The 56,800-nt window shown below is 59.1% G+C and carries 53 protein-coding genes (2 of these 53 only partly in view); 27 read left to right on the top strand and 26 right to left on the bottom strand.

Annotated elements, in window-relative coordinates; genetic code table 11:
• Positions 1-1,049 carry the 3' portion of a sensor histidine kinase gene (locus NA619_RS16215; protein ID WP_255962884.1) on the top strand. It extends 301 nt beyond the left edge of the window, so 1,049 of the gene's 1,350 nt are visible here — the last part of the coding sequence; its start codon lies beyond the left edge, outside the window; it ends in the stop codon at positions 1,047-1,049.
• Here the strand turns inward: NA619_RS16215 and NA619_RS16210 are convergent, their stop codons facing one another.
• Together NA619_RS16210 and NA619_RS16205 are read right to left on the bottom strand one after the other, a co-directional pair.
• On the bottom strand, positions 1,050-1,616 hold the full coding sequence (locus NA619_RS16210) for an NAD(P)H nitroreductase (RefSeq protein ID WP_255962883.1): 567 nt from the start codon (positions 1,614-1,616) through the stop codon (positions 1,050-1,052).
• Positions 1,617-1,707: 91 nt separating this feature from the next.
• The gene (locus tag NA619_RS16205; RefSeq protein WP_255962882.1) at positions 1,708-2,079 is read right to left on the bottom strand and encodes a YkgJ family cysteine cluster protein; all 372 of its coding nucleotides are present in this window, start codon (positions 2,077-2,079) and stop codon (positions 1,708-1,710) included.
• Positions 2,080-2,267: 188 nt separating this feature from the next.
• Here NA619_RS16205 and NA619_RS16200 point away from each other — a divergent pair, with 188 nt between their 5' ends.
• Positions 2,268-3,719: a TrkH family potassium uptake protein gene (locus NA619_RS16200; RefSeq protein WP_255962881.1), complete on the top strand. Its 1,452-nt coding sequence runs from the start codon at positions 2,268-2,270 to the stop codon at positions 3,717-3,719.
• A 5-nt stretch (positions 3,720-3,724) separates the two neighbouring features.
• Here NA619_RS16200 and NA619_RS16195 read toward each other — a convergent pair whose 3' ends face one another.
• Entirely contained in the window at positions 3,725-4,165 is a 441-nt protein-coding gene (locus tag NA619_RS16195; RefSeq protein WP_255962880.1) for a nucleoside deaminase, read from the bottom strand.
• Positions 4,166-4,212: 47 nt separating this feature from the next.
• Positions 4,213-5,148, bottom strand: coding sequence for a DUF808 domain-containing protein (locus tag NA619_RS16190; protein ID WP_255962879.1), 936 nt, complete (start codon positions 5,146-5,148; stop codon positions 4,213-4,215).
• 263 nt (positions 5,149-5,411) lie between these two features.
• Between NA619_RS16190 and NA619_RS16185 the strand changes: the two genes are divergently transcribed.
• The 4 genes from NA619_RS16185 to NA619_RS16170 all read left to right on the top strand — a co-directional run bounded on the left by NA619_RS16185 (position 5,412) and on the right by NA619_RS16170 (position 9,198).
• Positions 5,412-5,729 carry an Mpo1-like protein gene (locus NA619_RS16185; protein ID WP_255962878.1) on the top strand — a complete coding sequence of 106 codons (318 nt, stop codon included), beginning with the start codon at positions 5,412-5,414 and terminating at the stop codon, positions 5,727-5,729.
• A 174-nt stretch (positions 5,730-5,903) separates the two neighbouring features.
• Positions 5,904-7,292 (top strand): adenylate/guanylate cyclase domain-containing protein, encoded by a 1,389-nt coding sequence (locus tag NA619_RS16180; RefSeq protein WP_255962877.1) that lies wholly within the window; start codon positions 5,904-5,906, stop codon positions 7,290-7,292.
• Positions 7,293-7,371: 79 nt separating this feature from the next.
• Positions 7,372-8,139 carry a helix-turn-helix transcriptional regulator gene (locus NA619_RS16175; protein WP_255962876.1) on the top strand — a complete coding sequence of 256 codons (768 nt, stop codon included), beginning with the start codon at positions 7,372-7,374 and terminating at the stop codon, positions 8,137-8,139.
• A 150-nt stretch (positions 8,140-8,289) separates the two neighbouring features.
• Positions 8,290-9,198 carry a DMT family transporter gene (locus tag NA619_RS16170; protein ID WP_255962875.1) on the top strand — a complete coding sequence of 303 codons (909 nt, stop codon included), beginning with the start codon at positions 8,290-8,292 and terminating at the stop codon, positions 9,196-9,198.
• A gap of 32 nt (positions 9,199-9,230) precedes the next feature.
• Here the strand turns inward: NA619_RS16170 and NA619_RS16165 are convergent, their stop codons facing one another.
• The 4 genes from NA619_RS16165 to dctP all read right to left on the bottom strand — a co-directional run bounded on the left by NA619_RS16165 (position 9,231) and on the right by dctP (position 13,994).
• Positions 9,231-10,967, bottom strand: coding sequence for an IlvD/Edd family dehydratase (locus tag NA619_RS16165; RefSeq protein WP_272891794.1), 1,737 nt, complete (start codon positions 10,965-10,967; stop codon positions 9,231-9,233).
• A 63-nt stretch (positions 10,968-11,030) separates the two neighbouring features.
• Positions 11,031-12,332, bottom strand: a complete 1,302-nt coding sequence (locus NA619_RS16160) for a TRAP transporter large permease (protein WP_255962874.1) — start codon at positions 12,330-12,332, stop codon at positions 11,031-11,033.
• On the bottom strand, positions 12,329-12,901 hold the full coding sequence (locus tag NA619_RS16155; RefSeq protein ID WP_255962873.1) for a TRAP transporter small permease subunit: 573 nt from the start codon (positions 12,899-12,901) through the stop codon (positions 12,329-12,331). The genes NA619_RS16160 and NA619_RS16155 overlap by 4 nt, the downstream gene beginning before the upstream one ends.
• A gap of 73 nt (positions 12,902-12,974) precedes the next feature.
• Positions 12,975-13,994 (bottom strand): TRAP transporter substrate-binding protein DctP, encoded by a 1,020-nt coding sequence (gene dctP / locus NA619_RS16150; protein WP_255962872.1) that lies wholly within the window; start codon positions 13,992-13,994, stop codon positions 12,975-12,977.
• Positions 13,995-14,149: 155 nt separating this feature from the next.
• Between dctP and NA619_RS16145 the strand changes: the two genes are divergently transcribed.
• Positions 14,150-15,127 carry a LysR substrate-binding domain-containing protein gene (locus NA619_RS16145; protein WP_255962871.1) on the top strand — a complete coding sequence of 326 codons (978 nt, stop codon included), beginning with the start codon at positions 14,150-14,152 and terminating at the stop codon, positions 15,125-15,127.
• Between the two features lie 21 nt (positions 15,128-15,148).
• Here the strand turns inward: NA619_RS16145 and NA619_RS16140 are convergent, their stop codons facing one another.
• Together NA619_RS16140 and araD1 are read right to left on the bottom strand one after the other, a co-directional pair.
• The gene (locus NA619_RS16140; RefSeq protein ID WP_255962870.1) at positions 15,149-16,729 is read right to left on the bottom strand and encodes an aldehyde dehydrogenase (NADP(+)); all 1,581 of its coding nucleotides are present in this window, start codon (positions 16,727-16,729) and stop codon (positions 15,149-15,151) included.
• 135 nt (positions 16,730-16,864) lie between these two features.
• Complete coding sequence (araD1, locus tag NA619_RS16135; RefSeq protein WP_255962869.1) at positions 16,865-17,860, bottom strand: AraD1 family protein; 996 nt, start codon at positions 17,858-17,860, stop codon at positions 16,865-16,867.
• Between the two features lie 122 nt (positions 17,861-17,982).
• Here araD1 and NA619_RS16130 point away from each other — a divergent pair, with 122 nt between their 5' ends.
• Positions 17,983-18,915 (top strand): LysR family transcriptional regulator, encoded by a 933-nt coding sequence (locus NA619_RS16130; protein ID WP_255962868.1) that lies wholly within the window; start codon positions 17,983-17,985, stop codon positions 18,913-18,915.
• Between the two features lie 30 nt (positions 18,916-18,945).
• Here the strand turns inward: NA619_RS16130 and NA619_RS16125 are convergent, their stop codons facing one another.
• Positions 18,946-19,230: a SelT/SelW/SelH family protein gene (locus NA619_RS16125; protein ID WP_255962867.1), complete on the bottom strand. Its 285-nt coding sequence runs from the start codon at positions 19,228-19,230 to the stop codon at positions 18,946-18,948.
• A gap of 72 nt (positions 19,231-19,302) precedes the next feature.
• On the opposite strand from NA619_RS16125, the gene NA619_RS16120 reads away from it, so the two are divergent.
• The gene (locus tag NA619_RS16120; protein WP_255962866.1) at positions 19,303-21,483 is read left to right on the top strand and encodes a patatin-like phospholipase family protein; all 2,181 of its coding nucleotides are present in this window, start codon (positions 19,303-19,305) and stop codon (positions 21,481-21,483) included.
• A gap of 43 nt (positions 21,484-21,526) precedes the next feature.
• Here the strand turns inward: NA619_RS16120 and NA619_RS16115 are convergent, their stop codons facing one another.
• The 3 genes from NA619_RS16115 to recQ form a co-directional block, all read right to left on the bottom strand.
• A complete protein-coding gene (locus tag NA619_RS16115) occupies positions 21,527-23,485 on the bottom strand; it encodes a FimV/HubP family polar landmark protein (RefSeq protein WP_255962865.1) in 1,959 nt (652 codons plus the stop codon).
• 285 nt (positions 23,486-23,770) lie between these two features.
• Positions 23,771-24,208, bottom strand: a complete 438-nt coding sequence (locus tag NA619_RS16110) for a MarR family transcriptional regulator (protein ID WP_122164803.1) — start codon at positions 24,206-24,208, stop codon at positions 23,771-23,773.
• Between the two features lie 165 nt (positions 24,209-24,373).
• A complete protein-coding gene (gene recQ / locus NA619_RS16105) occupies positions 24,374-26,497 on the bottom strand; it encodes a DNA helicase RecQ (protein ID WP_255962864.1) in 2,124 nt (707 codons plus the stop codon).
• Positions 26,498-26,744: 247 nt separating this feature from the next.
• Between recQ and NA619_RS16100 the strand changes: the two genes are divergently transcribed.
• Together NA619_RS16100 and NA619_RS16095 are read left to right on the top strand one after the other, a co-directional pair.
• Positions 26,745-27,332, top strand: coding sequence for a YecA family protein (locus NA619_RS16100; RefSeq protein ID WP_255962863.1), 588 nt, complete (start codon positions 26,745-26,747; stop codon positions 27,330-27,332).
• 15 nt (positions 27,333-27,347) lie between these two features.
• Positions 27,348-27,749, top strand: a complete 402-nt coding sequence (locus NA619_RS16095; protein WP_255962862.1) for a YbaN family protein — start codon at positions 27,348-27,350, stop codon at positions 27,747-27,749.
• Between the two features lie 8 nt (positions 27,750-27,757).
• Here NA619_RS16095 and NA619_RS16090 read toward each other — a convergent pair whose 3' ends face one another.
• Positions 27,758-28,351 carry a tRNA-uridine aminocarboxypropyltransferase gene (locus NA619_RS16090; protein WP_255962861.1) on the bottom strand — a complete coding sequence of 198 codons (594 nt, stop codon included), beginning with the start codon at positions 28,349-28,351 and terminating at the stop codon, positions 27,758-27,760.
• 96 nt (positions 28,352-28,447) lie between these two features.
• Between NA619_RS16090 and NA619_RS16085 the strand changes: the two genes are divergently transcribed.
• The gene (locus tag NA619_RS16085; protein ID WP_255962860.1) at positions 28,448-29,119 is read left to right on the top strand and encodes a glutathione S-transferase; all 672 of its coding nucleotides are present in this window, start codon (positions 28,448-28,450) and stop codon (positions 29,117-29,119) included.
• Positions 29,120-29,144: 25 nt separating this feature from the next.
• Here NA619_RS16085 and NA619_RS25140 read toward each other — a convergent pair whose 3' ends face one another.
• Positions 29,145-29,270 (bottom strand): PA1414 family protein, encoded by a 126-nt coding sequence (locus tag NA619_RS25140; protein ID WP_336605464.1) that lies wholly within the window; start codon positions 29,268-29,270, stop codon positions 29,145-29,147.
• Positions 29,271-29,445: 175 nt separating this feature from the next.
• A complete protein-coding gene (gene aceK, locus NA619_RS16080; protein ID WP_255962859.1) occupies positions 29,446-31,167 on the bottom strand; it encodes a bifunctional isocitrate dehydrogenase kinase/phosphatase in 1,722 nt (573 codons plus the stop codon).
• 153 nt (positions 31,168-31,320) lie between these two features.
• Between aceK and NA619_RS16075 the strand changes: the two genes are divergently transcribed.
• Positions 31,321-32,238, top strand: coding sequence for a DMT family transporter (locus NA619_RS16075; RefSeq protein ID WP_255962858.1), 918 nt, complete (start codon positions 31,321-31,323; stop codon positions 32,236-32,238).
• A 100-nt stretch (positions 32,239-32,338) separates the two neighbouring features.
• Here NA619_RS16075 and cysK read toward each other — a convergent pair whose 3' ends face one another.
• On the bottom strand, positions 32,339-33,313 hold the full coding sequence (gene cysK, locus NA619_RS16070) for a cysteine synthase A (RefSeq protein ID WP_255962857.1): 975 nt from the start codon (positions 33,311-33,313) through the stop codon (positions 32,339-32,341).
• 139 nt (positions 33,314-33,452) lie between these two features.
• Here cysK and NA619_RS16065 point away from each other — a divergent pair, with 139 nt between their 5' ends.
• The 5 genes from NA619_RS16065 (at position 33,453) to NA619_RS16045 (ending at position 37,744) form a co-directional block, all read left to right on the top strand.
• Positions 33,453-34,529, top strand: a complete 1,077-nt coding sequence (locus NA619_RS16065) for a DUF748 domain-containing protein (protein WP_255962856.1) — start codon at positions 33,453-33,455, stop codon at positions 34,527-34,529.
• A 141-nt stretch (positions 34,530-34,670) separates the two neighbouring features.
• A complete protein-coding gene (locus NA619_RS16060) occupies positions 34,671-35,516 on the top strand; it encodes an AAA family ATPase (protein WP_255962855.1) in 846 nt (281 codons plus the stop codon).
• Between the two features lie 50 nt (positions 35,517-35,566).
• A complete protein-coding gene (locus NA619_RS16055; RefSeq protein WP_255962854.1) occupies positions 35,567-35,965 on the top strand; it encodes a GFA family protein in 399 nt (132 codons plus the stop codon).
• 47 nt (positions 35,966-36,012) lie between these two features.
• On the top strand, positions 36,013-37,191 hold the full coding sequence (locus NA619_RS16050; RefSeq protein ID WP_255831605.1) for a vWA domain-containing protein: 1,179 nt from the start codon (positions 36,013-36,015) through the stop codon (positions 37,189-37,191).
• Positions 37,192-37,219: 28 nt separating this feature from the next.
• Positions 37,220-37,744, top strand: a complete 525-nt coding sequence (locus NA619_RS16045; protein ID WP_255962853.1) for a hypothetical protein — start codon at positions 37,220-37,222, stop codon at positions 37,742-37,744.
• On the opposite strand, the gene NA619_RS16040 is transcribed toward NA619_RS16045, so the two are convergent.
• From NA619_RS16040 to NA619_RS16030, 3 genes are read right to left on the bottom strand one after another with little or no spacing between them, the layout of a single operon-like run.
• Entirely contained in the window at positions 37,719-38,258 is a 540-nt protein-coding gene (locus NA619_RS16040) for a DUF2937 family protein (protein WP_255962852.1), read from the bottom strand. The genes NA619_RS16045 and NA619_RS16040 overlap by 26 nt on opposite strands.
• A complete protein-coding gene (locus NA619_RS16035) occupies positions 38,258-39,034 on the bottom strand; it encodes a class II glutamine amidotransferase (protein ID WP_255962851.1) in 777 nt (258 codons plus the stop codon). Before NA619_RS16035 ends, NA619_RS16040 begins: the two co-directional genes overlap by 1 nt.
• A gap of 41 nt (positions 39,035-39,075) precedes the next feature.
• Positions 39,076-39,543, bottom strand: coding sequence for an MFS transporter (locus NA619_RS16030; protein ID WP_423836842.1), 468 nt, complete (start codon positions 39,541-39,543; stop codon positions 39,076-39,078).
• A 206-nt stretch (positions 39,544-39,749) separates the two neighbouring features.
• Between NA619_RS16030 and NA619_RS16025 the strand changes: the two genes are divergently transcribed.
• A complete protein-coding gene (locus NA619_RS16025) occupies positions 39,750-40,190 on the top strand; it encodes a universal stress protein (protein WP_255962849.1) in 441 nt (146 codons plus the stop codon).
• 26 nt (positions 40,191-40,216) lie between these two features.
• On the opposite strand, the gene NA619_RS16020 is transcribed toward NA619_RS16025, so the two are convergent.
• Both NA619_RS16020 and NA619_RS16015 read right to left on the bottom strand, forming a co-directional pair.
• Positions 40,217-40,909, bottom strand: a complete 693-nt coding sequence (locus tag NA619_RS16020) for a DUF6901 family protein (protein WP_255962848.1) — start codon at positions 40,907-40,909, stop codon at positions 40,217-40,219.
• A gap of 134 nt (positions 40,910-41,043) precedes the next feature.
• Positions 41,044-42,954, bottom strand: a complete 1,911-nt coding sequence (locus NA619_RS16015) for an ATP-binding cassette domain-containing protein (RefSeq protein WP_255962847.1) — start codon at positions 42,952-42,954, stop codon at positions 41,044-41,046.
• Positions 42,955-43,240: 286 nt separating this feature from the next.
• On the opposite strand from NA619_RS16015, the gene NA619_RS16010 reads away from it, so the two are divergent.
• Positions 43,241-45,106 carry a transglycosylase SLT domain-containing protein gene (locus NA619_RS16010; RefSeq protein ID WP_255962846.1) on the top strand — a complete coding sequence of 622 codons (1,866 nt, stop codon included), beginning with the start codon at positions 43,241-43,243 and terminating at the stop codon, positions 45,104-45,106.
• Positions 45,107-45,229: 123 nt separating this feature from the next.
• Here the strand turns inward: NA619_RS16010 and NA619_RS16005 are convergent, their stop codons facing one another.
• The 3 genes from NA619_RS16005 to yegS all read right to left on the bottom strand — a co-directional run bounded on the left by NA619_RS16005 (position 45,230) and on the right by yegS (position 48,054).
• A complete protein-coding gene (locus NA619_RS16005) occupies positions 45,230-46,033 on the bottom strand; it encodes an MOSC domain-containing protein (RefSeq protein WP_255962845.1) in 804 nt (267 codons plus the stop codon).
• A gap of 24 nt (positions 46,034-46,057) precedes the next feature.
• Positions 46,058-46,990 carry a chemotaxis protein CheV gene (locus NA619_RS16000; RefSeq protein WP_255962844.1) on the bottom strand — a complete coding sequence of 311 codons (933 nt, stop codon included), beginning with the start codon at positions 46,988-46,990 and terminating at the stop codon, positions 46,058-46,060.
• A gap of 134 nt (positions 46,991-47,124) precedes the next feature.
• Positions 47,125-48,054 (bottom strand): lipid kinase YegS, encoded by a 930-nt coding sequence (gene yegS / locus NA619_RS15995; protein WP_255962843.1) that lies wholly within the window; start codon positions 48,052-48,054, stop codon positions 47,125-47,127.
• Positions 48,055-48,429: 375 nt separating this feature from the next.
• On the opposite strand from yegS, the gene NA619_RS15990 reads away from it, so the two are divergent.
• The 7 genes from NA619_RS15990 to NA619_RS15960 form a co-directional block, all read left to right on the top strand.
• The gene (locus tag NA619_RS15990; RefSeq protein WP_255962842.1) at positions 48,430-49,866 is read left to right on the top strand and encodes an undecaprenyl-phosphate glucose phosphotransferase; all 1,437 of its coding nucleotides are present in this window, start codon (positions 48,430-48,432) and stop codon (positions 49,864-49,866) included.
• A gap of 157 nt (positions 49,867-50,023) precedes the next feature.
• The gene (locus tag NA619_RS15985; protein ID WP_255962841.1) at positions 50,024-50,461 is read left to right on the top strand and encodes a low molecular weight protein-tyrosine-phosphatase; all 438 of its coding nucleotides are present in this window, start codon (positions 50,024-50,026) and stop codon (positions 50,459-50,461) included.
• A gap of 15 nt (positions 50,462-50,476) precedes the next feature.
• Positions 50,477-52,687, top strand: coding sequence for a polysaccharide biosynthesis tyrosine autokinase (locus tag NA619_RS15980; RefSeq protein ID WP_255962840.1), 2,211 nt, complete (start codon positions 50,477-50,479; stop codon positions 52,685-52,687).
• 160 nt (positions 52,688-52,847) lie between these two features.
• Positions 52,848-53,903 carry a glycoside hydrolase family 5 protein gene (locus tag NA619_RS15975; RefSeq protein WP_423836841.1) on the top strand — a complete coding sequence of 352 codons (1,056 nt, stop codon included), beginning with the start codon at positions 52,848-52,850 and terminating at the stop codon, positions 53,901-53,903.
• A gap of 321 nt (positions 53,904-54,224) precedes the next feature.
• Positions 54,225-55,481 (top strand): hypothetical protein, encoded by a 1,257-nt coding sequence (locus NA619_RS15970; protein WP_336605465.1) that lies wholly within the window; start codon positions 54,225-54,227, stop codon positions 55,479-55,481.
• Complete coding sequence (locus NA619_RS15965; protein ID WP_255962838.1) at positions 55,441-56,325, top strand: glycosyltransferase family 2 protein; 885 nt, start codon at positions 55,441-55,443, stop codon at positions 56,323-56,325. The genes NA619_RS15970 and NA619_RS15965 overlap by 41 nt, the downstream gene beginning before the upstream one ends.
• Positions 56,315-56,800: the 5' portion of a WecB/TagA/CpsF family glycosyltransferase gene (locus NA619_RS15960; protein ID WP_255962837.1), read on the top strand. Its footprint extends 276 nt past the window's final position; only the first 486 of its 762 coding nucleotides appear in the window; it begins with the start codon at positions 56,315-56,317; the stop codon falls past the right edge of the window. Before NA619_RS15965 ends, NA619_RS15960 begins: the two co-directional genes overlap by 11 nt.

The following is a 56,800-nucleotide window of genomic DNA, read 5'->3' as shown; positions in this document are numbered from 1 at the left end:
CACGTCAGGCACACCGTGACGGGCGACTGCCATGGCGGCGCCTGACCAGCGATTACACCAGTCCTGAGAGCGGCAATACCTACCTGTTCATCTACCGGATCCCGAATCAGGAACTACAGGCCTGGCACCGCGGCAGCCTGTTCTGGCCGCTCAGTGCCATTGCCATCGCGCTGGTCGTGCTGACGGGCTTCAGCCTTCTTCTCACGCTGTCCATCACTCGTCCACTCGATCGTCTGCGCGGCGCCGTACACGATCTGGGGCAGACAACCTATCAGCAGAATTCACTGGCGCGCTTGGCCAAGCGGCGCGATGAACTGGGCGTACTGGCCAACGATTTCAACCGCATGGGCGCTCGGTTGCAGAGTCTGATCGGCAGCCAGCGACAGCTGCTACGGGACGTCTCGCACGAGCTGCGTTCGCCGCTGGCACGGCTACGTATTGCGCTAGCGCTGGCTGAACGCGCCACTCCGGCTGAGCGTGAGGTCATATGGCCACGCCTGGCGAAGGAATGTGACCGACTGGAGGCCCTGATCAGCGAGATTCTCGAGCTGGCAAGGCTCGACGCCGAGCCCGGCCCACCCAGCCCGATCGACCTGCGCTCGATGTTCGTGCAGCTTGTAGACAATGCGCGAATCGTCTCACCCAACCAGCGCATCGACAGTCAGGTCGAAACCGAAATACAGCTTCAGGGCTGGCCGGACATGCTCGAACGCGCGCTGGACAACCTGCTGCGCAATGCCCTGCGCTTCAATCCGGAACGCTCGCCAGTCGAACTGCGCGCCAGCCGCGACGATCGTCATCTGCGGCTAAGTATCCGCGATCACGGGCCGGGGGTGGATGAAGCCCACCTTGCGCAACTGAGTGAGCCGTTCTTCCGCGCGCCAGGTCAGACCACGGCCGGCCACGGGCTGGGGCTGGCCATTGCACGCCGGGCCGCCGAGCGGCACGGCGGCGAATTGCTCTTGGGTAATCACCCTGAAGGGGGCTTCGTCGCCTGTCTGCAGCTTCCGCTCGACGTGCCGCTTAAATCCGTTCGCATGCCGGAGTGACTAGTGCGCGTCGGTCCACTGGCTGACGAAGTCGACAGGATCCAGTACCGGCGGTGTGCGCAGCTTCGCATCTGGCGTCCCAAGGTAGATGAAACCGAGCATCTGCTCGTTGTCGCCCAGGCCCAATGCTTTGGCAAGGTGGTCGTCGTAGGAGAATTCACCCGTTCGCCATACGGCGCCCAGGCCCTGGGCGTGAGCAGACAACAACAGCCCGTGCGCTGCACAGCCGACCGCGAGCACCTGCTCGCTGTCTGGCACCTTCGCATGCGGTACGACTTGGGCAATAACCACAATCAGCAGCGGAGCACGCAGTGGCATCTTGCGCGCTTTCTGTAACGCTTCTTCGGTTGCACCCGGCTGGCGAACGAGCAGCGACTCGGCCATGACCTCACCCAAGCGCTCGCGGGCTTCACCCTCAATGGTCAGGAATCGCCAGGGCCGAAGCTGCCCGTGATCGGGGGCACGCAGCGCTGCACGAAACAGGATGTCGAGCTGAGCGGCCGTCGGTGCCGGATCGGCAAGTCGCGGGACAGACACACGGTTGAGCAACAGATCAAGAGCTTCCATCCAGCCACCTCCAAAAACGAATCGGACATTCTAGAGCCGCAACCCGTTCGTTGGCAGTCCAGTGATGCGTTGCAACGATCCCGCTTCGTCTTCAGGCCACGCGATCAGGCGAGAGCTGCGGTTCCAACGGCGGCATGAGCGGAGGCAGGCCATGGGCAGCCCGTGCCGTATCGCAATGCGCATTGTGCTGACCGTCGACCCAGGAGGCCTCGAACTCGCGGCAGGTGCTCGAACGCTGCTCGTACATGGTACAGCGCACGCCGCACCCGACGTCACCCATCAGCCCTACGCAACGCGCCGGCTTGGATTCAGTCCCGAGCATTGCGACGTGGAACGGGCTCACCTGCACCGTCAAGTTGTCGGGAACCACACCGCCGGATGAGGCGCATTCGCCCCAGAAGAAAGACACACGAAAGTACGCGCAGCAGGCGCCGCACGTGAGGCAAGGATTTTCGATGGACATGGTAGGCGGACACCCAGAAACCGGCAAAGGGCCGGCACCGAGCGGCTATTCTATTCATCGCAAAGAACTTGGGAAGAGGCCACCGGGGGCTTTGTTAAAGATTTTCCAACAAGCCGATCGCCGGTTTACTGCCGCTCTCACAGGGGTAGAATGGCGCCCTTCATTTTCAAGCCGAGCAGCAATAACACATGGCCTTGCCGACCCTGCGGATCATCGGTTTCATTCTCGGCATCTTCCTGATCACACTTGCTGTCAGCATGGTCATTCCAATGCTCACGCTGCTGGCTTTCGATCGCACCGACGACCTGCAAGCGTTCATCTGGGCGAGCCTCATCACGTTCGGATGCGGATTCGCCCTCGTGGCACCCGGTCGACCCGCCAATACCAATCTGCGGCCGCGGGACATGTATTTCCTGACTACCGTGAGCTGGGTGATCGTTTGCTGCTTCGCAGCGCTACCGCTGATGCTCATTCAGCACATCAGCTATACCGACGCTTTCTTCGAAACCATGTCCGGCATTACCACGACTGGAGCTACGGTCCTCTCCGGCCTAGACAGCGCGTCTCCAGGCCTGCTGATGTGGCGATCCCTGCTGCATTGGCTAGGTGGGATCGGTTTCATCGGCATGGCGGTCGCGATTCTGCCGCTGTTGCGCGTCGGTGGTATGCGGCTGTTCCAGACCGAATCTTCCGACTGGTCGGAAAAGGTCATGCCGCGCTCGCATATGGCCGGCAAGTATCTGATCGCCATCTACCTGACGTTTACCTTGGCCGCCTGTCTGGCATTCTGGCTGGCCGGGATGAGCGGCTTCGATGCTATCAACCATGCGATGTCCACCGTGGCCACCGGCGGCTATTCAACGTCCGACGCATCACTCGGCAAGTTCAGCCCTGCGTCACACTGGGTCGCGATCTTTTTCATGATTCTCGGGAGCTTGCCATTCACTCTGTATGTCGCGACGGCGCGGGGTAACCGTCGGGCATTACTGGGCGACCAGCAGGTGCGTGGCTTTCTGGTGATGCTGATGGCAACGAGCTTGTTGTTTAGTCTGTGGTACTGGCTCAACCACGACGACAACCTGCTCGACTCCGTACGTATCGTGACGTTCAGCGTGGTGTCGGTCATCACCACCACAGGATTCGCAGTCAACGATTACACCCAATGGGGTGGGTTCGCTGTCATGGTGTTCTTCTACCTGACCTTTCTGGGCGGTTGCTCCGGCTCCACCTCAGGCGGGCTCAAGATGTTCCGCTTCCAGGTCGCATATGCCCTGCTGCGCTCGAACCTCAAACAGCTGGTTCACCCTCGAGCGATAATTCGCCAGCAGTACAACGGCCACAATCTGGACGAAGAAATCGTCCGCTCGATCCTGACCTTTTCCTTCTTCATCACCATGACCATCGGAGTGCTGGCCCTGTGTCTGGCGCTGCTCGGCCTGGATCCGATCACAGCTCTCACGGGGGCTGCATCGGCTGTCTGTAACGTCGGCCCCGGGCTCGGGCCGATCATCGGCCCCGCCGGCAACTTCTCAACGCTGCCGGATGCCGCCAAGTGGCTTCTGTCGGTCGGCATGCTGCTCGGGCGCCTGGAGATCATCACCGTGCTGGTGATGCTTACGCCCTCGTTCTGGCGTCACTGACCGTCTCAGCTCTCGCCGATGTCCTCGTTCCAGAGTTCGGGGCTGTTGGCGATAAAGCTGCGCATCATCTCGACGCAGCTCTCATCGTTCAGGACCTGAACGTCGACACCGCGGCCTCGCAGGAGCAATTCCTCACCCAGGAAAGTCTGGTTCTCGCCGATGATGACCTTGGGGATGCCGTAAAGCAGGATCGCACCGCTGCACATCGCACAGGGCGACAGCGTGGTATAGAGCACCGATTCGGCGTACACGCTGGCCGGTTGCCGGCCCGCATTCTCGAATGCATCCATCTCGCCATGCAGCACGGCGCTCCCCTGCTGAACCCGTCGGTTGTGTCCACGCCCGATGATTTGGCCCCGGTGGACGATCACCGAGCCGATGGGTATGCCGCCTTCGGCAAGCCCCTGCTTCGCTTCGTCGATTGCCGCTTGCATGAATGCGTCCATCGATTCACTCCTCGTTTTCAAGCCATCGTTAAGCAGACCGGGTCTGGTCAGGCTGCGCTTGCCTTGTCATTACTCTTGAATAGCCGGCCGCCCAACGTGACCGCAGCAAATACCAGGCCACCGGCGAGAATTCCGAACGCCGCATCGAGCAGTGTCGGCAGCAGGCCCGCCAACACCGAGCCTATGTATGGCAGCGCTACGGTGTTCTGCGCGCTGTCCTCGATGAAATGGTGAATCGCCTTGATGCCGTGGGTGAGGATGCCCCCGCCGACCATGAACATGGCGGCCGTACCGACAACTGACAGGGTTTTCATCAGCCAGGGTGCGACTGTAAGTATGCCGCGCCCGATGGCCTGTGCCGCGCCGTTGGCACGTTTGCTCAGCGCAAGCCCGGCATCGTCAAGCTTGACGATGCCTGCGACCAGACCGTAGACGCCAACCGTCATGATGATTGCGATGCCTGTCAGCACGGCGATCTGCTGGGTGAAAGACGCTGCCGCCACCGTCCCGAGCGTGATCGCGATGATCTCGGCAGACAAGATAAAATCGGTACGCACCGCACCACTGATCTTGTCTCGTTCGAAAGCCACCATGTCGACGTTAGGATCATTCAACGCCTCCAGCTGTTGGGCATGATGACCGTCGTCCTTGTGCAGGAAACGATGCGCGAGCTTTTCAAAGCCTTCGAAACATAGAAAAGCACCACCAAGCATCAATAGCGGTGTGATCGCCCATGGAATGAACGCACTGATCAGGAGCGCCGCTGGCACCAGGATCAGTTTGTTGCGCATCGACCCCTTGGCGACAGCCCAGACCACCGGCAGCTCCCGGTCAGCCTTGACGCCGGTGACTTGCTGAGCATTGAGCGCAAGATCATCGCCAAGCACCCCCGCCGTTTTCTTCGCGGCTATTTTGGTCATCACCGAGACGTCATCCAGAATCGTCGCAATGTCATCAATCAGGGCAAGCAGGCTACTGGCCAAAGTCGGGCGTCCTTCAATATCAAATGGGGAGAGAGCGGCGGGATAATGCCGCAACAATTGGTAATGAGGCTATTTCGACGCTCTACAAGTTCCGGCATGCCTCCATCACGCTGGCTGCGAGTACGAGATGACGGGTGCTGGCTGGATCGGGCTTCAGCGTGCCACCGCCTGTCAGCAGCCGGGGAAGAAGCACGTCCAAGGTCGTAGCCATGAGGCGTCGCACGAACCTAGACTGTGAATTCAAAATAAAAAGGAGGTGCGTCATGAGCACTCAAACCGCCGGACGCTTTACCCGATTCGCCGATTTCTATCCCTTCTATCTCGCCGAACACAGCAATCTCACCTGCCGGCGGCTGCACTACATCGGCAGTCTTCTGGTGCTTTCGATACTCGCCTACGCGCTGATTAGCCAGCAATGGCTTTGGCTTTTGGCAATGCCTGTGGCGGGCTACGGTTTTGCCTGGATCGGCCACTTCATCTTCGAGAAAAATCGTCCGGCTACCTTCCAGTACCCGCTGTATAGCTTCCTTGGAGACTGGGTGATGCTCAAGGACATGCTCACCGGAAAGATTCGTTTCTGACGTTTTGAGTTGGTGCGGGGCGGTAGGCTATCCGCGCGCCGTCACGGATTGGACGGGTGGTTTGGCGCAATGGTGGCGACTTGGTTATGATCCGCCGGCCAGCGCCGGTTCAAGCGCTGTTGCTTTCAACGGCGCATGCCATCGCGCCGGACTTTCTCAGGGATAGCAACCACGATGTCAACCGTGACCGGTGAACGGCGTAACGGCCTCGCAACCCGCCCGCTTCGCGAATATTACGCGCGCGTATTCGCTTATTTGATCTGCGCCGCCACGCTGGCTGCCGGTGTTTATACGCAGCAATTTGCGCTCAATCTGTTGTGGATGGTTCCCTACACCCTCCTCTACCCACACTTTGCTTACCACCTTAGCTACCGCTTCAAGCGCGATCACCCGGAGCGTACGTCGCAGACGCTGTTGTGCCTCGACGCGCTGAATGCTGGTGCCGGGATCGTACTGCTGGGCTGCAGTCTGGTCCCCAGCATGATGTTCCTGCTTACCCTGACCTTTAGCGCGCTGGTGATCGGCAGCCTGCGCAATCTATTGATGACGATGCTGATGGTCACTATCGGAGTTGGGCTTACCAGCCTGTTGGTGCCTTTGCGCTTCGACAGCGGTACCCCGATCCTGGTCTCGGCCGTGAGTATCCTGCTCACTTCCCTCTATGTCTGCGTCACTGCCTATTACGTGCACCAGCAGGGTGTGCGGCTGGCGCAGGCGCGCAGCGAAGTGGAAGCGCAGCAGGCCAAAGCCGCGCGACTGGCGCGCAACCTGGCCAAGTACCTATCGCCCCAGGTATGGGAGTCGATCTTTTCCGGCAAGCGCACCGTTCGCCTGGAGACCCAACGCAAAAAGCTCACCGTGTTCTTTTCCGACATCAAGGGCTTCACTGAATTGGCCGAAGAACTGGAGGCCGAAGCCCTCACGGATCTGCTCAACACCTATCTGAACGAAATGTCCAAGATCACGCTCAAGTACGGCGGCACCATCGACAAATTCGTCGGCGACTGCGTGATGGTTTTCTTTGGTGACCCAGCCAGTCAGGGCGCGAAGAAGGATGCGGTGGCGGCCGTTTCGATGGCCATCGCCATGCGCAAGCACATGAAGGTGCTCAGACAGCAGTGGCGCGCGCAGGGCATTACCAAGCCGATGGAAATCCGCATGGGCATAAACACCGGTTATTGCACGGTCGGTAACTTTGGCGCTGACACCCGTATGGACTACACCATCATCGGCCGTGAAGTGAACCTGGCAAGCCGGCTGGAGAGTTCAGCAGAGGCCGGTGAAATCCTGATCTCCCACGAAACCTACTCGCTGGTCAAAGACGTCATCATGTGCCGCGACAAGGGCCAGATCACCGTCAAAGGATTCACTCGACCGGTACAGATCTACCAGGTGGTGGACTTCCGTCGCGATCTCGGCGCCACCAACAGCTTTGTCGAACACGAGCTGCCAGGTTTTTCGATGTACCTGGACACCAACGGCGTTCAGAACTTTGACAAGGAACGCGTCATCCAGGCGCTGAATCAGGCTGCCGACAAGCTCCGCGACAAAGTCATCATGTAGCACCGCCGGCTCCCGCCAGTGTCACATGCTACTGACCAAGGCCTTTCGGCTCTCTTTCTCCGCGCAGCCGAGGACTCCAATGCCGACTATCCTGTCGCTGCGTCGTTACGACCAGAACCAGATCATTCATAGCCATCAGCACAGTCAACTCGTGTTCGGCCTGCAGGGGCAGCTGGATTTCGAGATCGACGGCCACGGCAGTCGCATCCAGCAGCAACTCTTCGCGGTCGTGCCCAGCGAGGCGCGGCACGCTTGCGACAGCGCCAATGGCAGCCTGTGCCTGGTGGTGGACGTGCCCGACTGCGACTGGTTGAAGAAACGAATCGGTCACCATGCCGAGCCCGCGCAGCGCTTACTGGAACAGCCTGCGGCGCTGCGCCTGAACCCTTCGCAAACCCAGCTGGTTGCCTGGCTGGCGGCGAGCCCGGTCAATGACCCAATCATTGCCGAACAGGGCGTCGCGCTATTACTCGCCAGCTTATCTTCGGGTTGCGAGCCCACCGGACAGCCGCACCCGCTCCCGCTGGCCGCCCTTCATGCGCATGTGGACCGGCACCTGGCGCATCCACTGGAAGTCATGGATCTGGCACGACTGGCCGGCCTTTCCGTGCAGCGTTTTCATGCACGCTTCCTCAGCGAAACGGGCATGACGCCTCAGGAGTTCATTCGCTTGCGGCGCCTTCAGGAGGGCCGTGAGCTGCTGATCAATACGCCCCTTTCCGTTGGCGAGATCGCCGCGCGGGTCGGCTATGCCTCGCAAAGCGCTTTTACCGCCGCCCTGAATCGCCACTTTGGCCTGACGCCGCGCGCAGTTCGCCGCGACGCACGCGACAAATCACGAGAGTAGCGCGACAGACCGCCCGCCTCGCCCGCACTACCATGAGCATTCTCCGCTGCCGGGCATGCGCGAGGATCTCCAACCGCGAGGTTTCATGAACCGTTTCGACTTTGCAATTGCGCCCTTTCGCAAATCACCACCAGAACCGGAAGCCCGCCCATGACCCGCCGCAATGCCTTGCTGGCGATTCACTTGGGCGCGCTGATGTTCGGTCTGGCAGGCGTGTTCGGCAAGCTGGCCGAGAGTACGCCGCTGATCATCACGCTGGGCCGAGCGGGCTTTGCGGTCCTTGCGCTGCTGCTGGCTGTTCAATTCCTGCGCAGCGGCGGCGCCAATCCCAGCGGTCGTCAGCGCGCCGGATTGCTCCTCGGCGGGCTTTTGCTCGGCGGCCATTGGCTGACGTTCTTCATCGCCGTGAAGATCGCCGGGGTCGGCATAGCGACCTTGGGCTTCGCCAGCTTTCCAGCGTTCACCCTGTTGCTTGAAGGCCTGCTGTTCCGGGAACGTACACGGCCGGTGGAATACGGCATGGTGGCCCTGGTCTGTGCAGGATTGCTGCTGGTCACGCCGCACTTCGACCTGGCCAATGAAAGCACCCGGGGCTTGCTCTACGGAATCGTGTCAGGGCTGATGTTCGCCCTGCTCTCGCTGCTCAATCGAGCGGTTACCCGCGGCGTTGACCCGGTGCAGGCGGCCCTCTGGCAGAACGGGATCATCCTGCTGTGCCTGCTGCCCTTCACCTGGTCCTCACTGCCTGCAGTTCCGACCATGGACTGGCTGTGGCTGGCGTTGCTGGGCGTGTTCTGTACCGGTCTGACCCACAGTCTCTTTGTTGCGAGTCTGCGGGTCCTAAAGGCACGCACAGCCTCGGTGATCTTCTCCCTGGAGCCGGTTTATGGGATCGCGTTCGCATGGTGGCTGTTCAATGAACAGCCCACACTACGAATGCTGATCGGCGGCGCCTTGATCATCCTGGCCACGGTCATCACCAGCCGATTGAAAGCGCCAACCGTAGGCAACGCGGCCGCTCCTCTCACAAAGGCGCCGCATACCTCAGAACGTCATTGATCGACTGGCCGCCCTAAAGGTGGCCAACGTGGTCAATGTGAGTGGCGCGGCACTTCGGCGCCTCGACAACCCACCAGGAAGTCGAAGTCGCAGCCCTCATCGGCCTGCAGAACATGATCGACGAACAGGCGCCGGTATCCCCCGTCCCACAACAAACCCTGCGGAGCCTGCCAGGAAGCCAGGCGTTCTTGCAGTTCGGCATCGGAAATATCCAGATGCAGGCGGCCGGCAGTACAGTCCAGTTCGATGAAGTCTCCGTTGCGCACCACCGCTAGCGGTCCGCCAGCGGCGGCCTCGGGGGCCACGTGCAGCACCACGGTGCCGTAAGCCGTGCCACTCATGCGCGCATCGGATATCCGCACCATGTCGGTAATCCCTTTGGCCAGCACCTTCGGCGGCAAGCCCATGTTCCCAACTTCGGCCATGCCGGGGTAACCCTTGGGACCGCAATTCTTCATCACCAGCACGCAGGTTTCGTCAACATCCAGCCCTGGATCGGCGATCCGTGCTTTGTAATCGTCGAAATCCTCGAAGACCACTGCTCGCCCGCGATGCTTCATCAGTTCAGGCGTGGCCGCAGACGGTTTCAGCACCGCACCACTGGGTGCAAGGTTGCCGCGCAGCACGCAGATGCCGCCGTCCTCTCGCAACGGATTGTCTAAAGCGCGGATAACTTCGTCCTGTCCGTAGATGGGCGCCTGGGCGCAGTTCTCCCACAGCGACTTGCCATTGACCGTCAAGGCGTCGGGATTGGGCAACAGCTGGTTCTCACCCAACCGCCGAATCACCGCCGGTAGCCCCCCGGCGTAGTAGAACTCCTCCATCAGGAAGCGTCCGGAAGGCTGCAGATCGACGATGGTCGGCATGCCTCGGCCGATACGTGTCCAGTCATCCAGATCGAGCTCGACACCAATCCGCCCGGCAATGGCCTTGAGGTGGATGACCGCATTGGTGGACCCACCAATCGCGGCATTGACCCTTATCGCGTTCTCGAACGCCTGCTTGGTCAACACCTTGGACAGCCGCAGATCCTCCTGAACCATGTCGACGATGCGCATGCCCGAGAGATGCGCGAGCACGTAGCGGCGCGAATCCACCGCCGGAATCGCCGCGTTGTGGGGCAAAGAGGTGCCCAGCGCTTCGGCCATGCATGCCATGGTCGAGGCCGTCCCCATTGTGTTGCAGGTACCGGCGGAACGTGACATGCCGGCCTCGGCGGACAGGAACTCGTCAAGGCTGATCAGCCCGCCCTTATAGGCTTCGTGCATTTGCCAAACGATGGTTCCGGCGCCGATGTCGCGGCCGTTGTGCTTGCCGTTCAGCATCGGCCCGCCAGTGACCACAATGGTGGGCACATCGCAGCTGGCAGCGCCCATCAGTAGAGCTGGGGTGGTCTTGTCGCAACCGACCAGCAGCACCACCGCATCGATGGGATTGCCGCGAATCGACTCCTCGACGTCCATGCTGGCCAAGTTGCGCGTCAGCATGGCGGTCGGTCGCAGGTTCGACTCGCCATTGGAGAACACCGGGAATTCCACCGGGAACCCGCCCGCCTCCAGCACGCCTTTCTTCACGTGCTCGGCGATCTTGCGGAAGTGCGCGTTGCAAGGTGTCAGCTCTGACCAGGTGTTGCAGATGCCGATGATCGGCTTGCCCTGAAATTCGTGATCAGGGATGCCCTGGTTCTTCATCCAGCTGCGGTACATGAAGCCATTCTTGTCGGTAGTACCGAACCATTGAGCGGAGCGCAGGGGGCGTTTGTCGGTCATTGCGATATACCTGTTTTGGTCGGCCGGCCGCCGGGCCCGCCAGATTTAACATTCGGATTTGGGTTACAGCAGCCAGGTCGAGATGGCCGGGAAATAGAGCAACAGGCCGAGCACCGCTATCTGGATGAAAATGAAGGGCACCATCGAGCGATAGATATCAGTGAGCGTGATGTCCGGTGGCGCCACGCTTTTGAGATAGAAAGCAGCCGGTCCGAAGGGTGGCGAGATGTAGGACACCTGCATGCTCACCGCGAAGAGAATGCCGAACCACACCGGGTCATAACCGAGCTGGACGACGATGGGCACGAAGATAGGCAGGCAAAGCATCGCGATGCCGATCCAGTCGAGGAACATCCCCAGCAGCAGGAAGATCAGCATCATCACCAATATGATGACGAACGGCGCTACCTCGAGACCGGTGATCGCCGACGAGACGAAGCGGTTGCCGCCCATAAGGTTGTAAACCCCGACCAGACAGGCCGCACCGATACCAATCCAGACGATCATCCCGCAGGTTTCCAGCGTTTGAGTCAGGCTTTCCTGCAGCAGCTTGAGGCTGAACTCGCCGCGTATCAGCACTGCCAGCAGCACGCCCAACGCCCCCATCGCCGCCGCCTCGGTAACCGATGCGATGCCACCATAGATGGTGCCTAGCACCAGCCCGGCAATGGCGACCGGAAAGAACATACCCTTGAAGGCTTCGGCCAAGGTGAGCCGTGGCTGGTTGATGTCCTTCTCAAGATGCGCACCGCCCATGTGCGGATAGCGCATGCACATGATCACCACGTAAAGCATGTAGCTGCCCATCAGCAGCGCTGCGGGCATGATCGCGGCCTTGAACAGATCGGCGATGGAGACGCTGGCGATCAACCCGTAAATGATCAGCACGATCGACGGCGGTACCATGGTGCCCAGCGAACCACCGGCGCAGACCACGCCGATGGCGATACGCTTGTCGTAACCCAGGCGCAGCATCTGCGGCAGCGCCAGCACGCCTAGCAGGACGATTTCACCACCGATGATTCCGGAGATTGCGGCCAGAAAGAACGCAACGACGATCGTCTGCACCGCGACGCCACCCGGCAGGCGTCCGGCGAAAAAGCGCATGGCATTGAACAGGTCCCGCGCCAATCCGGACCGATCCAGCAGGCCCGCCATGAACACGAACATCGGCACAGCGACCAGCGAATACTCGGTGATGAAGCCGAACATGCGGCTGGCCACCAGCGGCACGCCCACCGGGCCGAACCAGCTCAGGGTGAAACCTGCGGCGACCAGGCCGGTGACGAAGGCCAGCGGTAGGCCCAGCACCAGCAGCGCGAAGATCGCGAAGATCATCAGGTAGGTTGCGATCTCGATGCTCATTTCGCGGCGTCCGAATCAAGGCGTGCACGTCGGTGAGTCGCTATTCGCACCACCTGTTGTACGGCCATGAGCGCGATGGAGACCAGGATGACAATCTTGGTGAAGGCCGGCAGCGGCTGGTTCCAGGATGAGCCGGAGGTTTCCAGGCGCCAGCTTCCATCAGGAGCGTGCGTCGCGTTGTAGGCCAAAACCCAGGCGGCGTAACCGATGGCCAGGCAGAAAAGGATACCCAGCACCAAATTCAACAGTTCGAGCCAGCTCCGCTTACGGGGCGAAAGCCGGTCGAGCAGCAGGCGAATCTGGATATGCCGGTTGGTGGCCAGCGCGTAGGGCCCGCCCAACGCAAAGATGCTGGCGACCAGAAAAGTGGTGGTCTCGTGCGCCCAGTCGGTTGGCGCGCCAAAGCCGTAGCGCATGACGACTTCGAACACGCTGACCAGCATCGCGAGAAACACCAGCCAGGCAATCACCTGGCCGCCGCGTCGAATACCGCGATCAAGAACCCCGTGCCCGGGCTCGGGGGCGCAGGCGTCAAGATGATCGTCAGACGAAGGTTGAGGTTTTTGCAAAGCGAAACTCCTCGGACCGCCCGGCCACAGCCGGGGAGTCGTTGGTCATCGAAGAAAGGAGCCGCGGTGCGGCTCAGAGCATGCCCTTGTCCTGCAGATAGGCCTGGATCGAATCCACCGCCTCCTTGGCCTGCGGGCTGCGATCACGCCAGCGCGACCATTCATCACGCGCCGACTGACGGAACATCTTCAGTTCGTCTTCAGGGAGTGAGGTCAGCGTCACGTCGGCTTTCTGCTTGGCCAGCGCGACCTGCTCCTGGTCTTTTTTCTGCAGATCGCTGACCAGTTGCTCGGTGAAGGCATCGACCGAGTCTTCGAGAGTCTTCTGCTGCTCGGGTGACAGGTCATCCCAAAGCGCCTTGTTCACCGAGATGTCTTTCATCGGCATCGAATGGAAGCCCGGGTAGACAGCGAACGGCGCGTACTTGTGATAGCCCTGCTGATAGTTGGTAGAAAACACCGTGTAGTCGGCGGCGTCGATCACACCCTTTTCCAAGCCGGTGAAGACCTCTGAGGTAGGCAGATTCACCGGCGTGGCGCCGACCAACTTGAAGATGTTGGAAACCATGCCCTCAGGCGCACGGACCTTCAGGCCTTTGAGATCATCGAGCGCCTCGATCTTGCGCTTGCTGATCAGCGATTCCGCACCGACAGCGCCGGCGCGAATGAGGTGAACGTTGTACGGCTCGACAAGGCGGTTGTAACCCGCCTCACCGCCGGCGTTGCGCATGTAGTCCAGAAATGGCTCAGGTCCGGTCCAGGCGCCGACCATGTTGCCGTAGATCGCGAACGCGGGATTCTTGCCCGAGAAGTAGCCGGGGTCGGTTATATGGCCCTGAATGATTCCCGCGCCAACGGCGTCCAGCGTTTCGTTGTTGCCGACGATGGTGCCGGTCGGCAGCACCTCGATGGTGATTTCACCGTTGGTTTTTTCGCCGACGCTTTTCGCCCACTGCTGGGCGATCCGGTATTCATCGTCGCCAGCGTTCACATTGATCTGGAATTTCCATTCCTGCTTGGCGAAGGCACTGCCGGAAACGAGGACCAGGCTTGCCGCGAGGCCAAACCCGAGACGATGGATGTTCGATTTCATAGCGGCCTCTCCGATTATTTTTATTAGGCATTCGAGTGATGCGCCGGCGATGCATGGAGCAAGCAGGCGTCCTCGTTGAACCAGAGCGTAGAGAGACAAGACATCATCAACAAATATATATTTCGGCCTTACCCATACATGAATGGATATGCCAAATGAAGCCGATCAACAGCAACTGGTTTGTCCGGGCACGGCTGAAAAGCCGTCACATCCCGCTGCTGGCGGCCCTTGGCGACACCGGAAATCTCAATCGCGCCGCTATTGGACTGGGCATTTCCCAGCCGGCCATTTCGAAACTGCTCAAGGAGCTGGAAGACGGGCTCGGGGTGGAATTGTTCGAACGCCACGCACGGGGTGTCGTCCCGACCCTGTATGGCGAAGCCATGATCCGCCACGCAAGGCGCCTGTTGAACACCCTGGATAGCGCCTACAGCGAAGTCGACGCACTGCGTCACGGGCAGCAGGGACACGCACGCATCGGCACCATCCTGACGCCCTGCGCGGAACTGCTGCCGGAAGTCATCCGTCGCGCCAAGCAACGCTTCCCGGCGCTGGAAGTGACCATTCGCACAGGTTCCAGTCGTGACCTGCTGGCGATCCTGGATGACGGTGAACTGGACTTCCTCGTGGCGCGGTTTTCGGCTGGCAGCCAGCAGGACGATTTGCACTTCGAGCCGTTGGCCAGGGAGCCGCTGCAGATCTGCGCACGCGCCGGGCTCATAGAGGGCCCCATGTCGCGCGCCGAGCTAAATGCGGCAGATTGGGTGCTGCCACCGGCTGGTAGCGTGTTGCGTCAGGAATTCGATGGGCTGTTTCAACGCGTCGGCATGCGCCCGCCGAGAAAGGTGGTGAACGCTGAGAACTTGTTGATGGTGACCACATTGGTCGAGAAGGACGACATGCTCACCGTCCTACCGCGCGACGTGCTGGCGCACTACGCGCGCTACGGCATGATGGCGGAAATAGAAGTCGACGCCAGCATCGACGCCGATCTGAATCAGGGCCTGATGGCGTACGGCATCATCACCAAGACCCGTCAGCAGCTGTCGCCAGCTGCCGGTAGCGTGCTCGAACTGCTGCGCTCTACCGCTCGGGAAATGGGGATGGGTCTGCCGGAAGCGGCTCACTCATAGCAGAGCGAGCCGCTCCTCATTTCAGACTGCCGCGTCGGTGGTTTCACCATCCAGCAGACGCTTGATGCCCAGCGGGTTGGCGTTCTTCAACGCCTCCGGCAGTAACGCATCCGGGAAGTTCTGGTAGCACACAGGCCGCAGAAAGCGATCGATCGCCAAGGTACCAACAGACGTACCGCGCGCGTCCGAAGTGGCCGGATAAGGCCCGCCATGCACCATCGAATCGCAGACTTCCACCCCGGTGGGATAGCCGTTGAGCAGTATCCGTCCCGCCTTTTGCTCCAGCAGCGCCACCAGATCGGCCGCCTCGGCCAGATCACTGGCTTCGGCAATCAGCGTTGCGGTGAGCTGGCCATGCAGGCCCGACAACGCGCGCATCAACTCAGCCCGATCAGCGACTTCGATCACGACGGTAGTCGGGCCGAACACCTCTTCCTGCAACAGCGGATCACCTTCGATCAGCAGTTGTGCATCCGCCTTGAACAGCTGCGGTTGCGCCTGATTACCTTGCTGGTCCTTGCCGGCCAGGTGACTGATTCCGGAATGGCTCTTGAGATGCTCTACCCCGCTACCGTAACTGCTGAGCGTGCCGGCATTGAGCATGGTCTGCGCGGGCTGCTCGTTCATAAAGCCGGTCAGCTGCTCCAGGAAACCGCTGAATTCGGGGGAGCGCACACCGATGACCAGGCCAGGATTGGTGCAGAACTGACCGCAGCCCATCACCACCGAAGCGGTCAGCTCGTTGGCGATTGCGTCGCCGCGGTTCTTGAGCGCATCAGGCATCACCACCACCGGATTGATGCTGGACATCTCGGCGAATACAGGAATCGGTTGCGGACGCGCCGCAGCCATGTCGCAAAGGGCGCGACCGCCGCGCAGCGAGCCGGTGAACCCCACCGCCTGGATGGCCGGGTGCTTGACCAGCCATTCGCCGACGCCACCACCGTAGATCATGTTGAACACGCCTTTGGGCATGCCGGTCTTCTCCGCAGCGCGGATCACTGCGTCAGCGACGCATTCGGCCGTCACCATGTGGCCGCTGTGTGCCTTGAACACCACCGGGCAGCCTGCCGCCAACGCCGATGCGGTGTCGCCACCCGCTGTGGAGAAGGCCAACGGGAAGTTGCTTGCGCCGAACACGGCTACCGGGCCAAGGCCCATCCGGCATTGACGAAGATCCGGTCGTGGCAGTGGCTTGCGCTCCGGCAACGCGCGGTCGATCCGCGCGCCGTAGAAGTCGCCGCGACGCAGCACCTTGGCGAACAGCCGCATCTGGCCGCTGGTGCGGCCTCGTTCACCCTGAATGCGAGCGGCCGGCAATGCCGTTTCGCGGCAGACCAGCGCGACGAAATCATCGCCCAGGCCATCCAACTCATCGGCGATGGCGTCGAGAAATTCGGCTCGCCTGCTGGCAGACAGGGAACGGTACTGAGGATAGGCGCTGGCCGCTGCTTGCGCGGCAGCATTCACTTCTTCTTCAGTAGCCTGGTGGAATTCATAGGGCAAGGTCTCGCCGGTGCTGGCATCAAGGCTTTGCACGATGACTGTGCCTTTCGCGCTACGAGCGCCGGCGATGTAGTTTTGACCGCTGATATCGGGCATGGAATGTCTCCTCTGATTACATGGATTCATGAGGCTTCGCCCTGTCCGCTACGAGCGAAGAGCTTGAAACGAGGCAACCCGGCAGACATACATGCGCCGGGTTGTGTTGCAGCCAATCGCTGGCTTGGAGGGACGTCAGAGTGGCTTCACGCCGCCCGGGGAAATACCCGGTGGGCAAATGCTGATGCCGTTGCGCAGCGGTGCGCCAAACTCGTCCAGGCTGACTTCAAACTGATCACCCGGCTGAGCCTTGATCCCGTCCGCAAACGAGAGCGTTGCAGTACCGAAGAAATGCACATGGACATCACCCGGACGCAGGAACTGTGCGTACTTGAAGTGGTGATACTCGAGATTCTCCAGGCTGTGGCACATGTTCTCCTCGCCGGACAGAAACTCCTTCTCCCAAAGCACCTCACCACCGCGACGGATGCGACTGGTTCCCGCCAGATGTGCTGGCAAGGATCCAACCCGCAACTCGGGTCCAAATGAACAGTAGCGCAACTTCGAGTGCGCTAGGTACAGGTAGTTCTTGCGCTCGAGTACATGGTCGGCGAACTCGTTGCCCAGGGCAAAGCCCAGACGATACGGCCGTCGGTCATCGCCGATCACGTAGAGGCCCGTCAGCTCCGGCTCTTCACCGTAGTCCTCGGCGAACTCCGGCGCCGGGAAGTCTCCACCAGGACGCACCACGATGCTGCCATCACCCTTGTAGAACCATTCGGGCTGAGCCCCGACGTCACCCGGCTTTGGGCGGCCGCCTTGCATGCCCCAACGGAACATCTGCATGGAGTCGGTGAGCTTGGTGTCATCCTGCTCGCCCTGTTGATGCATCTTGTCACGCGTCGCGGCGCTGCCCAGGTGAGTCAGACCCGTGCCACTGACCAGGCAATGGGCGGCGTCTTCGTGATCGAGGGGTGGCAACACGCGTCCCGCCTCGAGCACGTCTCGGTACAGCGGGCCGGGCTCACGCGCATGCGTCTGGATCTGATCAGCAAGGCTGCGCCCGGCCCGTATCGCGTCCATCGCCAGCTCACGGGTGCAGCTCGCTCCGGCGAGGACCTCGACACGCTCACCGGTGACCAGTCCCACCTGCCTGCGACCTTGCTCGTTTTCGAATTGAATCAACCGCATGCGCACCTTCCTCTCGTTGTGATGACGCCCGCCTCATGGAGGTTCGTTGCGATCACTTTAAAAACCGCCTGCGCTGGTGCCTAATGACGGCTTCTGATTGAGCGATAACTTCCAGTCATCCCATGATTGCCGCCCTCCCCTCCATCGTTTCCCGCCTTCGGCTCAAGCAGCTGCGGTTGTTGATTGCCCTCGACGAGCAAGGATCGCTGCATCGCGCCGCCGAGCAGGTGTTCATCAGCCAGCCCGGCGCGACCAAGTCGTTGCATGAGATCGAAAACACCTTCGGCGCCGAACTGTTCACCCGTAATAGCCAGGGGTTAGTGCCCAACGACCTGGGCCGCTGCGTAATCCGATACGCGCGGCTGATCCACAGTGATCTGGCGCACCTGCGTGAGGAAATGGTCGGAATACTGCAGGGCCAGGGAGGACGGCTCTCCGTGGGTACGATAATGGGCGCGGTGCCGATGCTCATGCGTGCATTGGGCCGGCTGCGGCAAAAGCAGCCCGAGCTATCGGTGGAGATCATCGAGGACACCAGCGCGCGATTGTTGGGCTTGGTCGACCAAGGCCGGCTGGATCTTGCGATCTGCCGAAGCAGTGTCAGCCAACGGCCGGACGCATACGACTGCCTGACGCTACACCCCGAGCAACTAACAGTTGTGGCTCACCCGGACCACCCAGCTGGGCACGCAGGCACGCTCACCCTCGCAGATCTCAGCATCTACCGCTGGGTGGTATACCCCGCCAACATGCCCATGCGCCTGTTGCTGGAGCGCGAGTTCAGCCAGTGCGGTTTGGAGTTTCCGCGTTATCCGGTAGAGACCGCGTCTACCTTCACGATGCTCAGCCTCCTTCAGGAAGACCCGGAGCTGGTCGCGGTAATGCCGTTGGCCGTTTCCGAGTTCAGCGAGAAGTTCGGCATGATCCGCCGGCTGCCGTTGGCGCTGCAGTCACGTAGCGAACCCTACGGGGCAATCGCCCGGCGTGGCAGTACGTTGTCGGCCGCCGCCCTGCTGCTGCTGGAAGAGTTGCAGACCGAGCAGCTCTCGGTCTGACGGCCGCGGCAATATGAGTTGCGAGCCTGCTCAAGGCCGGTCGTTATGCCCCAGGCTACGCTGCGGATCGATCTGGTCCCGTACCCGCTGCTTCAGCTCCTTGGCTTCGGGAAATCCGCCATCCAGCTTGCGCTCCCATATCTGCACGCCGTCACAGCTGATGTGAAAGGTTCCGCCTGTTGCCGGGACCAGCGAAACCTTGCCCAGGTCATCTGCAAAAGTGGAAAGCAGCTCCTGAGCGAGCCAGGCGGCGCGAAGCAACCACTGACATTGAGTGCAATAGGTGATGACAATTTCCGGTTTGATATCGGCCATTGGGCAGCGCTCGGATCGCGGATTGGCCGCCTATAATAGCCGCCATTTCGCGCGCTTCCGTCTGGTGTTGCCATGTTCCGCTTCCTATTCTTGCTGTGCTTGCTGCTCCCTTTTGCAGGCGTTGCTGACACTCGTCCGAGTACCGGCCTGGTACTGTCCGGCGGCGCCGCGCGCGGTCTCGCTCATATCGGTGTGTTGAAGGCGCTGGAAGAACAGGGTGTGCAGATCGACGCCATCGCTGGCACCAGCATGGGCGCGGTCATCGGCGGACTCTACGCGTCTGGCTACAGCGTTCAGGAACTGGAAGAACTGGCGCTCGAACTGGATTGGCAGCAAGTGCTCTCCGACGATCCTCCGCGCCAGGACATTCCGTTCAGACGAAAGCAGGACGACCTCGATTTCCTGGTCAAACGGAAGCTGAGCTTTCGCGACGACGGCAGCCTCGGCTTGCCTCTCGGGGTGATTCAGGGACAGAACCTGGCGCTGCTGCTCGAACGGCTGCTGGTGCATGCTAGCGATACGAGAGATTTCGATCGCCTGCCCATTCCATTTCGCGCAGTCGCGACCGATATCGCCAACGACAAGAAGGTGATATTCCGCAGCGGTCATCTACCACAGGCCATCCGCGCCAGCATGTCCATTCCGGCGGTGTTCGCACCGGTTGAGGTGGATGGCCGACTGCTGGTCGACGGTGGCATGGTCGACAACATTCCCATGGACGTCGCCCGTGACATGGGCGTGGATCGACTGATCGTCGTCGACATCGGCACGCCACTGCTGCCGCGTGAGCAGCTCCTGACGGTGGTCGACGTACTCAATCAAACGACTACGATGATGACCCGACGCAACTCCGAAGCGCAGCTGGCCACGCTCCGCCCGGAAGACCTGCTGGTGCAGCCGATGCTTGCCGCCTTCGGCTCCACGGACTTCGATCGCGCCGAGCAACTGATCGATGCCGGCTACCGCGCCGCCGAAGCCTTGCAGGGTCGTCTCGCCACAATGCGCAGCGAGAGCGGCGGAAATCTTGCCTTAAGTCTTGCCCGGTCCGCCGAACCGCGTACGCCGCTGATCACCGCAGTTCGGATCGAAAATGATTCGAAAGTTGGGGATGCCGTGATTCGCCGTTACATTCGCCAGGACGTCGGTAAACCGCTTGACCTGCAGGACCTGCAAAAGGACATGGGCACCCTGTACGGTTTGGATTATTTCGAGCAGGTCGAATACCGCGTCGTTCACGCCAGCGCGGGCAATACGCTGGTGATCACGACCCGGGAAAAGCGCTCCGGCACCGACTATCTGCGCCTGGGCATCAACCTCTCGGATGATTTTCAAGGCGACAGCGCGTTCAACATCGGCGCCAGCTTCCGCAAGAATGGCATCAACGAACTGGGTGCCGAGTGGCTCACACGCCTGCAGCTGGGAGATCGGCAGGAGCTGTTCAGCGAGTTCTATCAACCGCTGGATGCGGGCTCGCGTTGGTTCGTCGCGCCCAACCTGATCGCCGAAGCGCGTAATGTCGATGCGATTCTGGATAACGACCCCATCGCCGAGTACCGACTGCAACGGTACGGCTACGGGCTCAACCTGGGACGCCAGATTTCCAATAACGGTGAAATCCGATTCGGTATCGGGCAGAGCTGGGGCGAAGCCAACATTCGCGTTGGCGATCGGCAGTTACCGGACTTCAGCTTCGAGGAAGGCTATTACCAGCTCCAATACTCGTTCGACACGCTCGACAATGTCGACTTCCCGCGCGAAGGAGAGGATATCGGCCTGGGGCTACGCCAATTCGACCCAGCGCTCGGCTCGGATGAACGTTACCGGCAATGGGAAATCAGCCTGGACAAAGCCGTCAGCCAAGGCGTGAATACGTTCGTCCTTGGCGGCCGCTACGGACGCACACTGGACGAAGCCGAGGTGGTTACTTCGAGTTTTCAACTGGGCGGGGCGCGGCAGCTATCAGGATTTCGACAGGATGCCCTTGCCGGCCAGAACATCAGCCTGGCGAGGATAATCTACTTCCGACAGATGACGCCGCGTTCATTTCTGCCGCTGGATTTTCCGCTCTATCTTGGCGCCTCGCTGGAGCGCGGACGGGTGTGGAACAACGACAACGATTTCGACAGCGGCTACGTCAATGCGGGCAGCGTGTTCATAGGCTATGAAACCCCGTTGGGGCCGTTGAACTTCAGCTACGGGCTGAACGATGAGGCCGAACGCGCGCTGTATATGAACCTTGGACGCAGCTTCTGATGGCTGCGCCCGATGTCGCGGTCGATGTTGCGGTCGATTATCGTCAGGCGATCTGCGCGAGCAAATCGTTGACCTGTTGGCGCTGCGCCTCGTCCCCTTCAGTCGCCAGGGTTTCGAGAATGATGCAAGCGCTCTCCATGTCGCCCTGCTTGATGTAGGCAACGGCCTGGTTGAGCCGCACCAGATGTTCCGGGTTCGGCTCGAGTTGACGAAGCTCCTCGGCTGTCGGCTTTGCTTCGACCGGCTCATGATTGCCAAGCAGCAAGGGCAGCTCGCCAAGCGTCAGCGCTTCGTCGAAGCCCTCAATCAACGGCTGCGCCGGAAGGGCTCGCGGGGATTCTAACGATGGGTCCCGCGTGCCAGGCTCGAATGCCGGATCGAGAAAGTCAGCCTCCAGCGACTCGTTCAGCACGAACGTGATATCCGGATCGAGGAAAACATCAGGCATCGCCGGTTCAGTGGCAGCCACTGCCGAAGCAAGCGCGGGATGCAATGCCAGGAGCTGGTCAAGGTGAGCGCGTGCGCCACCGGCATCCAGAAAGCCCGTGGCCGCCGAACTGTAGGCCTCGACATCACCAGACTCGGCCAGAAGCCCGAGGTAGCGCAGACGGATATCCAGCTGATTCGGCGTGCGCTCGATACCTCGCAGCAGAACATCGAGCGCCTCGTCACGACGACCGTAGGTGATATAGATGTCCGCCGCCTCAAGAACGTCAGTCTCGCTGACCGAGGCCTGCGCCGGCTGCCGGGGCATCTCCACGGCGGCAGGTGCAGCAGGTGCAGCAGGTGCAGCAGGTGCAGCTACAGCCGCAACAGGTTGCGGCTGCACCGCTCGCACAATTACGGGTTCCGGTGCCCTGGGCTTGTTTCGCCGGCCAAGCCAGAGCGCCCCGAACAACAGAGACGCCAGCACGGCACCGACAGGCAAGGCCCAATCCTGCCACCTGAATTGCGGTGCTGGCTCAGCGACCATCACCGGAACAGCGGCCGACTCCGCACCGGCTTGGGAGACATCATCTGCCGCCACCGCCTGCTCCGGAGCGACAGCCTGTTCGGCCCTTTGCTCCACCAATTGCGTGGTTACGGTTTCAAGCTGGGACTGCATGTCCATCAGCATCTGCTTGAGCTGCTGGTTTTCCTCGCGGCTGGCGGCCAGCTCTTCGAACAGTTGACGACGCAAGGTCGCGACCTGATCGTCGAGCAGCTCAGGGTCAGCAGATGCAGGAACGGGCAAGGGCAGAGAGTCAGCGATGGGTGCAGTTACCGGCTCTTGGGCGGGCTCGGTAACTGATGCCGTGGTCGCTTCAGCCCAGTCCGGCAAAAGCAAATTCGCACCGGCTTTGAGCCGCGCGGCATCGCCACCGGTGAACGCATCGGGATTCAGTGCCTGGATATCCTGCATGAAGCGAGACTGTGCACCGCGGCCGCCGCCGGTGTAGAGACTGGCGATCGTCCAGAGGCTTTCACCCCCTGCTACCAGGTGACGCTTGCCCTGTACAGCCTGAGGAAGCTCGGTCGGCGGAACGAAACGTGATGACTCGTCGCGAACCGGAGAGGCGCTCTGCGGAACGCTGTAGGCCACGTCGCTGACGGGCTCTGGCGTGCTCGGCATCGGATCGAGCAGCACTGTGTACTCACGGAGTATCCGGCTTCTGGCGCGGGTGATCTCGACCAGGAAGTTGAGGTAAGGCTCGCGTACCAATTTATTGGACGCCACCCGGATTCGGCTGCGATTGCCGTCGATCACCGGCGTGAAAATCAGGTCCTGTAGAAAATCCACGCGCTCGACACCCACGCGTGAGAAGTCACTGCTGGAGGCCAGCACGACGCGGACCTCGTCTGCCGATAGATCGCCTACGTCCAGCAGCTCGATATCCGCGCTCAACCGCTGGTTCAGCGCAGAATGGAGCGTGATATCGCCCATTCCCAGTGCCGATGCCATACCTGAATAGATCAGGGAGCCCGTGGCTACTGTTAACAAGACTCGACGACCTAGTGCCATGGCATCTCCGCAAGCGGCGCTCGGCGCACGTCTGCCGAGTCCACTGTCCGATAGTTGAACTGTGACGCGGTTATCGACTGAATATGCAAAAGGTTGAAGCAGTTCGTCGGTTAACGCGATAAGGCATTGTGCCATCACTCGATGGCATCGCCTAGCTACGTGGGACAGACGGTGGTGGACGGAGTCGCCTTAATGCAGGGGCAGCTTGGAAAGTAGCCGCACGAAAGCTAGCTACTCGACGTCAGTTGCCCTTCGCGCTTTGGGAGAAGCATTGGCAGGGGCGTGTCAGCGTTTGGCTGTGACCAGGTTAGCCAGGATCCGCTCATGTACCTGCTGACATTTGCGCAGATCAGCTTCGTCGATGCCATCGAACAGCTCTTGCCGCACCTGGGTGGAGATCGCTTCGATCCGTTGGATCAGCGGGCGAGCCGGAGCGCCCAGGGTGATGAGCTTGGCCCGACGGTCGCCGGGGGCAGGTTTGCGATGCACCAACCCTTGCGCTTCGAGACTGTCCAGCAGTCTCGCCAGCGTTGGCCCCTCGACTGCCACGCTCTGTGCAAGCTCGCGCTGTGTCGGGTCGTGATCGAATCGGGCAAGGTGCAAAAGCACCAACCAGCGAGCCTGGGACAGGCCAAGATCGGCGAGCCGACGATCCAGTTCAGCGCGCCAGCCACGCGAGAGTTGTGCCAATTGCATCGCGAAGCGGTGTTGGTCGGGATACATGGAACGGTCTTTCCGGAAAAACTAATTATTAGCGAGCTAACCACAGCTCCCGAATAGAGGCAAGGCGACTATTGGCGCGGTGCGTAACCCTGTGTTGCAGACCGCCGTGCTAGACGGCGCGGCGAACAAGCGAAGCGTTGTCATGGAAGCCGGTCAGTTGGTGGATCAGAGTTCGAACTCAGCCTGCAACGACGCGCGAACACAGAACAGGACAGCCTCAGGTACGCGGCCGGCAAACTGCTCGGCCAGTGCCGCAACCGGTGGTAACTCGCCTTCGCCGTCGAGAAACGCTTCCTGGATTTCGCTCAGCAACTCCTCGGGCAAATCCAGCGCCTGCTCCAGGCTCAGCTGCTGCTGGCCGATGGCTTCAGCAAGCATGGCGTATACATTCTTTTCGCTGCAGTCGAGTTGGCGAGCGATCTGCGCGGGCGTCATCCCGGCACGTGCGAGCGTAATCAATTCATGACGGACATCCGCAGGGGACCTGACGGCCTTCGCCGTGCCCTGCAGCACTTCCAGGAAGGCCTGGCCGTAGCGCTCCAGTTTGCGGGCGCCGACGCCACTGATCCGCGCCATGTCGCTGAGAGCCGCCGGCTGGCTCCGCAGCATTTCCAGCAGTGTGGCATCCGGAAAAATCACATAAGGCGGTACGCCGTGCTCCTCAGCCAGCTTGCGACGCAGTGTACGCAGTGCCTCCCATGTCTCCCGTTCTTCGCTGCGCACCAACTGGCTGGCTGCGCTGACTGAAGATTTGGCCGTCTTGGCCGTCAATTCTCGGCGCAGCTCCAGCGTCACCTCGCCACGAAGCAAAGCGCGGCAGCTGTCGCTCAAGCGCAAGCCGCCGAAACCTTCGAGGTCGACGTCAGCCAGACCTCGCGCCACCAGCTGGCGATACAGCGAACGCCACTCTCCTTCGGAAAGCCCCTTCCCAACACCAAACACAGAGAGGTGCTGGTGGCCGAGGCTACGAATCTTCTCGTTGTCGCGGCCCAGAAGAATGTCAACCAGATGCCCAACACCGTAGCGCTGACCGCTGCGGTAGATGGCTGACAGCGCCTGACGTGCCGGCTCGGTGGCATCCCAGGTCTGCACGCCATCGACACAGTTGTCGCAATGCCCACACGGCTCGGGCATCTGCTCGTCGAAATAGGCCAGTAGCACCTGGCGGCGGCACCGCGTCTCCTCGCACAACGAGAGCATGGCGTCGAGCTTGTGCTGCTCGATGCGCTTATGCCGGTCGTCGCCCTCGGAGTTGTTAAGCATCTGCTTGAGAAAGATCACGTCCTGCAGCCCGTAGGCCATCCAGGCGTCTGCCGGCAAGCCGTCTCGACCCGCACGACCGGTTTCCTGGTAATAGGCTTCAAGCGATTTCGGCAAATCCAGATGCGCGACGAACCGCACGTTGGGCTTGTCGATACCCATGCCGAACGCGATGGTTGCGACCATGATCAGGCCTTCCTCGTTGAGGAAGCGCTTCTGATGAAACGCCCGCAGGTCGTTTGGCAGACCGGCGTGATAAGGCAATGCGGGGAAGCCCTGCTCGGTCAGGAAGGCCGCAATGTCGTCGACCTTCTTGCGCGACATGCAGTAGATGATGCCCGCATCGCCGCGCCGCTCCGCCAGGAAGGCCATCAACTGCTTGCGCGGCTGTTCTTTCGGCACGATGCGGTAAAAGATATTCGGTCGGTCGAAACTGGATAGGAACCGCTCGGCGTTCTCCAGATGCAGCCGCTGGACGATTTCTTCCCGAGTCCGCTTGTCCGCTGTGGCGGTCAGTGCGATGCGCGGCACGCTGGGAAAGAACTCCGCCAGCTGCCCCAATTGAAGGTACTCCGGACGGAAATCGTGTCCCCACTGGGAGACGCAATGCGCTTCGTCGATAGCAAAAAGACCGATCTCCAGACGCTGCAGAAAAGCCAGCATGCGGGGCTGGACCAGGCGTTCTGGCGCCAGATAGAGCATCTTTATTTCGTTACGGCGCAGGCGATCAGCGATGTCGCGCTGCTGCTCGGGGGACAATGTCGAGTTCAGGGCTGCGGCGGAAACGCCCAACTCATCAAGGGTCGCGACCTGGTCGTCCATCAATGCGATCAGCGGCGAGACCACGACTGCAAGGCCATCGCGAAGCAGTGCCGGCACCTGATAGCACAACGATTTGCCACCACCGGTCGGCATCAGCACCAAGGCGTCATCGCCCTCGGCCACACGCTGGATGATCGCACCCTGGTCGCCACGAAACGCGTCGTAGCCGAATACATCTTTGAGAATGCGCTGTGCCTGATCGAGCATGCCGGTCTCCGAAACAAGACGCGGGAGTATACGCGACCCGGCAGCAGCGTTCAGGCAGAACACTGCGCTAACGCGATAACCGGGTCGTCTGCCCTCTCCTGTGGAACTCCTGGCCAATTTTTTCATCAGTCGAAGGCGAAGGGGCGGGAAATTCCTGGCAACCACGGCAGCATCTGAGCTGTGCGGTAGCCGGGGACCCATAGCTCGTCTAGAATCAGCGCTGTTTTCTCTCCAAGGTAGTCACCCGATGTCATTCGCCGAGCAACTCGCCCGCCTGCAAGTGTTTCTGGATGCAGATGACCTGCACGAGGAAGCGCTCGATTACATCGCCGCTCACGGCTACCTGACCGCCCTGTGCATCTGCTCCGAACAGGTGCCCGAGCGCGAGTGGATCGACGCACTATTCGCCGAGCCGCCGAAATATGCGGATGACACCGAAAGGGAGTCCATCGAGGCGACGCTGACCCAGCTCAAGGCACATATCGCCCGCCAGCTCGCTAGCGATGAAGACATGGAGCTGCCCTGCGACCTCGAAATGGGCGATGAGCCTGACGATTCCGATCTGCGTGGCTGGTGCATCGGTTTCATGGAAGGCGTGTTCATGCGCGAGTCGGTGTGGTTCGAAGACTCCGAAGAGGAAGTCAGTGAGCTGCTGCTACCGATCATGGTTGGATCCGGGCTCTTCGATGAGCAGCCAGAGTTCAGCGATATCGCCACCGACCGAGATCTGGTCGAAGAAATGGTCTCGCAGATCCCTGAGATACTCACCGCGCTTTATCTGATCTGCCACGCGCCCGACGAGAAGCCTGCTCTTCTCAAACCACGCAAGCACTGACCACGGGTCATCCTCTTGGCTCATCGCGATATTCCGAAGTATCGCAACCCAGTAGTGCGCTACGCACTACTGGGGGTCGGTTGGCTAAGCGTTGCGCTCGGTGTGATTGGGATCTTTCTACCAGTCCTGCCTACTACCCCCTTCCTTCTGCTAGCCGCAGCCTGCTTCGTGCGCAGCTCACAGCGCTTTTATGACTGGCTGGTGATGCACCCCCGGTTAGGCCCCTGGTTTCGCGATTACCTCGAAGGCAATGGCATCCCGCACAAGGCCAAGGTCTATACGATCATCACGATGTGGTTGAGTATCGGCATCTCTTGCTGGCTCGTGCCGCTGCCGTGGGCACGGATTGGCATGCTGATAAGCGCGACCCTGGTAACGCGCTACATCCTTCGACTGCCCACTCTGCCATCCCGTTAAAGGGGTAGTCACCCATTCAAACACCCGTGGTTGCGCTGAAAGACGTCGGCGCCCATGGCGTCGATCTGCCCGTCGATCAAGGCCTCGAAGGGTCTGAGCAGCGCATCGAAACGCGCGCCCCCTTCAAGCTCGTTCAGCGCGACGACTATTGCTTCGAGCGTCGACAGCGCGCCGGGTGATGGCGCTTTGCGCAAGCGATAACGAGAGACATGTCCCGCGGGAAGTTCCACACGCGGCAGCGCGGCAAGATCGGGATTCAGATGAAGCTGCTTGCGGGCCTTGCGCCAAGTCCCATCCGGGACGATCAGCCTGATCGGCTCGGCCCGATCTCTCAGTTCTGAAAGTGAAAGCGCCCCCTCGCCAGGAAACAGCAGGTAGCTGTCCACCCCATCGTTAATCGGAAGGTCATCGAACATCTCGCCAATCCGCAGCTGTGCGTTAAGCAGACCGAGCGCTGCCAATCTGGCAGTGTTCAGTGCATGCCCGGCTTCGCTCGGGTGCTGCAGAATCAGAACAGATGTCCTGCTGGCTAGGGCCGGTATCAAAGAACACAGGCAGTGGCCTTCGGGACGCATACATCGGGCACAGCGAGGACGAGACATGGCTTCCTCCGGATGTACCGGGAATTCTGCCACATGGGCGCAGGATCGACAGGGTGAACTAAGCTAGTCGCGGTCACTACCGCCGAGGAGATATCGATGCTCACCCTGCACCACCTGGAAAACTCCCGTTCACAGCGCGTGCTTTGGCTGCTGGAGGAGCTGCAACTGCCCTACGAGATCAAACGTTACGCGCGCGACCCCAAGACCATGTTGGCCCCGCCTGAACTGAAAAACGTACATCCCCTCGGCAAGTCGCCGATCATCACTGACGACGAGCTGACGCTGGCTGAATCAGGGGCAATTCTTGAATATCTGGTCGAGCGCTACGGCGAGGGTCGTCTGGTTCCTGCTGCCAATACTGCAGAACACCTGAGGTATCGCTATTGGATGCACTATGCCGAAGGCTCGGCCATGCCGCCGTTGCTGCTGCGACTGGTGTTCGATCGTGTATCGAATGGGCCTATGCCCTTCTTCATCCGCCCCGTTGCTCGTGCCATAGCCAAAGGCGCCAATCAGGCGTTCATAGGGCCGCAGTTGAAACTTCATCTGGGTTACATGGAAGACGAGTTGGGTAAAAGCCTATGGTTTGCGGGCGAAGACTTCAGCGTGGCGGACATTCAGATGAGTTATCCGCTGGAGGCGGCGCAGTCACGAGGCGGGCTAGATGGCAGCTATCCAAGGCTGACGGCGTTTCTGGAGCGGATACGGGAAAGGCCCGCATACAAGCGAGCCATTGAACGGGGTGGGCCAGTGATACCGGGACGTTGATCAGTCAGCGCCCGGCTCGCTTCGGTTAGCGACGCTGAGCCGACGTCTTGTCACGCTGAGCGCGCACTGGGATTGGTTGCAACCGAGGCGGTTCGACAAACCCAAGCGCCACAGCCAGATTCCAGCACACACTATTGAGCCATGCTTTCATGATCTAACCCCTCCTGCTTGATACGGGTCTTGGTGGAGCTTTGGGACTTCGAGATCAGCATAACCCAACGATCGCAACATCGCCTGAGGCAGGTGTTGCAGATTGTTCAGACGCTGAGCCGTTCGTCCGGCCCTTATGAATAGCGACCCCCTTAGTGGCGAAGGGTTCGCTCTGGCTAATGGATCGTTTCCTGCCTGCGACGATAGGGAAATACGTCTATGACCTTGCCGTCGCTGATCGCCTGCTGAAGGCCCTTCCAGTAGTTCGCGTCATACAGCTCGCCATGGAGCTTGGCGAAAAGCCGGCGCTGTTTGAGATCGGCAAACAGAAAGCGCGGAAACTCTTCTGGGAACACGTCGTTCGGCCCCACCGAATACCAGGGCTCGGAAGACATTTCGTCCTCTGGATATCGCGCTTCCGGGATGTAGCGAAAATTCACTTCAGTAAGAAAGCAGATCTCGTCGTAGTCATAAAAGACCACCCTCCCGTGACGGGTCACCCCAAAGTTTTTCAGCAGCATGTCACCGGGGAAAATATTGGCCGCCGCCAGCTGCTTGATTGCCAGCCCGTAATCTTCCAGCGCTTCCTCGACCTGCTGTTCACTGGCGCTTTCCACGTACAGATTCAATGGCGTCATTCGGCGCTCGGTCCAGCAGTGGCGGACCAGCACGGTATCGCCCTGCAGCTCGACGGTAGACGGCGCCACTTCCAGCAGCTCTGCCAGACACTCGGGGTCGAACTTGGATGTGGGAAAGCGGAAGTCGGCAAACTCCTGCGTATCGGCCATCCGCCCTACCCTATCGACGCTCTTCACCAGCCTGTACTTCTCGATCACCGTGGCGCGATTGACGTTCTTGGTATGGGAAAAACGATCCTTGATGATTTTGAACACCGTGTTGAAACCGGGCAGCGTGAACACACTCATCACCATGCCGCGGACGCCTGGCGCCATGACGAAGCGGTCGTCAGTCGTCGCCAGATGATTGATCAGCGAGCGATAGAACTCCGATTTTCCGTGCTTGTAGAAGCCGATCGACGTGTAGAGCTCGGCAACATGCTTGCCCGGCATGATCTGCTTGAGAAAGCCGATGAACTCGGCGGGTATCGACACCTCGACCATGAAATACGAGCGGGTGAACGAAAAGATGATCGAGACTTCAGCCTCATCGGTAATCAAGGCGTCAGCGACCAGTCCGTCACCCTCGCGGTGCAACAGCGGAATTACCAGCGGCCACTGCTCATCCCGGGTGAAGATTCGCCCGACGAGATAGGCACCCTTGTTGCGGTAAAGCACCGAGGTAAACAGCTCAACGACCAGCTCCGGGTCCTTGCACACCCAGTCAGGCAGCGATATTTGCAGTTGCGCCTCCAACCGCTGCAGATCGGCACTCAGGTCCCCGTAGGGCACGTCAAAGGCGAAATCACTGAGGATTTGCTCCAGCACGCCTCGCAGATCGCCGCTGGGTTGATAGCGTCGCGTCTGCGCCATCCACTGAGCCCGGTTAGCCGGCCGGGTGGTATGGATGAACATGGTGCTGTCATTGATGCAGTCGTGACTGAACAGGGTGCAGAAGATCGAGTTGTACCAGGTCTCGGAAAGCTCATCATCGAAGCGCGGGTTAATCAGGCCGATGTACTCGCTCTTGATTTGTGGCCAGCGCTCGACGTCGAGTAGTACCTGCGATTCCACCGCCGAGCGCAAAGCCGCAGCGGTTTCGCTGACCTTCTGCTCATATAGGTTGATTCTTGCCGCCGAGGCGCGCTGGGCATCCTGCCACTGGGCCTGTTCAAAGCGAGCCCTGGCGCCCTCGGTAATCAGCCTGAAATGCTCGCGGTAATCATCGAAACCCAGAAGGATCTGCCGGGCAATCTCGATGTCCGGCGAATGCTGCGCCATATCGTTGCTCTCGCTGCATGAAAGCCTCGAGCTTATCCAGACACCCTCCCCAATGAAAGCCGATCAGCCCAACGGAAAGTTTGAAAGCGTGAATCGGGTTGCCAGGTCTAGGTGCCTCGCCAACACTGGCTGCTCATCCCGTGGAGTCCCGTCATGCGCATTGTCGATCTGTTGCGTCTGCTCAGCCTCGCCGCGATATGGGGGGCCAGCTTTCTCTTCATGCGGATAATCGCACCGGAGCTCGGGACCTTTCCCACTGCATTCTTCCGGGTGCTTTTTGCCTGTGCCGGGTTGTTGGCAATACTCCTCGTGATGCGGGTTCGTTGGGATTTTCGTGGAAAGCTGAAGCTGTGCATGCTTCTGGGAATGATCAACTCAGGCGTGCCATTTGCCCTCTATGCACTGGCGGCGCAATTCCTGCCAACCGGTTACTCGGCCATTTTCAATGCAACTACGCCGATGATGGGCGTCGTCATCGGCGCTCTGTTTTTCGCAGAATCGCTGACGGTCTCGAAAATGGTCGGCGTGATGTTCGGTCTGGGCGGCGTGGCCTTGCTGACGCGCACCGGACCCGTGGCATTCGACATGGAACTGGTAATAGGTGCGCTTGCTTGTCTGGGCGCGACGGCATGCTACGGATTCGGTGGGTTTCTGACCCGCCGCTGGATCAATCAACATGGAGGCTTGAGCAGCGAACTGGTCGCGTTCGGCAGCCAGGCTGGAGCTGCCTTTTGCTTGCTCCCCATGTTTGCCCTCTCGCTGATCATGGCGCCACCCATGTCCTGGGGTAACGGAACCGTCTGGCTCAGCCTTCTCGGCCTGGGCATCGGTTGCACGGCTTTCGCCTACATCCTTTACTTCCGACTGCTTTCGGACATCGGACCGGTCCGAACGCTGACAGTGACGTTCATCATTCCGCCGTTCGGCGTTCTCTGGGGTGCGGTGTTTCTGGGTGAGCCGCTGGACTGGGCTTACGTCTACGGCGGTGCGCTGATTGCCGTGGCGCTGTGGCTCATATTGAAACAGGCGCCTGACACGGCAGTGGCGGCACCCGAGACCCAACGCAGCTAGCGTCCCTTTTGAACAGTCAGGGAGCTCATTGCGTATCCGAGAAGCGTCAAACGATGCAGCGCCGGTGCTGCTGATGCTGATGCAGCCCGGCGCAGCGGACTCACTGCTGCAGTTCTTGCTCGGTGAACATGTCAGAAAAGAGCATCGAGGACAGATAGCGCTCGCCAGAGTCAGGCAGGATCACGACGATATTCTTGCCCTGCATTTCCGGCTTCTCCGCAAGACGTACCGCCGCAGCCATCGCCGCGCCGCAGGAGATACCGCAGAGAATCCCCTCCTCCCGCATCAGGCGCAGCGCCATGGCTTTGGACTCGTCATCGTCGACACGCTCGACCTGATCGACGATTGACAGGTCCAGGTTCTTCGGTACGAAACCAGCACCGATGCCCTGGATCTTGTGCGGACTTGGTTTGACTTCATCCCCAGCCATCGTCTGCGTGATTACCGGAGAGCTGACCGGCTCTACCGCAACGCTGAGAATCTGCTTGCCCTTGGTGTTCTTGATATAGCGCGACACACCGGTAATGGTGCCCCCAGTACCGACGCCTGCAACCAGCACATCAATACTGCCTTCGGTGTCATTCCAGATTTCCGGACCGGTTGTCTTCTCGTGAATGGCCGGATTGGATGGGTTCTCGAACTGTTGCGGCATGAAGTACTTGTCCGGGTCGGTCGCGGCGATCTCTGCTGCTTTTTCGATCGCACCCTTCATCCCTTTAGCCGCTTCGGTCAACACCAGCTCTGCACCCAGTGCCTTCAATACCTTGCGACGCTCCAGGCTCATCGAGGCCGGCATGGTCAGCATCAGCTTGTACCCGCGCGCCGCCGCCACAAAGGCGAGCCCAATGCCCGTATTGCCGGACGTTGGCTCGACCAGGGTCATGCCAGGCTTCAGCCGACCGCTTTCTTCTGCGTCCCAGATCATGGCCGCGCCGATGCGGCACTTGACCGAGTAAGCCGGATTGCGCCCCTCGATCTTCGCCATGATGGTGACGCCCTTGGGCCCCAGTCGATTGATCATCACCAGCGGCGTATTCCCGATGGTTTGCGCGTTGTCAGCAAAGATGCGGCTCATGACAGTGTCCCTGCGTTGTATAAATCAGACTGATGAGCCTAAGCGCAGTCTCGTGACTCGTCCAGCCGAACTCATGGCTGAACAGCGGGGTCCATCGAGAAGCAAAGCGCACCCCTTTCTTCAACCCATCAGGCCCGAGATGAAGACACGTTATCGACTTCCGTTGTGGATCTTCCTGTCACTTGCAGTGGTTTTGCTGCTGCTACATCTTGCCCTGCCACACCTGGTCCTCAACTACCTGAACGACAAGCTCGCTGATATGGGCGATTACCGCGGCAATATCGAGGACGTCGATTTAGCCTGGTGGCGGGGTTCCTACACCATCGATGGCCTGGTCATCGAAAAGAAAGCCGAGCCGATCCAAGCCCCGTTGCTTACCGCCGAATCGATTGATATCGGTGTCAGCTGGCGAACCTTGTGGAACGAGCGCGCGCTGGTGGGCGAGGTCATCCTTCATCAGCCGCATCTGAATTTCATCGATGATGAGGATGCGGATGAAGACCAGACTGGCGAGGGAGTCGACTGGCGGGATCAGGTCAATGAAGTAATCCCCTTCACCTTGAATGAAGTACGCGTCGAAGACGGTCAGCTGTCCTTCCGTAACTTCGATGCCGACCCGCCTGTTCATGTCTATGCCAACGCGATAAACGCCAGTCTTTATAACCTCACCAACTCTGCCAATGATGAGCAGGGTCGAGTCGCCACGTTCAAAGGGGAAGCAAGATTCTTCGATCAGGCGCCCATCGAAGCCTCTGCTCATTTCGACCCATTCACGGACTGGGTGAATTTCGACGTCAACCTTCGCTTGACGGGGCTCGACCTGACCAAACTGAACGACTTCGCCAATGCTTACGGAAAATTCGATTTCGCAGGCGGAACAGGCGACCTTGTAGTGGAAGTCGAGGCCAACGACAGCCAGCTGGATGGCTATATCAAGCCGCTCCTACGCAATGTCGAGGTGTTCGACTTCGAGCAGGACGTTGAAAACGAGGACAAGGGCCTCTTAAGAGGCATCTGGGAAGCCGTTGTGGGTGGTGGTCAGGAGGTGCTCGAGAACCAGCGAAAGGACCAGTTTGCCACGCGGGTGGAGCTGTCCGGCAGCACGAAGGACGCAGATATCAGTCCATTCCAGGCGTTTATCGCAATCCTCCGCAACGCATTTGTAGAGGCGTTCTCCGCACGATTCGAGCGATCGCTCGGTGAAGATGACGGTTAATCGAGAACGCGCGAATCCCTGCCAACCATTCAGTGACTGAATGATCCGCTCACGTTCACACTCGTGCGCCCATCACTTATAGTCAGCCGTCTAATCCAACATGAAGAGCCTGCGTGCTAGGCCCGATCCAAGGAATCCCAGATGAAGTTCGAAGGTACCCAGTCCTATGTCGCCACCGACGACCTCAAGCTCGCGGTCAACGCTGCTATCACGCTGGAGCGGCCGCTGCTGGTCAAGGGCGAACCCGGCACCGGCAAGACCATGCTGGCAGAGCAGCTGGCCGATTCCTTTGGCGCACGGTTGATCACCTGGCACATCAAGTCCACCACCAAGGCCCATCAGGGCTTGTACGAATACGATGCAGTGAGCCGCCTGCGTGATTCGCAGCTCGACTCCGACCGTGTTCACGATGTGCGCAACTACATCAAGAAAGGCAAATTGTGGGAGGCATTCGAGTCTGAGGAACGCGTCATTCTGCTGATCGATGAAATCGATAAGGCCGACATCGAGTTTCCCAATGACCTTCTGCAGGAACTCGACAAGATGGAGTTCTACGTCTACGAAACCGACGAGACGATCAAGGCCAAGAAGCGCCCTATCATCATCATCACGTCGAACAACGAGAAGGAACTGCCGGACGCGTTCCTACGCCGCTGCTTCTTCCACTACATCGCGTTCCCCGATCGCCAGACGCTGCAGAAGATCGTCGATGTGCATTACCCGAACATCAAGAAGGACTTGGTGGCGGAAGCCCTTGATGTGTTCTTTGATGTACGCAAGGTGCCGGGCTTGAAGAAGAAGCCGTCCACCAGCGAGCTGGTCGACTGGCTGAAACTGCTGATGGCCGACAACATCGGCGAAGCCGTTCTGCGCGAGCGCGATCCGACCAAAGCTATCCCACCGCTGGCCGGGGCGCTGGTGAAAAACGAGCAGGACGTGCAGTTGCTGGAGCGTCTGGCGTTCATGAGTCGTCGCGCCAACCGCTGATCGCGGCGGTTCACTTGAGCCGGCCGCCTCATGTCACTGGAGGAAGAGCCATGCAAACCTTTACCGGTAGTTGCCTTTGTGGCGTCGTGCGTTATCGCATCGACGCGCCAATCAACGAGCTGAGCCACTGTCACTGCAAGATGTGCAGAAAAGCACACGGTGCGGCTTTTGCCACCTACGCAGGTGTGCCGCTCGAGGCGTTTCACATTCTCTCCGGCAAGGATCAGCTAGGCGTTTATCACTCCTCCGAACACGTGACGCGGACGTTCTGCATTCGCTGCGGCTCCAACCTGCAATTCGTCGACAACCGCGAGCACGAACTGGGCGTCGCCGCCGGCACGCTCGATTCGCCGCTGCCGGTTCCGCCCCAAGAGCACATCTTCGTGCGTTCCAAAGCGGACTGGTATGAGATCCGAGACGGTCTCCCGACTCACGATGAAGATCTCTGAATTAATCATGAAAGGTGCCGTCCAGACGGCACGCTAGAGGTTCTGCCATGCTGCTTGGCTTGTTCAATGAAATGCGCGCCGCCAAGGTTCCGGTGTCAGTGCGCGAACTGCTTGACCTGGTCAATGCGCTGAAACACAACGTCGTGTTTGCAGACATGGACGAGTTCTACTACTTGTCCCGGGCGATCCTGGTGAAGGATGAACGGCATTTCGATAAGTTCGACCGAGCGTTCGGCGCTTACTTCAAAGGTCTGGAGAACCTCGACCAGCACATCGAGGCCCTGATCCCTGAAGAGTGGCTGCGCAAGGAGTTCGAACGCTCGCTGAGCGATGAGGAGCGGGCGAAGATTGAATCGCTGGGTGGACTGGACAAGCTGATCGAGGAATTCAAGAAGCGCCTCGAAGAGCAGAAAGGCAAGCACGCCGGCGGTAACAAGTGGATCGGCACGGGGGGCACCAGCCCATTCGGTTCCGGCGGTTACAACCCCGAGGGCATCCGCATCGGGGACGCTGGCAAACGTCAGGGCAAGGCGGTGAAAGTCTGGGATCAGCGCGAATACAAGAATCTTGATGATCAGGTCGAGCTGGGCACCCGCAACATCAAGGTCGCCCTTCGCCGCCTGCGCAAGTTCGCGCGCCAGGGCGCTCAGGATGAGCTCGATCTGGACGGCACCATCGACCACACTGCGAAGGATGGCGGCCTGCTGAACATCCAGATGCGACCCGAGCGACGCAACGCCGTGAAGCTGCTCATCCTGTTCGACATCGGCGGCTCGATGGACGCCCACGTCAAAGTCTGCGAAGAGCTGTTCTCAGCCTGCAAGACTGAGTTCAAGCACCTTGAGTACTTCTACTTCCATAACTTCATCTATGAATCGGTATGGAAGAACAACTTCCGCCGCACTTCCGAACGCACTTCAACACTTGATCTGCTGCATAAGTACGGCGCGGACTACAAGGTTGTCTTCGTTGGTGATGCAGCCATGGCGCCCTACGAAATCACCCAGGCCGGCGGCAGTGTGGAGCACTGGAACGAAGAAGCCGGTTACGTCTGGATGCAGCGCTTCATGGAGAAATACAAGAAGCTCATCTGGATCAACCCGTACCCGAAAGACACCTGGGGCTACACCTCCTCCACCGGTATCGTCCGCGATCTCGTCGAAGACCGAATGTATCCGCTTACGCTGAGCGGCTTGGAAGAAGGGATGAAGTTCCTGTCGAAGTAGGCATCCAGCCGCTGCAAGGACGCAAAGGGTGAAGACAAGGCTGGTGCTGAGCGCCATTGCGGTATGGACTGCGTTGATCGCAGCTAACGATGTCTATCTAGCAGTCATGCTTGCCAATGAACCGGTTGAACAAATTCATGGCGGATGGCCCTCGAACCTCGCTGGCTGGGTTCTCGAGCACTACAAGTCGGTCCTATACGCCAAGGTTGCAGCCTCGGCCATCATTGCAATCTGGTGGCTGGCGGCGGCGGTAAGACCCAAAAGTCGGCCCTGGTTGCGGCTTGCCAACGGAGCATTCAGTGGGTGGCTTCTGATCCAGGTGGTGATGGTCTGGATCGCGGTTGGCACCATCCTTTTGCAAGTGGCTGGCCTGCAGCACGAACCAACCGGTCGTAATCTTCTGTCTATTATCAGAGTTGCAGACCTGAGCTGGTTGATACTCGTCACCCTGTGCGTGCCTGGCATTCAGGGTGTTCTAGGTGAATGGGCTTGCCGTCTAGGTCGCTTTCAGTCTCGGGAAAGCGAACCTACCGTTGCGGCGGAAGCGGCTTAGCGATACGCCGCCGCTTGCGGTAGCGCTGAGGGAACAGCGCCTGACTCAGTAATACGATGATGCTCTCGATGATCCAGGCCAGCAGCAACGCACAGCACAATCCCCAGGCGATTGCTTCGGGTGCCAGCAGAACCTGGAATCGATAGCTGCTCCATACCTGAGCTCTCATGCTCTGATCTGCGCCGATCAGTACATGCCACGCCTGCGCGTACCAAGGGCCTTGCATGATTCGCCATTCTCGATCTAGCAGTCGCGCGCGCTCCACCAGAGCCGAGACACTACGGGCATCGCTCTGGATTACCGGGTCCTCGCTGGCACGGTAGTGCGCGACCAGCGCATTCAGATCACCGCTGAAGAATCGGCCAGCCGTTTCCTGAAATCCGGTCAGCCCTTGCTGGGTTTCAAGCCGCCGAGCTTCGACGTGGTTCGCATAGGCCTGGATGAATCCGGGCACCTGTATGCCGATTAACAGCCCGAGGGCGAAGAGTGTGAGCCGCAGATAACTTCTGAACATCAGGCCACCTGCCCGCGAGCGACGCACTCGCCCAGCCGCCATAACGTCCACTCACCCGATTGGTGTATATCCCATAACTCGTTATCGGTCAGTGGTTCGGTTGCCAGCACGGTTACGACATCGTTCGGCGTAGTCTCGGCGGTGAAGTCCACAGTCAACTCAGCATCCTTCAATTGGGCCGGGCCAAACGGAGCGCGGCGGGTAATCTGCGCAAGCTTGGTCGAGCAGAAGCTGAATAACCATTCGCCATTGCTGAGCAGACAATTGAACACCCCTTTGGCGCGATAGCCTGCACAGGCGTCGAGCAGATAGGGCAGCAGGTCTTCACCTTCGACTCGTTCAGGGAAATGACTGCGAATCTGATTGAGCAGATCGCAAAAGGCGGCCTCGCTGTCGGTATCTCCAACTGGCCGGTAGAAGCCCCGCGCCGGGTCGAAATCAGCCAGCTGGCCGTTGTGAGCGAAGCACCAGTGCTGGCCCCACAACTCGCGAACGAATGGATGCGTATTGACCAAGGCGACCTTGCCGACGTTGGCATGTCGTATGTGGCCAATCACCACGTGACTCTTGATCAGGTAGTGCTGAACCATCTTTGCAACTTCGGATTCGCAGCTGGCTACCGGATCCTGGAACAACCGTAAACCTCGGCCTTCGTAGAACGCGATCCCCCAACCATCCTTGTGCGGCCCTGTGCGGCCACCGCGCTGCATCAGCCCGGTGAAACTGAAATGGATGTCGGTAGGCACATTGGCACTCATGCCGAGCAGTTCACACATGCGCTATCTCCCGGAGGTCTTGGAAAGCGTCGAGCCGTGAATCAGAGCCTGGGCTCGGTACGCGCCTGGTAACGGTTCGCAGGCCGGTAGTCATCCTCGTCGTCTTCTTCGAGCCGCTCGCGCAATGTGCGGGGATCCTCGTCGACAGCCGACTCGGTACGGCCTTGCGGCCTGCGACGCTCGATCAGGAAGCGCAAACCAGCAAAGAGTGCGTACACGGCGAAAGCGATCAAACCGTACAGCGCCAAGTCAGCGACAGCGCGCCATGCGTTGTTGCCCACCTTGAACAGTAGGTCCAGCGCCGTGATGGCCACAGCCGGTGCGAACAGCTCTTTGGCAGGATCGACAATCGTTGGCGTCAATAGCAGGACGGCCATGATCAGCCGCAACGGCTCCCGCAGCCAACGCCACATCGAACGGGTTATGCGAAACCAGACCAGCAGACAGCCCAGTGCGGCGATACCGTAAGCCGCCCAGGCAAGCAGATATTCATTGGCAGACAGGAACATGATCATCTCTAGACAGGCCGGCAGGCGCGCCAGCGTAGGTGCTGCGCATGATAACAGCGCTAAACCACGGCACGGCTACCCAGGTGATGTAATGCACACTGGCCATTGCCCAATCAACGCCGTATAAACGCTGAAAAAAAGCTTCGCAACCCGATTGCGTGCTGAGAAGCCATACTTGTCGCTACTGACACATCAGGAGATTCACCATGACCTATCAGCATATTCTGGTCGCTACCGACCTGAACGATGAATGCCATCCGGTCGTAGCACGCGCTCAGGCGCTGGCGACCGCCAGCGGCGCAAAACTTGCGTTGGTACACGTCATCGAGCCCATGGCCATGGCGTTTGGCGGAGACGTTCCGATGGACCTGTCGATGCTGCAGCAACAGCAGTTCGATCAGGCCCGAGACCGTCTGGCCGTATTTGCCGACCGTTACCCAGGCCTGACCTCTGAGCAGCGCCATCTGGCGTACGGGCAACCCCGGCAGGAAGTGCACCGGCTGGCCAAGGAACAGGGATGCGATCTGGTGGTGGTGGGCAGTCACGGCCGGCATGGTTTGGCGCTGCTGCTGGGATCAACCGCCAACGACATCCTCCACGGGGCGCCCTGCGATGTTCTCGCCGTACGGCTGAAGAAGGCCGAGTAACACCCATGGCCTGATCCGCCGTCGGATCAGGCCGGCTCGGGCCCCTCGCCCGCACTCATCACCAGTGGCCTGATCTTTTTCAATTGGGTTTCCAGCGAATACGTAAGACTGGACGCCATGGAGAAAAAGGTCAGAAAGGCCTTCAGATTCGAGTCGCCATGACAGGTGTCGTGGATACGCTGCCAGAACGCCTGATTGACCAGCTGCAGTTGCTGGAAAGAACGCACCAATCCACGCAGCTCCCAATCGGCGTGCCGCCCTTCGCGCATGTGAAAGTACTGCCTGGCCAGATACAGCGATACGGCACGCAACACGAACTCCTGATTACTGGCGAACGGCAGATGCTGATTCGCCATCGGTTTCAACGTACCGAGGATCGGGCAGGCACTGGTGGCCATGATCACGCCCAGCAACGCGCGCAACCCCTCATCCAACCCTACTAGCTTGTTGTATTCACGCTCGGGCGTACGGACACGTACTTGCGCCTTTTTAACAGCGGGCAATCCCTGAAAGTCTTCGATGACCCGATGCAGATCGACTGCGGCCGGGCAATGCGTGAAGTTTTCACGGCTGAGTGGACAGTTATTGCACTGCTGATGGTCCAGACGGGTCCACTTGGGCGCCAATGCAGCGGCATCGGGATCATAGGTGCGATCCAGCTCGATTCGATAGCTGAACTCATGCTCGTCATCCAGGACGATGCGGTAATCAATTGCCATCAATGCTCCGTCCAGTGCTGACAGATTTCGGTAGTTAATGGTGTGTGTAACAGATCTGAATGTTCAGCACTGAACCGGCGACGCGGCCGAAACAGGCGCTCCGGCTGATCGGGGCAGATCAGCCGGCGCCGCACTCAACCCTCGAGTTCAGCCCAGCGCTCAAGCAGCTCGTCGAGCTCCTTTTGCAAACCCTCAAGCTTGGCAATCGTTTCGGCGGTACGCTCGGCAGTCTGCTGATAGAACTCTGGCTTGGCAATTTCTGCCTGTACGGCAGCGATGCTTTTCTCGACGGCGTCAATCTTCGCCGGCAGCGCGTCCAGTTCACGCTGCACCTTGTAGCTGAGCTTTTTCTTAGCCGGCGCGATTTCAGCTACAGCTGTCGCGGGACTGTTTTGCGCTGCTTCTGTCTTGGCCTCCTTCGCTTCCTTGCCATCAGCCACCCCGAGTAACCTGGGCGAGCCGCCCTGACGCAGCCAGTCCTGATAACCGCCCACATACTCACGCACAACGCCGTTACCTTCGAAGACCAGCGTGCTGGTCACGACATTGTCGAGGAATGCCCGGTCGTGGCTGACCATCAACACCGTGCCCTGAAAATTCAGCAGTACTTCTTCCAGCAGCTCCAGGGTTTCCACGTCGAGATCATTGGTCGGTTCGTCGAGGACCAGCAGGTTGGCCGGCTTGCTGAACAGCTTAGCGAGCAAGAGCCGTGCCCGCTCTCCCCCAGACAGGGCCTTCACAGGTGTCCGCGCACGCTGTGGGCTGAACAGAAAGTCGCCCAGGTAGCTGAGAACATGGCGGCTCTGGCCGTCGATGGTGATGAAGTCACGACCCTCAGCAACGTTATCGATGACGGTCTTTTCCAGTTCCAGCTGGTGACGCAACTGGTCGAAATACGCCACTTCCAGACGCGTGCCGGCCTCGACCTTGCCGCTCGTAGGCTGCAGATCACCAAGCAAAAGCTTGAGCAACGTGGTCTTGCCGGTGCCGTTCGCGCCGAGCAGACCGATGCGGTCGCCCCGCTGCAGAACGGTGGAGAAATCACGAATCAGCGGCGCACCGCCCGGATGGGCGAAGCTCGCGTGCTCAACGACGATCACCTGCTTGCCTGATTTCTCGGCTGCATCGATCTGGATATTGGCCTTGCCCTGATGTTCACGGCGTTCGCTGCGCTCGGCCCGCAGCGCCTTGAGGGCACGCACACGACCCTCGTTGCGGGTGCGCCTGGCCTTGATGCCTTGACGGATCCAGACTTCCTCTTGCGCGAGCTTCTTGTCGAACAGCGCGTTGGCGGTTTCTTCAGCGGCCAGCTGCTGTTCCTTGTGCACCAGGAAGCTGGCGTAATCGCCGTTCCAGTCGATCATGTGGCCGCGATCAAGCTCGAGAATGCGAGTAGCAAGGTTCTGCAGGAAAGCACGGTCGTGCGTGATGAACAGAACCGCGCCGTTGAAGCCGGTCAGCGCCTCTTCAAGCCAGGCGATTGCGCCGATATCCAGGTGGTTGGTTGGCTCATCCAGCAACAGCAGATCCGGCTCCGACACCAGCGCCTGAGCCAATAGCACCCGCCTGCGCCAACCGCCCGATAGTTCTGCAAGGGTCTTGTCCGCAGGCAGTTGCAAGCGGCTCAGGGTGCTGTCGACCAGCTGCTGCAGACGCCAGCCGTCCTTTGCCTCGAGTTCCTGCTGGACGTGCATCAGTTTGTCCAGATCGGCATCGTTCTGAATGTTCTGGCTCAGGTGATGGTAGTCGGCAAGCAGCTTGCCAACGCCGGCCAGGCCTTCAGCTACCACATCGAACACGGTTCGCTCATCGGCGAGCGGAAGCTCCTGTGGCAGCTCGCCGATTTTCAGCCCCGGAGCACGCCAGATCTCTCCGTCGTCAGGCAGCTGACTACCCTTGACCAGACTGAGCATGCTCGACTTACCGGTCCCGTTACGGCCGATGATGCATACCCGCTCACCCCGCGCAATCTGCCAGGACACTCCATCGAGCAATGGATTGTTGCCATAGGCGAGGGACACATTGGTCAACTTGAGCAGGGTCATGATTACCTCCGGAAAACTGGGCGCGCAGTCTAGCAGAACGGACCTCAATCACGGTTGCCGCCCAACGCCACGGAAGCCGTAAATACGCATATAGCGGTGCCCCGGCAGCGGCCATTCATCGTGTTTCATGCTTAGAGGCAATCACTATCCCCAAGGCCGGACCGCTCGTTCGTCGGAACCAGCCGGATTGTTTGTTTCAAGAGCTTAATCCGCGTTTAACTGGCTGACTGCCCGAGCTAAGCTAGCGGCCAGCGATTCCAAGCCCTCCCCCGTTTTCGGAAGTCTCATGCGCGGTCGACTCTCCAGTATCTGTTTCAGCCTTCTATTCGTTGTCGTCACCCTTGAGACTACTCAAGCCGCCAGCCTCCAGCAGCAGCGTCAGCTCTATGACGAAGCCAAGCGAGCGCTGGCCAAGGGCGACAGTGGGCCCTATCGCCGCCATGCAAGTGCGCTGCGCGACTACCCTCTCGAACCCTATCTGGCGTATGACGATCTGCCTCAAGCCAACTGGATGAAGCTGCGCTGGTTGCGATTGCTTGCGGCGCGAGGTGACTGGCGGCCATTCCTGACGTACTACGATCCCAAGATGAACTTCACCGAGCTGGACTGCCTGTACGGCCAGTACCAATTCTCCAGCGGCCAGCTCAAGGAGGGTTACCAGACTGCGGAGCGTCTTTGGCTGGTAGGTAAGTCACAGCACAATGCGTGTGATGCGTTGTTCGATCGCTGGGCTGCCGCTGGACAGCTCACTGAATCGATGCGCTGGAAGCGGGCCAAGCTGGCAGTCGAGGCCAACAACTCCGGCCTGGCCAAGTTTTTGGTCAAGGGCCTGCCGACACTGAACAAAGAGGGCGAGCTGCTGCTCGAGGTGGGACAAAAACCTGAGATGCTGACTCAGACGGCCCGATTCTCTCCTGCAACCGAAGCCATGGGCGACGTCGTTTCCTTTGGCCTGCGCCGCCTGGCCCGTAAGGATCCGGAGAAAGCCCTGGGCCTTCTAGATGCCTACGCCAGGCGAATGTCCTTTTCTCCAGAGGAGAAGGTTTCGATTGCCCGCCAGATCGGACTCACCCTGGCCAAGCGTTTCGATCCCCGCGCGCTAAACGTCATGGCCGAATATGACCCGGACCTGCGCGACGATACTGTCAGCGAATGGCGCGCCCGCCTGTTGCTCCGGATGGGGCGCTGGCAGGACGCTCACGAGCTGACAAAGCGCTTTACGGGAGAGCTTGGCGAGAGCAACCGCTGGCGCTACTGGAAAGCCCGCAGCCTGGAGCTTGCCAGACCCAAGGATGAGCAGGTCGCCCAGCTCTACCGGCCGGTCGCGGGTGAACGGGACTTCTATGGCTTTCTCTCGGCGGACCGCATCAAGGCGCCCTATAAACTCAATCATCAGCCGCTTGCTCTCGATGCGAAGCTGATGCAAAAGGTCCGCAATACCGCTGGCATCCGCCGCGCCCTGGAATTTCATGACCGCGGGCAAATTGTCGATGGACGCCGCGAGTGGTATCACGTCAGCCGCTTATTCAGCCGCGACGAGATGGTCGCCCAGGCGCGCCTGGCCTATGACATGGAGTGGTATTTCCCAGCGATTCGCACGATCAGCCAGGCGAAATACTGGGACGACCTGGATATACGATTCCCCATGGCGCATCGCAGCAGCCTGGTGAACGCCGCAAAGGCCCGGGAGATCCATCCCAGCTGGGTTTTTGCCATCACCCGCCAAGAGAGCGCCTTCATGGCCGACGCCCGCTCTCATGTGGGGGCGACAGGCCTGATGCAATTGATGCCGGCCACTGCCAAGGAAACCGCCAAGCGCTTTGGTATTCCGCTGGCCTCTCAACAGCAGGTACTCAACCCCGCGACCAATATTCAGCTTGGGGCCGCTTATCTCAGCCAGATCTATGGCCAGTTCAATGGCAACAGGGTGCTTGCGTCCGCAGCCTACAACGCCGGCCCCGGGCGGGTCAGGCAATGGCTGAAGAACGCGTCGCATCTTCCCTTCGATGTATGGGTTGAAAATATTCCATTCGATGAGACCCGGCAGTACGTCCAGAACGTGCTGACCTACTCGGTAATCTATGGCGAGAAACTCAATGCGCCGCAGCCGCTTGTCGAATGGCATGAGCGATATTTCGACGGCCAGCGTTAATCGCTGTCCCGCCAGCGGACCGCCACCTGTGCGTGTCCGCTGGGAATATCAGGAGAACTCAATGATTGGCTCGATCAAGACAAGTTAAGCCAAACTCGCCCGTTTGATCGCGACTGTGAGTGCCTACTCGAGCACTTCGACAGGCATACCTACCTGCAACAGGCCCGTGCCTTCAGCAATCAGATTCTGGCCGAAGAACACCCCGCCATCGCCCTTGCGATAGTTCATCAGCGTTGCCAAGGGTTCGCGAACGGGGCTCCGTTCACCATTAAGCGGATCGATCGTCGGGATGATGCATCGGGAGCATGGTTTCACCACCCGGAACTCGAGAGAACCAATGCGGATGCGCCGCCACGTGTCTTCTGCATAGGGCGCGGAGCCGGCGATGACCAAGTTTGGCCTAAACCGCCGGACGTCGAGTATTTGCCCTACCCGGGCCGAAAGGTCGTCGAGGGATCGCTGACCGATAAGCAGAAAAGGGAATCCGTCGCTGAACGCGGTGCGCTCGCCCGGCTGGGCGTAGTCCATGTCCACCTGAATGCCCTGCGAGGCTGGTAAGTAGACCAGCCGACACGGATGATCGAGCAGCCTCGTCAACCACTGCGCGGCGGCATCTCCTGCGTCTGGCACCTGCAGGCTTTCACGCCAGATCACCACACCTCGAGCAGCGCTTCGCAGATCTGGCATAGATACCTTGAGGACCTCCATACCCGGGGCGCTGAGCAGCAATGCATCCTCACCCTCCCAGCGGGCTTTCAGCAAAGACATTTCCGGCTGAGCCCGCTGAGTCAGAAACTTACCGGAATTCGCATCCACTACCATCCAGCGGCGGTCGCCGCTCAGACCCAGCTCATCGCACCCTCCCGCCTCAAGCAACTCAGCGGAACCGGACTTGAGCGGATAGCGATACAGCGAGGATAGATGCATGGATGCCTCGATCAGATGAGCGGGTCAGCTTTGGTCTTCCATCAACAGCCGTTCACGGACGACGTCGACCAGTTTCTCCGGTTGGAATTTGGAAAGGAAGTTGTTGCAGCCAACTTTCTGCACCATCGCCAGGTTGAAGTTGCCAGAAAGCGAGGTGTGAAGCACGACGTAGAGATCACGCAGGCGTGGATCGTTGCGAATCTCGGTGGTCAGGCGGTAGCCATCCATTTCTGGCATTTCGGCGTCGGTGAAGACCATCAGCAGGCGATCGGTGATCACTTCACCAGCATCAGCCCATGCCTTGAGCTTGTTCAGCCCTTTGGCGCCATCACTGGCCGTGTGGATGGTAATGCCGAGCTGGCTCAGGGTTTCGCGCAGCTGTGACAGCGCAACGGTCGAGTCATCGACGCATAGAACTTCTCGCCCTCGGGCACGCTCAAGCACCGGATCAGTCAAGCGCTCCGGCGCAATACTGGTGTTGTACGGCACAATTTCAGCAAGCACCTTCTCGACGTCGATGACTTCAACGAGTTTGTCTTCGACTTTGGTGATCGCGGTTAGATAGTGCTGGCGACCGGCCGTGGATGGCGGAGGTAGCACCTCTTCCCAGTTCAGGTTGAGGATGCGCTCGACACCGCCGACCAGAAAAGCCTGAATCGAGCGGTTGTACTCGGTCACGATGATGGTGCTGCGCTCATCAGGCACTAGCGGGCGCAAACCTATGGCGCGCGACAGGTCGATGACCGGCAGGGTCTGTCCGCGAAGGTTGACCACGCCGCACACCGAGCCATGACGATGGGGCATGAGCGTCATCTTCGGCAGCTGCACGACCTCCTGAACCTTGAACACGTTGATCGCGAACTGTTGCCGTCCCGAAAGCCGGAACATGAGGATCTCCAGACGATTCTGCCCCACCAAGCGGGTGCGTTGATCGACTGACTCTAGAATGCCGGCCATTTGCGGGCTCCTTGGCGAGTGAAGGGGAACTTAGGAGCTATCGGCCGCAAGTGGTGATGCTTGATCCGGAGACACAAGTTTTTCTGCACATCGCAATGGCCCGCTCGAGAGCGCTGACGTGGCGCCCATTACGGTCAGGCAGTCTGGTCGTCGCCGAGCACAAGGGCCTCGTCGCGTAACAGCGGGCTGTCGGCAGGAAGGTGCAAGCGCAGCGCTCGACGCCTGACCGAGAACCGCATCTTCTTGGCAGTAACCGGCTCGCCGTCCAGATTGATGTCGATCGCCTCCGGTGCGTCGACCTCGAGCCATGGGACCCGCGCTTTGACGGACACGGTATCAATGCCCAGAAGGCCGCCACTCAGCAGAGTCCCAAGCGTGCCGACTGCATCAGCCGGTGCGGGGACGATACAGATATCCAGCAGACCGTCATCGATCGAGGCCTGCGGGCACAGCTGCTGACCACCCCCGGACTGACGCCCGTTGCCGATGCCGAGCGCCAGAAACTCTCCTTCCCAGGTGAAATCAGGCGCAACGAACCGGCCCCATGTAGCACGCAGCTCGCTGAAACGCGAAAGGCCTGTCAGCAGGTATGCGCTGCCGCCAAGAACGCGTTTAAGCTCCTGCGAAGTGGTGGCAGTGACCTTGGAACCGAATCCCCCAGTCGCCATGTTGACGAAGAGCTCGCCGTTCATCTCGCCTACATCCACCGAGACGGGCGTGCGATTGAGCAAGGTCAGCGCGTCGAATGGCTCGAGCGGAATTTCGGCAGCCGTCGCGAAATCATTGGCTGTGCCAAGAGGGAGCACTGCAAGGCTTGCGTCGGAACCACTGCTCAGCAACGCCTGGGCGATCTCATGCACCGTCCCGTCCCCTCCTCCGGCGACCAGCGTATCCATACCCAACGCGAGTGCTTCCTGGACGAATCGCTCGGTATCCCCTGGTTCCCAGGTCACCCGCACGGCCAGTTCATTACCAAGCTGGCGCCACTCGTTGACAGCCGCACGTACTTCTTCTTTGAGCCCTTGCTTACCGTGAAGGACGAGCAATGCCTTGGGTCGATTCATGCCAAATGTTCCAGTTGTCCGTTTCGTATGCGCAGATAGACCCGTCACGGAGTCATAAAGTTGTCTATCTCCCACACCACAAGGGTTAAGCCGGCCGTCAGAAGAGCCTTACCACCGGTCAGAACCGCATCACTAGCTCTCGCATGCAGAAACCGGAAAAAAATCAAAAGCCATTTACTTTCAATAACTTGCAGTTCGCATTTAATCCTTCTAGCTCGATGATCAGTTTGCTGACCACCTGTGAACTCATTTCAAAGAAGGCGGTCGGAGCAGGTGTCCAGGTGAAGGTTGCGATAGCGGCCTGCCATCAGAACCGCGGATCGCGGCGATCAAAACGAGTATTGAGCTAGTAATAGCCGTAGGAAGGAGCCTTGTATGCGCTTACAGTCCGTTGGAACCCTTGAGTACGCCCACCCCAGTTTCGTCGATTATTTCCTAGCCAGCATTCGCCTGATCCACGGGCTTACTGCTGTGTTGCCGGGCGTCCTGCTGCTGTTGTTTCTCCCGCTCGAGCTTCCCGCAGGCGGCGGCACCTTCAGCACATTCCTGATGTTCTTCGGAGTGATCAGCGTTGTCATCTTCCAGTCCGTCGGCATCTACAGTGAAGAAGTGTTCAGTACGCTCCTCCGCTTCCGCACGATGCTGGTTGCCTGGGCCGCTGCGTTCAGCCTGCTGATCTTCATGCATCAGGGGCTCAGCATGTTCAGCTATCTGGAAGCCAAGCACCTGACGTTCTGGTTCCTTACCAGCGGCATCCTGTTCGGCGCTGAGCGCCTGATGATGCTCGCGCTCTTCCGCCGGCTCATGTCCAAGGGCGTATACCTGCAGAACGCTGTGATCCTGGGCGGCACCGACAATGGAATTCGGGTCGCTGAATACCTGGCTCATCATCGTGATATCCGCACCGGCGTCCTCGGCTTCATCGACGACCGCCTCGAGCGCCTGCCTAAAACACTGGCTGATCTGCCGCTGCTGGGTAACACGCGTGACCTGGAGCAGATGATCCGCGAAGAAAAGGTGACCCAGGTTCTGGTCGCCCTACCCTGGTTCGCTGACAGCCGTATCGGTCAGGTCATCAATGAACTGCGCAAATTGCCGGTGAATGTTCTGCTGGTTCCCGACATGGTTGCGTTCCGCCATGCCAACAAGCGCATCACCGAAGTCGGTGGCCTGCCTACTCTGATTGCATCCGATCTGCCATTGCGCGGCTGGTCGCCGATGTTCAAGCGCATCGAAGACATCATCCTGTCCAGCCTGGCCCTGCTGGCCGCTGCCCCTGTGATGTTGCTGCTCGCACTGGCGATCAAGATCGACTCACCCGGCCCGATCCTCTTCAAGCAAAAGCGCTATGGCTACAACAACCGACTGATCGAAGTCTTCAAATTCCGCTCGATGTATCACGCAAAGTCTGATGCAAACGCCGAACGGCAGACCACGCGTGGCGATGATCGCATTACCCGAGTGGGGCGCTTCATCCGCAAAACCAGCCTCGACGAGCTACCTCAATTGCTCAACGTCTTCCTGGGCAGCATGTCGATGGTCGGCCCTCGTCCTCACGCGACAGCCACCAAGGCCGCCGGCGTGCTGTTCGAAGATGCAGTATCCGAATATTCCGCTCGCCATCGCGTGAAGCCAGGCATCACTGGCTGGGCGCAGATCAATGGCTATCGCGGCGAGACCGACACCCTCGAAAAGATCGAAAAGCGCGTCGAGTTCGATCTGGATTACATCGAGCGCTGGTCGGTCTGGTTTGATATCTACATCCTCGCTCGGACCATTCCCGCCCTGCTGTTCAATCGGGACGTTTACTGACTGCCTCACGCATCGAGCAGCTCAAAGGCAACTACGCCACATTACAAGCGCGAGCGCAGCAGGAAGATTGAACTAATGAAGCGAGGCAATATCAGAATTGCGTTCTGCATTACGCAGGCCCGTATGCCCATGAAATCTGGGCTGCGAGGCTGACCGAATGTTCCAGAACATATTGATCGTCTGTGTCGGAAACATATGCAGAAGCCCAGCGGCTGAAGCCTTGTTGGCCCACGGACTCCAGGGAAAAGGCCTGAGGATTAGCTCAGCAGGCATTGGTGCATTAGTAGGCAACCCAATGGACAAGACAGCACATGAGGTGCTCAAAGAACACGGCATGGACCACACATTCCACCGTGCTCGCCAGGTCGATAGCGAGATATTGCATCAGGCGGATTTAATTCTTGCCATGGAGCATAGCCACATTCAGCACATCCGCCAGATCGCACCTGAAGTACACGGAAAGACCTTCCTGCTGGGTAAATGGCTGGACGATACGGAAATCCCCGACCCTTATCGCCAATCAAAGCCCGCATTCGAACATGTTCACAGCCTTCTGACGCAGTCCGTCGAAAGCTGGCTTCCTTACCTGAAATAAGAAGAAGGAACTTCAATGACTACCATGCCCCGACCCATATATGAAACCAAAGAGGAAAAGGACATTGACCTGGCCCACCTCTTTGACACTTTCCTCAATAACCGCGGACTCATTCTCACCATAACGGGTTTCTTCGCCGCACTCGGCGTTGCGTACGCGCTGCTCGCGACGCCCGTTTACCTGGCGAGCGCGATGATTCAGATCCAGGCCAAGGGCGGCCTTCCAAGTCTGACTGATGTCGTTGGAACCGCACCTGCCGTTTCGCCGGCACAAACCGAGATCGCATTGCTGAAGTCGCGTTCGGTTGTAGGCAGCGCAGTCGAGGACCTGAATCTAGACATCATCATCGAGCCGCATCATTTCCCGATTATTGGCGGCTACATGTTCCGCCGCTTCGAGCCTACCGAAGAAGGTGAGCTGGGCTGGTACCCGGACGGATTCGAATCCTATGCCTGGGGGGGTGAATCACTTCGCGTCACACATCTGATCGTGCCGGACAAGATGCACGGTGAAGAGCTGACACTTGAAGCTGCAGAAAACAACAGTTTCATCCTGCGTGATACCGACGGCGAAGTCGTGGTTCAGGGTGCTGTTGGAGAGCAGATCGAGACGCCGGAGTACGGTGTTACCGTGGCAGAGCTAAACGCCCGCCCAGGCACTACTTTCACTGTAATAAAGAATCGGACCTACGCGACCACCGAGGATTATCAGAATCGGCTGAACGCTGGTGAACGCGGCAAGCTGTCCGGCATTCTGAACGTGACACTTGAAGACACCGATCCTGAGAAAGCCGTGAGGGTGCTTGAAGCCGTAGCGCAGCGTTACGTCGATCAGAACATCGCGCGTAATGCTGCCGAAGCCACTCAGAGCCTTGAATTCCTGAGCGAGCAAGTACCGGAAGTTCGCAAGAAGCTAGATGCTGCCCAGACGGCATTAAACACCTTTCAGACAGGTAACCGTTCCGTAGACATATCGGCGGAGACCCAGTCGGTTCTTGACCGTATTGTTGATCTCGAGAGCCAGATCTCCGAGCAGAACCTTAAGCGCACTGAGATGGAGAGCCGCTTTACCCGTCAGCACCCGAACTTCCAGGCGCTGATGAACCAGATCAATCAACTGCAGGCACAGAAGAAAGAGCTGGAAAAGCAGATTGGTACCTTACCCTCTACTCAGCAGGAACTGCTGCGTCTGAATCGCGATGTCGAGGTTTCATCCGAAACCTATTCGATGCTGCTGAACAAGACCCAGGAACTGGACATCATCCGGGCCGGTACCGTGGGTAACGTCCGCATCGTCGACCATGCGGCTGCCGATATCGACATGCCGATCAAACCGAACAAGCCGCTGATCGTCATTGCCGCCATCCTGCTCGGCGGTATCCTTGCGGTTGCCTTTGTCTACGTTCGCGAAGCCCTCAAGCGCGGCGTTGAGAACCCGGAAGAGATAGAGCGCGTCGGTATCCCGGTCTATGCCGCAATTCCGTTCAGCGAGAAACAAGGCCTGTTGGAAAAGCGTCTGGCCAACTTCAAGCGGGACAAGAGCGCGGCCTCTTATCTTCTCTCGATAAATGATCCAGCCGATTTGGCGACCGAAGCCATGCGCAGCCTGCGCACCAGCTTGCACTTCGCCATGATCGAGGCCAAGAACAACATCCTGATGATCACCGGGCCAAGCCCCACGGTCGGCAAGTCATTCGTCACCAGCAACCTTGCTGCGGTAATCGCTCAGTCTGGCAAGAAAGTGCTGCTGATCGATGCAGACATGCGCAAGGGTTATCTGCACAAGGTCATGCGCTGCCAGGCCGAAAAAGGGCTTTCGGATATCCTGTCCGGCCGCATCACCCTGTTCGATGCCATTCAGAAGACTCAGCTGAACAATCTGCACGTGATTACCCACGGTCAGCTTCCGCCAAACCCATCCGAGTTGCTGATGCACGAGAACTTCTCTCGCTTCGTCAAAGAAATCAGCAGCATGTACGACCTGGTGATCTTCGATACGCCACCCATCCTCGCCGTGACTGACGCAGCGCTGGTCGGCAGCCAGGCTGGCACTACATTGATGGTCACCCGCTACGGCCTCAATGGCGTCAAGGAAATCGAGTTCGCCAAGCGCCGGCTCGAGCAGAATGGAATCCTGGTTAAAGGCGTGATTTTCAACGCGGTAGTGCGCAAGGCCTCGACTTACAGCGAGTACGGTTACTATCAGTACGAATATCAAAGCAAGTAACAGGTGCCCGGCATTACGCGCCGGGCAGTCACCACGCTCAGCCTTAGTCGCCCTTCTGGCCGTCGATCCGCTCTCACGCATTGCTTGAAGAGCGGTTCGCACTGGCATTCGACTGCATTGTCCGGCCGAGTTCTACCTGAACACTTGGAGATCAGACGTCATGGACAGTCCCTTCCTGACTAACTCATTCAGAATATTGGTTGCTGGCCTGGCAATGATTGGCAGCATTTCGCTGGCCCAGGCCCAATCCACCGATAGCAACTCTGGTATCGACTTGGTCGGTATCAATATGTCTGGCGCCAACTTCGCCCCCCATATTACCCCTGGAAAAGTAGGCACCAACTACTTCTATCCAGAACAAAAATACTTCAAGTATTACGCAGAGAAGAATATCCGCCTCATTCGGTTTCCATTTATATGGGAGCGCGTGCAGCACGACCTGCATAAAGGCGTGAATTTCGACCAAATGCGACTACTCAAAAGAACATTGGATTATGCCGAGAAACATGACCAGAAGATCATTCTGGATATGCATAACTACGGCCGTTACAAAGGCAAGCTGATTGGCTCACCCGAGGTCCCTTATATAGCCTACGCGAAGGTTTGGCGTAAGCTCGCTGAGGAGTTAAAGGGGCATCCGGCGCTGCTAGGCTACGACATCATGAACGAGCCCCACTCTACCAACGGCCTGTGGTTTGGAGCGGCACAAGCCGCGGTCGACGCGATTCGTGAAGTGGATATGGATACGTTGATATTCGTCGAAGGCGACCGATGGGCCAGCACCTTCCACTGGCGCTACGTCAATGAAGATTTCGTGATCAAGGATCCCGCGGACAAGATTGTCTACGAGGGCCACCTGTACCTCGACAAAGACTTTTCGGGCCGCTACGCCGCTGACGAGACAGTCGATCCGATGTTGGGCATCGAACGTGTTCGTCCATTTGTCGAATGGCTGAAGGAACATAATCTTAAAGGTTTCCTCGGCGAGTACGGCGTACCCGGCCATTCGGAGTCGATGCTCGTTGCGATGGATAATCTGCTCGGGTATCTAAATGAAAACTGCATGCCCAGCGCGTACTGGGCTGGCGGTCCGGGCTGGGGCGAGTATGCGCTCGCCGTCGAGCCTATCGACGGCAAGGACAGACCGCAGATGGCCATCCTGCAAAAGCACATATCCAACAGCTGCTCAGAGTACGGCCCTACGGCTGTTCGCTGAGAACTTGTGGCCCTCCCCGACACAGCGGTGAGGGCAGCAGGGTGTTAAGCCGTTCATAACTTTTTGATGAATCCTAAGAATCAGACGCAACCCAACCCGCAACCGGTTGTCTAAATCCAACCTCACGTCGAGCGGGTTAATGCGAGCGGAACTCAAAGGACACTGCAGCTCTCGAAGCCAAGCGCTGTCAGCATGAGCTGACACAGCATTTTCAGCGTCACGAAACGGACGAAACGCCGATGCACATCTTGGCAATACTGAAAGCTTGAGCTAGTTGCGACGCGGTAATCTGGAATGGAAATGCACCTAAGGACCCAGGTGATGACAAACATCAGCTCGAAATTTTTCTTTCTGCCATTGACGGTGCTAGCGATAATCTTGCACTTCTCGGTCTTTGGCGATAGCACGCACAACCCAATCGGATTCAAGTTTCTCAACGAAGCTTATCTGGCCGTCTGCCTGGGTCTGTCGCTTCTCCTGATTCTTGCCAGCACCGATAGCGCGAGCCGGGAATTCCGCATCCTCATGTACTACGCGTTTTACAGCGTAATCGTGTTCACCGTGATGCCGGCGATTTTTGCGTTTTACACTTTTGGTCAACCCATCACTTACGGCTTGATCGAAGAACGAAGAATCCTTTTTGCGTTCGGTTTCGTGCCGTTGTTGTTGCTTGCCAAACACATCAGCACCCTTCAATTCGAACGTGCATTCATCTACGCGGCCCTTATGGCCGTGGTCCTGTCATGGTGTTTCAAATTCGGTCTGGTTCCAGACTTGCGTGATGAACAAACATCCTGGGATCGCCCTGACCGTTCATCCATCGGACCCTATCTGATCTGCTTCGCCTACTTCTATTGCGTCCAGATCTGGGCACAGGGCACATCACCGATCAATGGTGAGGCGCGCCAGCGAAACCTATATTTGATCATTGCGGCTATTCTGCTGCTGACCCTGGTATTCGCCACACAGACTCGGCAGCTCATCGTTCTATGCCTGGCGTTCACCCTGTTTTCGTTACGCGCCAAGGCTATTGTATGGGCGGCGTCATTTTGCGTGCTGTTGTCACCTTTCTATTTCTACCCCGAGCTACTCGAAGTGCTTGGGCTCAATCTCGAGTTCTACCAAAGCAACATTGAAGGCGGCGTTGAGGACGGCGTCCGGCCTCACACTATCGCATCCGTCTTCAGCCACCTCGATCTGGTGAGCTGGTTGCCGAGCGGGTCATTGTCATTGATGTGGCAGGACGGCTTCATTCCATACTTCGGAGAGCATTTCTTTCTTTCAGACATTGGAATCATTGGCACGCTGTTTCGTTTCGGCTTTCTGACCTTCTTGCTGGTACCGCTGTCACTTTACGTCTATCAGCGTATCGCTCGAAATATCCATCCTGACATGGGGTTCAGCTACGCCGTAATGCTGGCATTTTTCGTAATCTGGCCGCTCCAAGGACTGTTCGAATACTTGCAGCCGGTCATCTGTTTGCTTTTCGTTTTGCACGCTCTACGGGCACGCCATCTTCGCAGCAAGGAACGAGTACATGAACGTCGCACTTATTCTCAACTACAAAGCTGCTACTGAAACCATCAGCTGCGTTGAAAGCCTGCTCGAACATTGCGCATCGATCGACCATATCGTCGTCATCGACAATGATTCTCAGGATGGCTCTGCCCTCGCCTTTCAACAATGGCTCGAGGAAAAGGCCTACGCCAAGGTGACACTGCTGTGCAACCCGGAGAACAACGGCTACGCAGGCGGCAACAACTATGGTCTGCGCTGGGCGATGGAAAACTTGCAGCCAACCTACTTCTGGGTAGTGAACAACGACACGTACGTCGACAGCGATGCGTTCTCACCTTTGCTGGACGCACTGCAGCACAACGACCGACAGTTCGTCGGCTCGCTGGTGCTAAGTGCCGATACTGGGCGACTAGAGTGCTACGGAGGCGGCAAACTGTATCCGATCCTGGGTAAGGCCAGATTGCTTGGCAAGAACCAGAGTATCGAAGCGTCTCAACGGCAAAACCCTCAGCATGCCCCGGATTACATCATGGGTTGCAGCCTGGCTTTTTCTGCTGCCTTGACGGAAGAAATCGGTCTTATGGATGAAGACTACTTCATGTACTTCGAAGAAGTGGACTGGCAATACCGGGCGAAGAGCTTTGGCATCACGTCCAAGGTCATCCCGGCCAGCCGGGTTTTCCACTATGGCTCTCTCAGCCTGGGCAATCGTTCCGCGTTCTACCACTACTACCGCAACCGCGCCGCCACACGTTTCAACAAACGTTTCTACGGCCCGGTGTTCGCTATCGTTTCCGCGTTTCTTCTTTCGGCAGTTACCACGATCAAGGAATACAGGAATCCCACTCTCGCCTGGTCAGGTATCAAAGGCGCCTTCAAGGGAGTAGCAATGAGTGTCGAGTGATACTAATGCGTTCGGAATCGACTTCTATTCCGGCAATAAGAAAGCTTTATTGACCTGCATCCGTGAGGGCGTGAAGCAACCCTATTCGTTTGTGGTGACGCCGAACGTAGACCATCTCGTTCAGCTTGAGCATGACCCACAGCTGCGTGACGCGTATGCCAAAGCGCGCTGGAGGTTGTGCGACAGCCGTATTCTGCTCTCGTTGCTGAGCCGACTTGGAGTGCATCTAGATGAAGCGATCCCCGGAAGCGACCTGACCCTTGACCTGCTCAAGTGGGCCGATGCAGAGCGCTTGCGTATCGTATTGATCGGCTCGGTACAGTCGGAAGCCGACAAGCTCCGAGCGCTCTATCCCGGGATAGTGCTTCATCACTACAACCCGCCGATGGGCTTCATCAAGAAACCGGAGGAAGTGCAGCGCTGCCTCCAGTTCGTTCGGGAAAATCCATCGGAGCTCGTGCTGTATGCGGTCGGC

The organism is Stutzerimonas stutzeri (assembly GCF_024448895.1).
GTDB classification, from domain to species: domain Bacteria; phylum Pseudomonadota; class Gammaproteobacteria; order Pseudomonadales; family Pseudomonadaceae; genus Stutzerimonas; species Stutzerimonas stutzeri_Q.
Note: the sequence above shows the minus strand (reverse complement) of the source record. Positions and strands in the feature narration are given on the sequence as shown.

What these genes read in the sequence shown, in the direction of transcription:
- NA619_RS16210 (WP_255962883.1), bottom strand. Translation starts at nt 1,616, where the DNA reads ATGGAAGCTCTTGATCTGTTGCTCAACCGTGTGTCTGTCCCGCGACTT.
- NA619_RS16205 (WP_255962882.1), bottom strand. Translation starts at nt 2,079, where the DNA reads ATGTCCATCGAAAATCCTTGCCTCACGTGCGGCGCCTGCTGCGCGTAC.
- NA619_RS16200 (WP_255962881.1), top strand. Translation starts at nt 2,268, where the DNA reads ATGGCCTTGCCGACCCTGCGGATCATCGGTTTCATTCTCGGCATCTTC.
- NA619_RS16195 (WP_255962880.1), bottom strand. Translation starts at nt 4,165, where the DNA reads ATGGACGCATTCATGCAAGCGGCAATCGACGAAGCGAAGCAGGGGCTT.
- NA619_RS16185 (WP_255962878.1), top strand. Translation starts at nt 5,412, where the DNA reads ATGAGCACTCAAACCGCCGGACGCTTTACCCGATTCGCCGATTTCTAT.
- NA619_RS16180 (WP_255962877.1), top strand. Translation starts at nt 5,904, where the DNA reads ATGTCAACCGTGACCGGTGAACGGCGTAACGGCCTCGCAACCCGCCCG.
- NA619_RS16175 (WP_255962876.1), top strand. Translation starts at nt 7,372, where the DNA reads ATGCCGACTATCCTGTCGCTGCGTCGTTACGACCAGAACCAGATCATT.
- NA619_RS16170 (WP_255962875.1), top strand. Translation starts at nt 8,290, where the DNA reads ATGACCCGCCGCAATGCCTTGCTGGCGATTCACTTGGGCGCGCTGATG.
- NA619_RS16165 (WP_272891794.1), bottom strand. Translation starts at nt 10,967, where the DNA reads ATGACCGACAAACGCCCCCTGCGCTCCGCTCAATGGTTCGGTACTACC.
- NA619_RS16160 (WP_255962874.1), bottom strand. Translation starts at nt 12,332, where the DNA reads ATGAGCATCGAGATCGCAACCTACCTGATGATCTTCGCGATCTTCGCG.
- dctP (WP_255962872.1), bottom strand. Translation starts at nt 13,994, where the DNA reads ATGAAATCGAACATCCATCGTCTCGGGTTTGGCCTCGCGGCAAGCCTG.
- NA619_RS16145 (WP_255962871.1), top strand. Translation starts at nt 14,150, where the DNA reads ATGAAGCCGATCAACAGCAACTGGTTTGTCCGGGCACGGCTGAAAAGC.
- NA619_RS16140 (WP_255962870.1), bottom strand. Translation starts at nt 16,729, where the DNA reads ATGCCCGATATCAGCGGTCAAAACTACATCGCCGGCGCTCGTAGCGCG.
- araD1 (WP_255962869.1), bottom strand. Translation starts at nt 17,860, where the DNA reads ATGCGGTTGATTCAATTCGAAAACGAGCAAGGTCGCAGGCAGGTGGGA.
- NA619_RS16130 (WP_255962868.1), top strand. Translation starts at nt 17,983, where the DNA reads ATGATTGCCGCCCTCCCCTCCATCGTTTCCCGCCTTCGGCTCAAGCAG.
- NA619_RS16125 (WP_255962867.1), bottom strand. Translation starts at nt 19,230, where the DNA reads ATGGCCGATATCAAACCGGAAATTGTCATCACCTATTGCACTCAATGT.
- NA619_RS16120 (WP_255962866.1), top strand. Translation starts at nt 19,303, where the DNA reads ATGTTCCGCTTCCTATTCTTGCTGTGCTTGCTGCTCCCTTTTGCAGGC.
- NA619_RS16115 (WP_255962865.1), bottom strand. Translation starts at nt 23,485, where the DNA reads ATGGCACTAGGTCGTCGAGTCTTGTTAACAGTAGCCACGGGCTCCCTG.
- NA619_RS16110 (WP_122164803.1), bottom strand. Translation starts at nt 24,208, where the DNA reads ATGTATCCCGACCAACACCGCTTCGCGATGCAATTGGCACAACTCTCG.
- recQ (WP_255962864.1), bottom strand. Translation starts at nt 26,497, where the DNA reads ATGCTCGATCAGGCACAGCGCATTCTCAAAGATGTATTCGGCTACGAC.
- NA619_RS16100 (WP_255962863.1), top strand. Translation starts at nt 26,745, where the DNA reads ATGTCATTCGCCGAGCAACTCGCCCGCCTGCAAGTGTTTCTGGATGCA.
- NA619_RS16090 (WP_255962861.1), bottom strand. Translation starts at nt 28,351, where the DNA reads ATGTCTCGTCCTCGCTGTGCCCGATGTATGCGTCCCGAAGGCCACTGC.
- NA619_RS16085 (WP_255962860.1), top strand. Translation starts at nt 28,448, where the DNA reads ATGCTCACCCTGCACCACCTGGAAAACTCCCGTTCACAGCGCGTGCTT.
- NA619_RS25140 (WP_336605464.1), bottom strand. Translation starts at nt 29,270, where the DNA reads ATGAAAGCATGGCTCAATAGTGTGTGCTGGAATCTGGCTGTGGCGCTT.
- aceK (WP_255962859.1), bottom strand. Translation starts at nt 31,167, where the DNA reads ATGGCGCAGCATTCGCCGGACATCGAGATTGCCCGGCAGATCCTTCTG.
- NA619_RS16075 (WP_255962858.1), top strand. Translation starts at nt 31,321, where the DNA reads ATGCGCATTGTCGATCTGTTGCGTCTGCTCAGCCTCGCCGCGATATGG.
- cysK (WP_255962857.1), bottom strand. Translation starts at nt 33,313, where the DNA reads ATGAGCCGCATCTTTGCTGACAACGCGCAAACCATCGGGAATACGCCG.
- NA619_RS16065 (WP_255962856.1), top strand. Translation starts at nt 33,453, where the DNA reads ATGAAGACACGTTATCGACTTCCGTTGTGGATCTTCCTGTCACTTGCA.
- NA619_RS16060 (WP_255962855.1), top strand. Translation starts at nt 34,671, where the DNA reads ATGAAGTTCGAAGGTACCCAGTCCTATGTCGCCACCGACGACCTCAAG.
- NA619_RS16055 (WP_255962854.1), top strand. Translation starts at nt 35,567, where the DNA reads ATGCAAACCTTTACCGGTAGTTGCCTTTGTGGCGTCGTGCGTTATCGC.
- NA619_RS16050 (WP_255831605.1), top strand. Translation starts at nt 36,013, where the DNA reads ATGCTGCTTGGCTTGTTCAATGAAATGCGCGCCGCCAAGGTTCCGGTG.
- NA619_RS16040 (WP_255962852.1), bottom strand. Translation starts at nt 38,258, where the DNA reads ATGTTCAGAAGTTATCTGCGGCTCACACTCTTCGCCCTCGGGCTGTTA.
- NA619_RS16035 (WP_255962851.1), bottom strand. Translation starts at nt 39,034, where the DNA reads ATGTGTGAACTGCTCGGCATGAGTGCCAATGTGCCTACCGACATCCAT.
- NA619_RS16030 (WP_423836842.1), bottom strand. Translation starts at nt 39,543, where the DNA reads ATGTTCCTGTCTGCCAATGAATATCTGCTTGCCTGGGCGGCTTACGGT.
- NA619_RS16025 (WP_255962849.1), top strand. Translation starts at nt 39,750, where the DNA reads ATGACCTATCAGCATATTCTGGTCGCTACCGACCTGAACGATGAATGC.
- NA619_RS16020 (WP_255962848.1), bottom strand. Translation starts at nt 40,909, where the DNA reads ATGGCAATTGATTACCGCATCGTCCTGGATGACGAGCATGAGTTCAGC.
- NA619_RS16015 (WP_255962847.1), bottom strand. Translation starts at nt 42,954, where the DNA reads ATGACCCTGCTCAAGTTGACCAATGTGTCCCTCGCCTATGGCAACAAT.
- NA619_RS16010 (WP_255962846.1), top strand. Translation starts at nt 43,241, where the DNA reads ATGCGCGGTCGACTCTCCAGTATCTGTTTCAGCCTTCTATTCGTTGTC.
- NA619_RS16005 (WP_255962845.1), bottom strand. Translation starts at nt 46,033, where the DNA reads ATGCATCTATCCTCGCTGTATCGCTATCCGCTCAAGTCCGGTTCCGCT.
- NA619_RS16000 (WP_255962844.1), bottom strand. Translation starts at nt 46,990, where the DNA reads ATGGCCGGCATTCTAGAGTCAGTCGATCAACGCACCCGCTTGGTGGGG.
- yegS (WP_255962843.1), bottom strand. Translation starts at nt 48,054, where the DNA reads ATGAATCGACCCAAGGCATTGCTCGTCCTTCACGGTAAGCAAGGGCTC.
- NA619_RS15990 (WP_255962842.1), top strand. Translation starts at nt 48,430, where the DNA reads ATGCGCTTACAGTCCGTTGGAACCCTTGAGTACGCCCACCCCAGTTTC.
- NA619_RS15985 (WP_255962841.1), top strand. Translation starts at nt 50,024, where the DNA reads ATGTTCCAGAACATATTGATCGTCTGTGTCGGAAACATATGCAGAAGC.
- NA619_RS15980 (WP_255962840.1), top strand. Translation starts at nt 50,477, where the DNA reads ATGACTACCATGCCCCGACCCATATATGAAACCAAAGAGGAAAAGGAC.
- NA619_RS15975 (WP_423836841.1), top strand. Translation starts at nt 52,848, where the DNA reads ATGGACAGTCCCTTCCTGACTAACTCATTCAGAATATTGGTTGCTGGC.
- NA619_RS15970 (WP_336605465.1), top strand. Translation starts at nt 54,225, where the DNA reads ATGACAAACATCAGCTCGAAATTTTTCTTTCTGCCATTGACGGTGCTA.
- NA619_RS15965 (WP_255962838.1), top strand. Translation starts at nt 55,441, where the DNA reads ATGAACGTCGCACTTATTCTCAACTACAAAGCTGCTACTGAAACCATC.